This window comes from Streptomyces sp. GL_140 (assembly GCF_057834465.1).
This window is the reverse complement of record NZ_CM174404.1, coordinates 7092071-7148490: the sequence shown is the minus strand read 5'-3', so window position 1 is coordinate 7148490 and position 56420 is coordinate 7092071. Positions and strand designations below refer to the sequence as shown.

The 56420-nt window shown below is 71.3% G+C and carries 49 protein-coding genes and 1 pseudogene; 11 read left to right on the top strand and 39 right to left on the bottom strand.

The annotated features are described in order from the left end of the window. Nucleotides 1-266 precede the first annotated feature (266 nt). Nucleotides 267-1073, top strand: coding sequence for a tyrosine-protein phosphatase (locus AC3IYJ_RS33260; RefSeq protein ID WP_489398201.1), 807 nt, complete (start codon nt 267-269; stop codon nt 1071-1073). A gap of 68 nt (nt 1074-1141) precedes the next feature. On the opposite strand, the gene AC3IYJ_RS33255 is transcribed toward AC3IYJ_RS33260, so the two are convergent. The 15 genes from AC3IYJ_RS33255 to AC3IYJ_RS33185 form a co-directional block, all read right to left on the bottom strand. After that, complete coding sequence (locus tag AC3IYJ_RS33255) at nt 1142-2566, bottom strand: aspartate aminotransferase family protein (protein ID WP_489398200.1); 1425 nt, start codon at nt 2564-2566, stop codon at nt 1142-1144. Next, a complete protein-coding gene (gene hpnH, locus AC3IYJ_RS33250) occupies nt 2563-3591 on the bottom strand; it encodes an adenosyl-hopene transferase HpnH (RefSeq protein ID WP_489398199.1) in 1029 nt (342 codons plus the stop codon). The genes AC3IYJ_RS33255 and hpnH overlap by 4 nt, the downstream gene beginning before the upstream one ends. Nucleotides 3592-3596: 5 nt before the next feature. Beyond that, on the bottom strand, nt 3597-4295 hold the full coding sequence (locus tag AC3IYJ_RS33245; protein ID WP_489398198.1) for a phosphorylase family protein: 699 nt from the start codon (nt 4293-4295) through the stop codon (nt 3597-3599). After that, the gene (gene shc / locus AC3IYJ_RS33240) at nt 4295-6304 is read right to left on the bottom strand and encodes a squalene--hopene cyclase (RefSeq protein WP_489398197.1); all 2010 of its coding nucleotides are present in this window, start codon (nt 6302-6304) and stop codon (nt 4295-4297) included. Before shc ends, AC3IYJ_RS33245 begins: the two co-directional genes overlap by 1 nt. Before the next feature lie 125 nt (nt 6305-6429). After that, nucleotides 6430-7524 carry a polyprenyl synthetase family protein gene (locus AC3IYJ_RS33235; protein WP_489398196.1) on the bottom strand — a complete coding sequence of 365 codons (1095 nt, stop codon included), beginning with the start codon at nt 7522-7524 and terminating at the stop codon, nt 6430-6432. Between the two features lie 89 nt (nt 7525-7613). Further along, the gene (gene hpnE, locus AC3IYJ_RS33230) at nt 7614-8987 is read right to left on the bottom strand and encodes a hydroxysqualene dehydroxylase HpnE (RefSeq protein ID WP_489398195.1); all 1374 of its coding nucleotides are present in this window, start codon (nt 8985-8987) and stop codon (nt 7614-7616) included. A 100-nt stretch (nt 8988-9087) separates the two neighbouring features. Beyond that, nucleotides 9088-10056: a presqualene diphosphate synthase HpnD gene (gene hpnD / locus AC3IYJ_RS33225; protein ID WP_489398194.1), complete on the bottom strand. Its 969-nt coding sequence runs from the start codon at nt 10054-10056 to the stop codon at nt 9088-9090. Continuing rightward, nucleotides 10053-10931, bottom strand: a complete 879-nt coding sequence (gene hpnC / locus AC3IYJ_RS33220; protein WP_489403014.1) for a squalene synthase HpnC — start codon at nt 10929-10931, stop codon at nt 10053-10055. Before hpnC ends, hpnD begins: the two co-directional genes overlap by 4 nt. Before the next feature lie 478 nt (nt 10932-11409). Continuing rightward, entirely contained in the window at nt 11410-12189 is a 780-nt protein-coding gene (locus tag AC3IYJ_RS33215; RefSeq protein ID WP_489398193.1) for an ABC transporter ATP-binding protein, read from the bottom strand. After that, a complete protein-coding gene (locus tag AC3IYJ_RS33210; protein ID WP_489398192.1) occupies nt 12182-13111 on the bottom strand; it encodes an ABC transporter permease in 930 nt (309 codons plus the stop codon). Before AC3IYJ_RS33210 ends, AC3IYJ_RS33215 begins: the two co-directional genes overlap by 8 nt. A gap of 95 nt (nt 13112-13206) precedes the next feature. Continuing rightward, on the bottom strand, nt 13207-14079 hold the full coding sequence (locus AC3IYJ_RS33205) for a glycosyltransferase family 2 protein (protein WP_489403013.1): 873 nt from the start codon (nt 14077-14079) through the stop codon (nt 13207-13209). An 8-nt stretch (nt 14080-14087) separates the two neighbouring features. Next, nucleotides 14088-14867 carry a CDP-alcohol phosphatidyltransferase family protein gene (locus AC3IYJ_RS33200; RefSeq protein ID WP_489398191.1) on the bottom strand — a complete coding sequence of 260 codons (780 nt, stop codon included), beginning with the start codon at nt 14865-14867 and terminating at the stop codon, nt 14088-14090. After that, the gene (locus AC3IYJ_RS33195) at nt 14845-15906 is read right to left on the bottom strand and encodes an iron-containing alcohol dehydrogenase family protein (RefSeq protein ID WP_489398190.1); all 1062 of its coding nucleotides are present in this window, start codon (nt 15904-15906) and stop codon (nt 14845-14847) included. The genes AC3IYJ_RS33200 and AC3IYJ_RS33195 overlap by 23 nt, the downstream gene beginning before the upstream one ends. Beyond that, nucleotides 15894-16646: a phosphocholine cytidylyltransferase family protein gene (locus AC3IYJ_RS33190; protein WP_489398189.1), complete on the bottom strand. Its 753-nt coding sequence runs from the start codon at nt 16644-16646 to the stop codon at nt 15894-15896. The genes AC3IYJ_RS33195 and AC3IYJ_RS33190 overlap by 13 nt, the downstream gene beginning before the upstream one ends. After that, a complete protein-coding gene (locus AC3IYJ_RS33185; RefSeq protein ID WP_489403012.1) occupies nt 16643-18460 on the bottom strand; it encodes a DUF5941 domain-containing protein in 1818 nt (605 codons plus the stop codon). The genes AC3IYJ_RS33190 and AC3IYJ_RS33185 overlap by 4 nt, the downstream gene beginning before the upstream one ends. Nucleotides 18461-18979: 519 nt before the next feature. On the opposite strand from AC3IYJ_RS33185, the gene AC3IYJ_RS33180 reads away from it, so the two are divergent. After that, nucleotides 18980-20218 (top strand): bifunctional class I SAM-dependent methyltransferase/N-acetyltransferase, encoded by a 1239-nt coding sequence (locus AC3IYJ_RS33180; protein ID WP_489403011.1) that lies wholly within the window; start codon nt 18980-18982, stop codon nt 20216-20218. A gap of 164 nt (nt 20219-20382) precedes the next feature. Further along, nucleotides 20383-20982 (top strand): isopentenyl-diphosphate Delta-isomerase, encoded by a 600-nt coding sequence (gene idi / locus AC3IYJ_RS33175; protein WP_489398188.1) that lies wholly within the window; start codon nt 20383-20385, stop codon nt 20980-20982. 87 nt (nt 20983-21069) lie between these two features. Here idi and AC3IYJ_RS33170 read toward each other — a convergent pair whose 3' ends face one another. Both AC3IYJ_RS33170 and AC3IYJ_RS33165 read right to left on the bottom strand, forming a co-directional pair. Then, complete coding sequence (locus AC3IYJ_RS33170) at nt 21070-21594, bottom strand: ATP-binding protein (protein WP_489403010.1); 525 nt, start codon at nt 21592-21594, stop codon at nt 21070-21072. 130 nt (nt 21595-21724) lie between these two features. Beyond that, the gene (locus tag AC3IYJ_RS33165; protein ID WP_489403009.1) at nt 21725-22366 is read right to left on the bottom strand and encodes an HdeD family acid-resistance protein; all 642 of its coding nucleotides are present in this window, start codon (nt 22364-22366) and stop codon (nt 21725-21727) included. Nucleotides 22367-22546: 180 nt separating this feature from the next. On the opposite strand from AC3IYJ_RS33165, the gene AC3IYJ_RS33160 reads away from it, so the two are divergent. Next, nucleotides 22547-23356, top strand: a complete 810-nt coding sequence (locus AC3IYJ_RS33160; RefSeq protein ID WP_489398187.1) for an enoyl-CoA hydratase/isomerase family protein — start codon at nt 22547-22549, stop codon at nt 23354-23356. On the opposite strand, the gene AC3IYJ_RS33155 is transcribed toward AC3IYJ_RS33160, so the two are convergent. After that, nucleotides 23331-23969 (bottom strand): DJ-1/PfpI family protein, encoded by a 639-nt coding sequence (locus tag AC3IYJ_RS33155; RefSeq protein WP_489398186.1) that lies wholly within the window; start codon nt 23967-23969, stop codon nt 23331-23333. The two genes, AC3IYJ_RS33160 and AC3IYJ_RS33155, sit on opposite strands and share 26 nt — an antisense overlap. Nucleotides 23970-24093: 124 nt before the next feature. Next, on the bottom strand, nt 24094-25056 hold the full coding sequence (locus AC3IYJ_RS33150) for a GlxA family transcriptional regulator (RefSeq protein WP_489398185.1): 963 nt from the start codon (nt 25054-25056) through the stop codon (nt 24094-24096). A gap of 168 nt (nt 25057-25224) precedes the next feature. On the opposite strand from AC3IYJ_RS33150, the gene AC3IYJ_RS33145 reads away from it, so the two are divergent. Together AC3IYJ_RS33145 and AC3IYJ_RS33140 are read left to right on the top strand one after the other, a co-directional pair. Beyond that, on the top strand, nt 25225-26496 hold the full coding sequence (locus tag AC3IYJ_RS33145) for an SLC13 family permease (protein WP_489403008.1): 1272 nt from the start codon (nt 25225-25227) through the stop codon (nt 26494-26496). A gap of 59 nt (nt 26497-26555) precedes the next feature. Further along, nucleotides 26556-28193 (top strand): ABC-F family ATP-binding cassette domain-containing protein, encoded by a 1638-nt coding sequence (locus AC3IYJ_RS33140; protein ID WP_489398184.1) that lies wholly within the window; start codon nt 26556-26558, stop codon nt 28191-28193. A 16-nt stretch (nt 28194-28209) separates the two neighbouring features. Here the strand turns inward: AC3IYJ_RS33140 and AC3IYJ_RS33135 are convergent, their stop codons facing one another. From AC3IYJ_RS33135 to AC3IYJ_RS33110, 6 genes are all read right to left on the bottom strand, one after another. After that, nucleotides 28210-28797, bottom strand: coding sequence for a hypothetical protein (locus AC3IYJ_RS33135; RefSeq protein ID WP_489398183.1), 588 nt, complete (start codon nt 28795-28797; stop codon nt 28210-28212). Nucleotides 28798-28940: 143 nt separating this feature from the next. Beyond that, nucleotides 28941-29726, bottom strand: a complete 786-nt coding sequence (locus AC3IYJ_RS33130; protein WP_489398182.1) for an SDR family NAD(P)-dependent oxidoreductase — start codon at nt 29724-29726, stop codon at nt 28941-28943. Between the two features lie 81 nt (nt 29727-29807). Beyond that, nucleotides 29808-30989, bottom strand: coding sequence for an MAB_1171c family putative transporter (locus AC3IYJ_RS33125; RefSeq protein ID WP_489398181.1), 1182 nt, complete (start codon nt 30987-30989; stop codon nt 29808-29810). Then, nucleotides 30979-31527 (bottom strand): hypothetical protein, encoded by a 549-nt coding sequence (locus AC3IYJ_RS33120; protein ID WP_489398180.1) that lies wholly within the window; start codon nt 31525-31527, stop codon nt 30979-30981. Before AC3IYJ_RS33120 ends, AC3IYJ_RS33125 begins: the two co-directional genes overlap by 11 nt. 251 nt (nt 31528-31778) lie before the next feature. After that, nucleotides 31779-34268, bottom strand: a complete 2490-nt coding sequence (locus tag AC3IYJ_RS33115) for a Tex family protein (RefSeq protein ID WP_489398179.1) — start codon at nt 34266-34268, stop codon at nt 31779-31781. Between the two features lie 135 nt (nt 34269-34403). Next, on the bottom strand, nt 34404-35267 hold the full coding sequence (locus AC3IYJ_RS33110; RefSeq protein ID WP_489398178.1) for an SCO6745 family protein: 864 nt from the start codon (nt 35265-35267) through the stop codon (nt 34404-34406). 226 nt (nt 35268-35493) lie between these two features. Between AC3IYJ_RS33110 and AC3IYJ_RS33105 the strand changes: the two genes are divergently transcribed. Further along, nucleotides 35494-37044, top strand: coding sequence for a M1 family metallopeptidase (locus AC3IYJ_RS33105; RefSeq protein ID WP_489398177.1), 1551 nt, complete (start codon nt 35494-35496; stop codon nt 37042-37044). A gap of 34 nt (nt 37045-37078) precedes the next feature. On the opposite strand, the gene AC3IYJ_RS33100 is transcribed toward AC3IYJ_RS33105, so the two are convergent. Next, nucleotides 37079-37963, bottom strand: a complete 885-nt coding sequence (locus AC3IYJ_RS33100; RefSeq protein WP_489398176.1) for an oxygenase MpaB family protein — start codon at nt 37961-37963, stop codon at nt 37079-37081. Nucleotides 37964-38094: 131 nt separating this feature from the next. Here AC3IYJ_RS33100 and AC3IYJ_RS33095 point away from each other — a divergent pair, with 131 nt between their 5' ends. Together AC3IYJ_RS33095 and sph are read left to right on the top strand one after the other, a co-directional pair. After that, nucleotides 38095-38325 carry a hypothetical protein gene (locus AC3IYJ_RS33095; protein WP_489398175.1) on the top strand — a complete coding sequence of 77 codons (231 nt, stop codon included), beginning with the start codon at nt 38095-38097 and terminating at the stop codon, nt 38323-38325. Between the two features lie 145 nt (nt 38326-38470). Next, nucleotides 38471-39460, top strand: a complete 990-nt coding sequence (gene sph / locus AC3IYJ_RS33090; protein WP_489398174.1) for a sphingomyelin phosphodiesterase — start codon at nt 38471-38473, stop codon at nt 39458-39460. Nucleotides 39461-39626: 166 nt separating this feature from the next. Here the strand turns inward: sph and AC3IYJ_RS33085 are convergent, their stop codons facing one another. From AC3IYJ_RS33085 to AC3IYJ_RS33055, 7 genes and pseudogenes are all read right to left on the bottom strand, one after another. Next, a complete protein-coding gene (locus AC3IYJ_RS33085; RefSeq protein WP_489398173.1) occupies nt 39627-39752 on the bottom strand; it encodes an RICIN domain-containing protein in 126 nt (41 codons plus the stop codon). Nucleotides 39753-39761: 9 nt separating this feature from the next. After that, nucleotides 39762-39890, bottom strand: coding sequence for a hypothetical protein (locus AC3IYJ_RS33080; RefSeq protein ID WP_489398172.1), 129 nt, complete (start codon nt 39888-39890; stop codon nt 39762-39764). Nucleotides 39891-40038: 148 nt separating this feature from the next. Then, the gene (locus AC3IYJ_RS33075; protein ID WP_489398171.1) at nt 40039-40830 is read right to left on the bottom strand and encodes an alpha/beta fold hydrolase; all 792 of its coding nucleotides are present in this window, start codon (nt 40828-40830) and stop codon (nt 40039-40041) included. 218 nt (nt 40831-41048) lie between these two features. Then, complete coding sequence (locus tag AC3IYJ_RS33070; RefSeq protein WP_489398170.1) at nt 41049-42707, bottom strand: bifunctional aspartate transaminase/aspartate 4-decarboxylase; 1659 nt, start codon at nt 42705-42707, stop codon at nt 41049-41051. A 43-nt stretch (nt 42708-42750) separates the two neighbouring features. Next, nucleotides 42751-44235: pseudogene (locus tag AC3IYJ_RS33065) on the bottom strand (aspartate:alanine exchanger family transporter); the annotation flags it as partial. A gap of 216 nt (nt 44236-44451) precedes the next feature. Then, nucleotides 44452-46134: an aspartate-alanine antiporter gene (gene aspT, locus AC3IYJ_RS33060; RefSeq protein WP_489398169.1), complete on the bottom strand. Its 1683-nt coding sequence runs from the start codon at nt 46132-46134 to the stop codon at nt 44452-44454. 121 nt (nt 46135-46255) lie between these two features. Further along, a complete protein-coding gene (locus AC3IYJ_RS33055) occupies nt 46256-48094 on the bottom strand; it encodes an AMP-dependent synthetase/ligase (protein WP_489398168.1) in 1839 nt (612 codons plus the stop codon). A gap of 133 nt (nt 48095-48227) precedes the next feature. Here AC3IYJ_RS33055 and AC3IYJ_RS33050 point away from each other — a divergent pair, with 133 nt between their 5' ends. Together AC3IYJ_RS33050 and AC3IYJ_RS33045 are read left to right on the top strand one after the other, a co-directional pair. Beyond that, on the top strand, nt 48228-48956 hold the full coding sequence (locus AC3IYJ_RS33050) for a MerR family transcriptional regulator (protein WP_489398167.1): 729 nt from the start codon (nt 48228-48230) through the stop codon (nt 48954-48956). 9 nt (nt 48957-48965) lie between these two features. Further along, nucleotides 48966-49553: a maltokinase N-terminal cap-like domain-containing protein gene (locus AC3IYJ_RS33045; RefSeq protein WP_489398166.1), complete on the top strand. Its 588-nt coding sequence runs from the start codon at nt 48966-48968 to the stop codon at nt 49551-49553. A 96-nt stretch (nt 49554-49649) separates the two neighbouring features. Here AC3IYJ_RS33045 and AC3IYJ_RS33040 read toward each other — a convergent pair whose 3' ends face one another. From AC3IYJ_RS33040 to AC3IYJ_RS33015, 6 genes are all read right to left on the bottom strand, one after another. After that, a complete protein-coding gene (locus AC3IYJ_RS33040) occupies nt 49650-51821 on the bottom strand; it encodes a 3-hydroxyacyl-CoA dehydrogenase NAD-binding domain-containing protein (protein WP_489398165.1) in 2172 nt (723 codons plus the stop codon). Nucleotides 51822-51877: 56 nt separating this feature from the next. After that, complete coding sequence (locus AC3IYJ_RS33035; RefSeq protein WP_489398164.1) at nt 51878-53092, bottom strand: acetyl-CoA C-acetyltransferase; 1215 nt, start codon at nt 53090-53092, stop codon at nt 51878-51880. A gap of 82 nt (nt 53093-53174) precedes the next feature. After that, a complete protein-coding gene (locus tag AC3IYJ_RS33030) occupies nt 53175-54317 on the bottom strand; it encodes an acyl-CoA dehydrogenase family protein (protein ID WP_489398163.1) in 1143 nt (380 codons plus the stop codon). A gap of 9 nt (nt 54318-54326) precedes the next feature. Further along, entirely contained in the window at nt 54327-54452 is a 126-nt protein-coding gene (locus AC3IYJ_RS33025) for a hypothetical protein (RefSeq protein ID WP_489398162.1), read from the bottom strand. Continuing rightward, complete coding sequence (locus AC3IYJ_RS33020) at nt 54452-55636, bottom strand: CaiB/BaiF CoA transferase family protein (protein WP_489398161.1); 1185 nt, start codon at nt 55634-55636, stop codon at nt 54452-54454. The genes AC3IYJ_RS33025 and AC3IYJ_RS33020 overlap by 1 nt, the downstream gene beginning before the upstream one ends. Nucleotides 55637-55740: 104 nt before the next feature. After that, a complete protein-coding gene (locus tag AC3IYJ_RS33015) occupies nt 55741-56145 on the bottom strand; it encodes an MmcQ/YjbR family DNA-binding protein (protein ID WP_489398160.1) in 405 nt (134 codons plus the stop codon). Between the last annotated feature and the right edge of the window lie 275 nt (nt 56146-56420).

Below are 56420 nucleotides of genomic sequence, written 5' to 3'. Positions count from 1 at the left end.
AATCGAGTCCGGCCGCACAGAACAAGTCACGAATTCCCTGAATGATTCTCAGGAATGCCTGCCAGCCGGAATTCCGGTCACCCTGTGTCCATTCCCGGCCTTCAACGGCCGCCCCGACAAGGCAATTCGACATTGATGATCAGGCACTCACGGTCACCGTATGATCTGGCTCACGGGGAGGTGTCCGATCTCGCCTGTCGCTATGGCAAGTTGTTCCCAAGTAGCGTAATTCGGACACTCTCGACGACCACACAGAGGAGCCCCCTGTGACCCAGCGGATACCCCAGAGCCCGCAGACGGAGCCGGAACTGACCGGCGTGCGCAACTTCCGTGACGTGGGCGGGCTGCCGACCACCGACGGCCGGAAGGTCAAGTCGGGACGACTGTTCCGAAGCGGACATCTCGCACATGCCACTGAAACTGACGCGGAGTTCCTCGAATCGCTCGGTCTGCACACCGTCTTCGACTTCCGCAACGGCGCCGACCACGCGCTGGAGGGCGCGGACGTCGAGCTGTCCGGCGTGCGCAACGTGAACATCCCGCTGTCGGACCCGGCCGACGGGCGGGAGTTCTGGAAGATGGTGCGCGACGGGGAGGTCGGCCAGCTCCACGAGGTCCTGGGGGACGGCAGGGCCGCCGAGCGGATGACCAATTCCTACCGCGGGATCATCAGGACCCGCACCGCCGAGCACAGCCGGGTGCTGCACGCCCTCGCCGAGGACAGCGTCCCGGCCCTCATGCACTGCGCGGCCGGCAAGGACCGGGCCGGCCTGTCGATCGCCGTCACCCTGCTCGCGCTGGGCGTCGAGCGGGAGGCGATCGTCGCCGACTACCTGGAGTCGAACGCCCCGCACAACCGCTACCGGGTCCGCCGGAGCAGTGACGCGGCCCAGGCCCGCACCCCCGAGGTGATGGAGCTGCTCGCCCCGCTCTTCGACGCCCGCGCCCAGTACCTGACCGCGGCCTTCGAGACCATCGACGAGCAGTGGGGCGGGGTGGAGCGCTACCTCGCCGAGGGCCTCGGGCTCACGCCCGAGACCCTCGAACGGCTCCGCGACCGGCTGCTGGACTGACGCCCCGCGAGGCAGGCCGCCGCCCCGTCAGCCGGTTCACCAGGTCACCGGATCACCGGTAAGCCGGCTCACCGGTTCGCGACGGCCTGCTTCACCAGCGTCCGGCCGAAGTCCCACATCAGCGCGCCGCCGCCGTGCGCCTCGTCCATGACCTCCCGGAAGGCCCCGACGAACCGCTCCACGTCCGCCTCGTCCACGACCAGCGGCGGAATGAGCTTGATCACTTCCAGGTGGTCCCCGGACACCTGCGTGAGGATCCGGTGCTTCTGCAGCAGCGGCACCACGACCATCTGCGCGAACAGCCCCTTGCGGGCCGCCTGCAGCATGGTCCACCGGCTCCGCAGCCCCAGCGAGGAGGGCCGGCCGAACTCGATGCCGATCATCAGCCCGCGCCCCCGTACCTCGTGGAGCAGTTCGTACTCGTCCACGAGCGCGGCGAGGCGGCCGCGCAGCAGGTCGCCCATGGCGCGGGCGTTGGCCACCACCCCCTCGTCCTCCATGACCGAGAGCACCGCGAGCCCGGCCGCCATCGCCTGCGCGTTGGAACCGAAGCTCGCGGAGTGCACGAGCACCCGGTCCATGGAGGAGTAGACGCGCTTGAAGATCCAGTCCTTGCCCAGGGTGGCGCCGACCGGTACGTAGCCTCCGCTGAGCGCCTTGGCCACGCACACCAGGTCCGGTTCCACTCCGGCCTCGTGCTGGTAGGCGTAGAACTCCCCGGTGCGTCCGAGGCCCGTCTGGACCTCGTCCGCGATCAGCAGGGCCTTGTGCCGGCGCAGCAGCTCCTGTGCGGCGAGCAGGAACCCGGGCGGGGCGGCGAGCACCCCCTTGCCCTGGATCGGCTCGACCACGAAGGCCGCCACGTCCCCCTTGCCCAGTTCCCGCTCCAGGGCTGCCAGGTCACCGAGGGCGATCCTGGTGTCGGGCAGCAGCGGGGCGAAGCCCTCCCGGAAGCCGCCCTCGCCGTTCACCGACAGCGCGCCGGCGGTGAGCCCGTGGAAGGCGTGGTCGCAGTAGAGGATCCTGGGCCGCCCGGTGGCGTACCGGGCGAACTTCAGGGCGGTCTCCACCGCCTCGGTGCCGCTGTTGCCGAAGAACACCCGGTCCAGGTGCGGGCTGTACGAGAGCAGCTTCTCCGCCAGCAGCCCGGGGAGCGGCTGGCAGTCGAAGCGGGTGAGGTCGGCGAGCTGGGCGTCCAGGACGTCGTGCAGGGCCTGTCTGACCACCGGGTGGTGGCGGCCCAGGCCCATCACCCCGAACCCGGCGAGCATGTCGAGGTAGTCGTTGCCCTCGGCGTCCCAGAAGTGGGCTCCCTCGGCACGCTCGTAGACCTTGTCGAAGCCGATGGTGTGCAGCATCCGGGGCAGTTGGTGATTGAGGTGACGGGCGTGCAGTTCGTACCGTTCCCCGCCGCGCTCGGCCAGCAGCGCGCCGAGGTCGAAGCCCCCGGCCCGGTCCACCCGGCCGCCCTCCCCCGCCCGGTCCCCGCTCATGCCGAGGTGCCCCGGCCGCCCACCGTCTCCCGCGCCGCGCGCAGCGACTCCTTCAGAGAGCCCATGGTGGCGAGGACCGCCGTGGGCTCGTACCCGCAGTGCGCCATGCAGTTCGCGCAGCGCGGGTCCTTTCCGCGGCCGTACTTGCTCCAGTCCGTGTCCTCGATGAGTTCCCGGTACGTGGGTACGTATCCGTCGCTCATCAGATAGCAGGGGCGCTGCCAGCCGAAGAGGGAGTAATTCGGAATGGCCCATGCGGTGCAGGGGAAATCGGCCTTGCCTTCCAGGAAGTCCAGGAAGAGCGGGGAGTGGTTGAGCCGCCAGCGGCGCCGGTTTCCGCCCGCGAAGGCCTTCTTGAAGAGTTCGCGGGTCTGTTCGACGCCCAGGAAGTGCTCTTGGTCGGGGGCCTTCTCGTAGGCATAGGCGGGCGAGATCATCATTTCGTCGACCTGGAGGTCGTCATTGAGGTAGTTGAGGACCTCGATGATGGTCTGCGGGGTATCGGTGTTGAAGAAGGTGGAGTTGGTGGTCACCCGGAACCCGCGCTTCTTCGCCTCCTTGATGGCCGCGACCGCCTCGTCGAAGACGCCTTCCTTGGCCACGGACTCGTCGTGGCGCTCGCGCAGTCCGTCGATGTGCACGGCGAAGGCGAAGTAGGGGGACGGGGTGAACTTCTCGATCTTCTTGCGGAGCAGCATCGCGTTGGTGCAAAGGAAGACATACTTCCGCTTCGCCACGAGCTGGCGCACGATCTCGTCGATCTGCGGGTGCATCAACGGTTCGCCGCCGGCGATGGACACCATCGGCGCGCCGGACTCCAGCACGGCGCCGACGGCCTGGGCCACGGGCATGCGCTGCTTGAGCACCCCGGCCGGGTGCTGGATCTTTCCACATCCCTCGCAGGCCAGATTGCAGGCGTAGAGCGGTTCCAGCTCGACGATCAGCGGGAACTTCTCACGCTTGCGGAGCTTCTGTTCGAGCAGGTACGTCCCGACCCTGATGGTCTGTCGCAGTGGCATGGCCATCTGGCTCACCTCCTGGGGAGCAGCAAAGAACGGTGCCAGTCATAAAACGCAGGCAGTACGGCACGCAGTACGCGAAAGGCTGATATTCCTCCGCGAACAGTGCCAATACGGATGAGCTCATGCTCCGGAGCGTCCACGATCACCCGTACGGCCGCAACCGGACGGTCCGCGCCGGGTCCGGCGGGTCCGTCTGGGCCGTCGGGCCCGGCGGGTCCTTGCCGGGCCGCGGTCCACAGGGTGGCCGCCGATTCCATGTCGACCCCGATGGCGCCGGTGGCGCGCAGTTCCGCGCGCTCCCGGCCCCGGACGACGTGGTCGGATCCGGTCAGTGCACCGAGGTGTACGGTCCGGCCGGGTACGGCCCGGGCCAGCGCCTCGGCGAGCAGGGCGGTACCGGCGCAGGCGACCGTGCCGCGCGGGTCCCGGGTCTCCTCGGCGACGATCAGGTCGCCGGGGCTCATGCCGGGCAGCAGCCCGGCGCAGAATCCGGTGGCGAGCACCGCGGCCCCGCGCAGCGCCGGCTCGGCCAGGGCGCGGCCGACGGCGCGTTCGGCCGCGCGGGGGCCCATGCCGGTGCGCAGGACCTCGTAGAGCTCGGGCGCGCCCACCACGCTACCGCTGCGCAGGGCCGCCCGCTCGATGCGCAGCGCACAGGCGACGAGCAGCGGGGGCGGGCCGGTGGCGGCTTCGCGGTCCGGGCGCATCAGGCCCCCTCGCCGGCCGGGAACACGCCCGGGTCCGCGTACCGGCCGTCCGGGCCGAAGGGCTCCCCGTAAAGGTAGCGGCCGAGCGCCGTCAGCGGGAACACCTGGCGGTAGAGGTGGTAGTTGATGGAGAAGTCCCAGGGGAATCCGGTCCCGGTGAAGTACGGCTCGTCCCAGGTGCCGTCCGCGAGCTGGGTCCCGACCAGGTACGCGATCCCCCGCCGGACCGCGTCCCCCTCGCGCTCCCCCGCCGACAGGAGTGCCATCAGGGCCCACGCCGTCTGCGAGGCCGTCGAGGGGCCCTTCCCGGCCCAGGACGGGTCCTTGTAGGAACGCTGGTCCTCGCCCCACCCACCGTCCTCGTTCTGTACGGATTCCAGCCAGCGCACGGCCCGCCGGATCGCGGGGTGCGAGGGGGCGAACCCGGCGGCGGTCAGGGCCGGGACCACCGAGCCGGTCCCGTAGACGTAGTTGGTGCCCCAGCGGCCGAACCAGCCGCCGTCCGGCTCCTGTTCCGCGAGCAGCCAGGCGATCCCGCGCCGGGTGCGGGCATCGCCCGCCTTGCCCTCGACGGCGAGCATCTCGACGACGTGGGCGGTGACGTCCGCCGAGGGCGGGTCGATCACCTCGCCGAAGTCGCAGAAGGGCAGCTTGTTGGGCAGGGAGCTGGTGTTGTCGGCGTCGAAGGCTCCCCAGGCGCCGTTCTTCGACTGCATGCCGAGGTTCCAGGACACCCCGCGGGCGATGGCGGCTTCGAGGCGCGCCGGGTCGGGGTGTTTGACGCGGCGCAGCGCGAGGACCACCTCGGCCGTGTCGTCGATGTCGGGGTAGTTGTCGTTGTGGAACTCGAACGCCCAGCCTCCCGGGGCCAGTCCGGGGCGGCGCACGGCCCAGTCCCCGCTGCGCACGATCTCCTCGCCGAGCATCCAGTCGGCGGCCTTGACCAGCGCCGGGTGGTCGGGGCTCAGTCCGGCGTCGGCCAGCGCGATGGCGGCCAGACAGGTGTCCCACACCGGGGACTGGCAGGCCTCGATCATCCGGGCCCCGTCGGCGCGCCAGACCGCAAACCGGTCCAGGGACTCCAGCCCGGCCCGCATCACCGGATGGCGCATGTCGTAGCCGAGCAGGTGCAGGGCGATGACGGAGTACACGGCGGGCGGCTGGATCCCTCCCCAGCAGCCGTCGTTCTCCTGGCGCTCCACGATCCAGCGGCCGGCACTGACCATGGCCGCCTTGCGCAGGCGGCGCGGGGCGAACCGGCGGTAGACGTGCAGGGCCTTGTCCATCCGCTGGAATGCGCCACCCCAACTCGCCAGCGGGGCCAGCCTCTTGACCGGGTTCGGGTTCCGCGCATCGGTGTGCAGCTCGTCCAGCGCGAAGGGGGCCGGGCGGACCGGGCGCAGCGCGGAGACCACGGTGAGCGGGACGATGGTCTGCCGGGCCCAGCAGCCGAAGTCGTAGATGTTCAGCGGCACCCAGGGCGGCAGGAAGACCAGTTCGGGCGGGAGTTCGGGCAGGTGGTCCCAGTTCCACCAGCCGAACAGCGCGAGCCAGATGCGGGTGAAGACCCGGGCGCCGGCGATTCCCCCGTGGGCCCGGATCCACGCGGAGGCGCGGGCCATGTGCGGGGCGTCGGGGGCGTCCCCGGCGAGGCGCAGGGCCACGTAGGCCTCGATGGTGGCGGAGAGGTCGGCGGGGCCGCCGTGGAAGGTGGCCCAGGTTCCGTCGCTCTGCTGCTCGCCGCGGATGAACAGTCCGGCGGCGTGCGTGGTGGCCTCGTCCCGGATTCCGAGGAACTGCCGCAGCAGCAGGTCCTCCGCGTCCATGGTGACGTTGGTCTCCAGGTCGCCCTTCCACCAGCCTGCCTCGTCCTGCCGGTCGAGCAGGTTGCGCACCGCCCTCGCCGTCGCCTCGTGCGCGTCGCGCAACGGGCCCGGCGGGGCCTCCGCCTGTGTGGCACTCTGCGATGCGGCTGCGGTGGGGCCGCCGCCGTCGGTCGTCGCTGTCATGGCTTCCCCTTTGTGTGCAGTGTCCTCTGCTGTCCTCCGCTGTACTGGGGGTTGCCGTCGGCCGGTACTACGGGCAGGCAGTACCGGCCGGCGACTGGCGAGTCATATGCGCGTACGGGTGGCGATCACCTCTTGCGCACGACGACGAAGTCGGCGAGTGCGACGAGCTGGTCGCGCACCTTCTGGTCCATGTCCACGTCGTCGAGCGCCTTGATCGCGACCGCGTGCTGGCGGCGCGCCTCGTCGGCGGTCCACTGGCGGCCGCCGGCCGCCTCGATGAGCGCCGCGCGGGCGGCGAACTCCTCTTCCGAGAAGTTCTCGAAGTCGTTGCTCTTGGCGTCGGCGGCGAGCAGTTCGGCGAGCTCTTCGCAGGCCGGTCCGCCGGCCGCGAGGGCGGCGACGACGGGCAGGGACTTCTTGCGCTGGCGCAGGTCGCTCCAGGTCTGCTTGCCGGTGGACTCCGGGTCGCCCCAGATGCCGAGGAGGTCGTCGACGGCCTGGAAGGCCAGGCCGAGGTGGTAGCCGTACTCCTCCAGCTTGTCGGCCGTACGGTCGTCCGCGCCGCCGAGCACGGCGCCGATGGAGACCGCGCAGGCGAGCAGGGCGCCGGTCTTGTTGCCCTCCATCTCCAGGCATTCCTCGACGCTGACGCTCTCGCGGTGCTCGTAGGAGATGTCCTGGGCCTGGCCGTCGATGAGCTTGCGGCTGGCGGTGGTCAGGCGGCGCGCGGCGCGCCCGGCCTCGACCGTGCCGAGCTCCAGGAGCACCTCGTTGGCCAGGGCGAACAGCGCGTCGCCGACCAGGATCGCGAGGGCCGGTCCGTGGACCTTCCACACGGTGTCGCGGTGGCGGCGCTGCTCGTCGCCGTCCATCAGGTCGTCGTGGAGCAGCGAGAAGTTGTGTACGAGCTCGACCGCGACGGCTCCCGGGATGCCCACCTCGGCCGCGGCCCCCGCGGCCTCGGCGGAGAGCAGGGCGAGGGCGGGGCGGACGGCTTTGCCGCCGTCGCCGTCCGCCGGGTTTCCGTGGGCGTCGATCCAGCCGAAGTGGTAGGCGGCGACGGTGTCCATGGGCGCGGCGAGCCGGTCCACGGCGGCGCGGAGCACGGGCGTCGAGAGCGTACGGCCGCGTTCGAGGAGGGCGAGCGTGTCCGCCTTCTCCCCGCCGACCGGGCCCGCACTGGCGTCCGTGTTCTCGACGGCCGGATTCCCCGGGTTCACTGGCTCTCCTCTGGTTCCTGTACGTACTGCGGTGCTTGGTGCTGCGGTGCCGGTACCCGTGGTGCCGGTAACGGTGGTGCCGGTGGTGGTCATGCCGCCTCCTGCAGGGGGTGTTCGCGGTGGCGGCCCAGCGTGGCGAGTGCGGCCTGGGCCGCGCTCAGTCCGCTGCGGACGGCGCTCTCCATGGTCGCGGGCCAACCGGTCGCGGTCCACGCACCTGCGAGGTAGAGCCCCGGCGTGTCGGTCCGCGGGCCGGGCCGCAGCCGCCCGACGCCGGGGGTGGGGGCGAAGGTGGCGGTGCGCTCCCGGGTGACGAAGAAGTCCCGTACCTTGGCGCCGCGCGCCGCCGGCAGCAGCCGTTCCAGCTCGGGCAGGTACTTGGCGCGCAGCACGGAGACGGGCTCGTCGATGTCCTCGTGGGCCACCGACTGGGACAGGGCCAGGTACTGGCCGCCGTCGGGGAGTCCGGAGGACTCGGTGCGGTCGAAGACCCACTGGACCGGGGAGCCGAGGGCCGCGAAGAACGGCTGCTTGACCACCTTTCGGTCGTAGACGACGTGGACGTTGAGGATCGGCGCGGTGCCGATGTCGAGGAGCTTGTCGGGGTCGGCGAGCGCGCCGGCCGGGAGCAGCCCGTGCGCCTCGCGCTGCGGGACGGCGAGGACCACGGCGTCGGCGTCCAGGGACTCGCCCTCGGTGTCGACCAGCCAACCGCCGTCTTCGGTACGGGAGATGGCGGTGACCCGGGTGCGCAGCTCGGTCCGCACCCCGGCCGCGTCGAGGGCGCGGCGGGCGAGGACGTCGTGGAGGTCGCCGAGCGGTACGCGGGCCCAGCCGATGTCGGCCGCGCCGTTCTGCGAGAGCAGCCCGGTCTTGAAGACCATGGCGGCCAGGCCCAGCGAGGACTGTTCGGCGGTGGCGTTGAGGGTGGCGATGCCGACGAGGTCCCACAGGGCCTCGATGGTGCGCGGGGACTGGCCGTAGCGGCCGAGCCAGGTCGCGAAGTCCAGGCCGTCGAGCGCCGGGTCGGCGGGGTCGAGGCGGCGCAGGGCGAGGGCCGCGCGCCCGACGCTCGCCCGTTCGGCGAGCGAGAGGTGCGGGTAGCGGGCGAGGGAGCCTGCCAGGTGCAGGGGCACGGGCAGGGCGCTGCGGCGCAGCCGGCCCAGGCGGGGGCCGCCGGGGTGCGCCACGTCGAGCACGGGTACGTCGAGCCGGTCCTGGAGGGGGGCCAGGTCCGCGCCTTCGATGCGGTCGAGGAACCACCGGTAGGCGGTGCAGCAGCGCAGGTAGACGTGCTGGCCATTGTCGACGGTGAGGTCGCCGCGCTTGAAGGAGAAGGCGAGGCCGCCGAGCCGGGGCCGGCCTTCCAGCAGGGTGACGCGCAGGCCCGCGTCGGCGAGCTCCAGCGCGGCGGTGACCCCGGCGAGCCCGCCGCCGACCACGACGGCGTGGTTCGCTGTCATACGTCCTCCTCTGTCACTGCGACAGACGCGGCCGGGGCGCGGCGGGTTGCCCCGGCCCGCTCCGCGGGCGCGTCCGGCCGGACAAGCACGGAGGGCGCCATCAGAGCCGCCTCCGGTTGCTCTGGCGCGAGATGGTCCGCGCGTCGAGCCCGGAGAGCCCGCGGACGGCCACGTACGCCTTCTCGTGCGGCGGCAGCGAGACCCGGCCCCGGAGCACGGCCTCGGGCTCGCGCTCGATGCGGTCGAGCAGGCGCCGGTAGATCCCGGCCATCGCGGCGACGCAGGCGCCGCTGCGCCGGTCGAGCAGGGGGAGCAGCCGGTAGCCCTCGACGAACAGGGCTCGGGCGCGCCGGACTTCGTGGTGGACGAGCCCTACGAAGTCCGCGCCGGCGGGCATCCGCTCGCTGTGGAAGCCGTCGGAGCAGCCGAACTTGGCGAGGTCCTCGGCGGGCAGGTAGGTGCGCCCGTTGCCCGCGTCCTCGGACACGTCCCGGAGGATGTTGGTGAGTTGCAGCGCGAGGCCGAGGGTGTCGGCGTATTCGCCGGCCCGGGCCGCGTCGGGCGCGCCGGGGGTGGTGCCGAACACGCCGAGCGAGAGCCGGCCGATGGCTCCGGCCACGCAGCGGCAGTAGACCTTGAGGTCGTCCCAGGTCTCGTAGGTCTCGCCGCGCACGTCCATGAGGACGCCGTCGATGAGTTCGTCGAGCCCTTCCAGGGGGATGGGGAAGCGGCGCGAGGCGTGGGCGAGGGCGACGGCGACCGGGTCGGTGTCGTCCTCGTCGATCTTCTCTTCGCGGATCCGGCCGAGCAGGGCGCGGGTCTCCTCCAGCCGGGCCAGTTTGACCTCGGGTGCGAGCGTGCCGTCGCCGATGTCGTCGACCCGCCGGGAGAAGGCGTAGAGCGCCGACATCGCCTGCCGTTTGTCGGCGGGCAGCAGCCGGATGCCGTAGGCGAAGTTGCGCGCCTGCGAGCCGGTGACGGTCTCGCAGTAGCTGTAGGCCGCCAGCACGGGCGCGGACGGCGCGCCGGGTGCGGACGCGTGTGTGGGGCCCTCCACGGTCGGGCTCACCCCTTTCTCGGCGCTGTGCGCAGGACGGCGGCCACCTCGCGGAGCAGGCCGCTCTTGGTGGGCTTGGGCGGGCCGGGGAGTACGTCGAAGCCGGCGTCGGTGACGGCTCGCAGGGCGGCGCGCCCTCCTCCCACGAAGCCGGCGAGCAGCAGCCGGAGCCTTCCGTGGACGCTGCCCACGAGCGGTGTGCCCTCGTTCAGGAGGTCCCGCGCGCGCTCGGTTTCGAAGGCGACGAGCGCGCGTACGGATGCTCCGGCGCTGGGGGCTCCCAGGTCGGATTCGGCCACGCGGAAACGGCGCATGTCCTCACCCGGGAGGTAGATGCGGTCGCGGGCGAGGTCCTCGGCCACGTCCTGGAGGTGTTCGGCAATCTGCAGGGCGGTGCAGACGGCATCGGAGCGGCGGATCCGCTCGGGGGTGCTGGTGCCGGTGAGGCCGAGGACGAGGCGGCCGACCGGGTTGGCGGAGAGCTCGCAGTAGCGGACCAGGTCGCCGTACGTCTCGTAGCGCGCGACCCGCTGGTCCTGCCGGTTGGCTTCGATGAGCCCGAGGAACGGCTCGGGGGTGAGCCCGTGGTCCCGTACGACGGGTTGCAGGGCCAGCATCAGGGGGTGGCGCGGGGGGCCGTCGGCGGGGCCGAAGACCCGTTTCAGGTCGGCCTCGAAGGCGTCGAGCATGGCGAGCCGGTCGTCCACGGCGGCGGGATCCAGGCCGAGCAGCACGGCGTCGCGGCCGCCCGGGGCGAGGTCGCCGTCGCCGATGTCGTCGACCAGGCGGGCGTACCCGTAGACCGCCATCAGGCCCCGGCGCCAGGCGCGGGGAAGGAAGGCGGGGGCGACGGGGAAGTTCTCGGTGCGGGCCTTGTCGAGGGTCAGGCCCGTGTGGGCGTCGGGGCCGCCGGTGAGGACGGAGGTGCCCGCGGTGCCCCGGGTCGGGGCAGCGGTGACCGGGGTCCGGGTGCCGGGGACGCCGGAGGTGCCGGGGGCCGCGTGCGGCTCGGGGCTGATGCCGTGCTCCGGGATCACCGCCCGCCGCCCGTGGCGGGGACGGCCGTCGTGCCTGGGGGCCGGAGAATTCCCGTAGCCATTGCCGTCATATCTCCCGTTCTACACTGCCAACCCAATACATCCTATTTCGGACACGCCGCCGGACTTTCCCCGGAGTGCCTCAGGCTATTCACCTGTGGGGAATCGTCCCCTCTTGCCCGCGATTGAGGACTGGGCCAGCTTACGCTGTACAACGCCGCGACGGCTCGACGGGTATTCGCTCGCCACCTGATGTCGCCGGAATAAACGCCACGGCATGCCACGGCCCCCGCCGCGCGAAGCGGTGGGGGCCGGTGGCCGCGATCCGTCAGCTGGTCGCCTTCTCGTATGCCGCGACGACTTCCTCGGTGGGACCGTCCATCAGGAGTTCGCCCCGCTCCAGCCACAGCACCCGGTCACAGGTGTCGCGGATGGACTTGTTGTTGTGACTCACAAGGAAAACGGTTCCGGCGGTCTTGCGCAGTTCGCGGATGCGTTCCTCGGAACGCACCTGGAACTTCCGGTCACCGGTGGCCAGCGCCTCGTCGATCATCAGAACGTCGTGGTCCTTCGCGGCCGCGATGGAGAAACGCAGGCGCGCGGCCATACCGGAGGAGTAGGTGCGCATCGGCAGGGAAATGAAGTCCCCCTTCTCGTTGATGCCCGAGAAGTCGACGATGCTCTGGTAACGCTCCCGGATCTGCTCGCGACTCATACCCATCGCGAGACCGCCGAGGACGACGTTGCGCTCGCCGGTGAGGTCGTTCATCAGCGCGGCATTGACGCCCAGCAGCGAGGGCTGGCCGTCGGTGTAGACCTTGCCGGCCTCGCAGGGCAGCAGCCCGGCGATGGCGCGCAGCAGCGTCGACTTGCCCGAGCCGTTGGATCCGATGATCCCGATGGCCTCGCCCTGGTAGGCGGTGAAGGAGACTCCGCGCACGGCGTGGACGCGGCGGACGCCCGGCGAGTCCCCCTTGCGGCGTCGGACTATCTTGCTGAGCGCCGCCGTGGCGCTGCCCTTGCCGGAGCTGCCGGTGTTGACCCGGTAGACGATGTGCACGTCGTCGGCGATGACGGTGGGGACGTGCCCCCGGTTGCTCTCAGCCACGGCCGTAACGCTCCTCAGCCTTCCAGAAGTACACGAAGCCGCCGAAGCCGATCACGACGGCCCAGCCGACGGCGAAGGCCCAGACGTGCGGCGGCAGGTTCCCCTGGCCGTACCCGTCGATGAGCGCGAAGCGGATCAGGTCCATGTAGATCGCCGCCGGGTTCCACTGAAGGACCTCGGCGATCCATTCGGGCTTGCCCTTGAGCATCGTGCCGATCGAGAACATGACGCCGGACGCGTACATCCACGTACGCGTGACGAACGGCATGAGCTGCGCGAGGTCGGGGGTCTTGGAACCCATCCGCGCGAAGATCAGGGCGAGGCCGGTGTTGAAGCCGAACTGGAGCGCCAGCGCCGGGATCACCAGCAGCCACGACAGCTGCGGCATGTTGCCGAAGCTCATCACGACGACGAAGACGACGATCATCGAGAACAGCAGCTGCTGGAGCTGCTGGAGCGAGAAGGAGATCGGCAGGGAGGCCCGCGGGAAGTGCAGGGCGCGGACCAGGCCGATGTTCGCCGGGATGGCCCGGACCCCCGCCATGAGCGAGCTCTGGCTGAAGGTGAAGACGAAGACGCCGATCACCAGGAAGGGGATGTAGTCGTTCTTGTGGATGCCCTTGCCGGCGTTCAGGATCAGGCCGAAGATCAAGTAGTAGACCAGGGCGTTCAGCAGTGGGGTCGCCACCTGCCAGATCTGGCCGAGCTTCGCCTCGCTGTACTGGGCGACCAGCTTCGCCCTGGAGAACGCCAGGATGAAGTGGCGCCGGTCCACCAGCTCCCTGATGTACTGCGGCAGCGTGGGTCGGGCCCCGCTCACGGTCAGCCCGTACTTCCTGGCGAGCTCCGCGGGGCTCAGCCCGGCGTCTGCGGACGGCGGCTTGCTCGTGGCGAGGGCGCCATCCTGAGTTGTGTCACTCACAAGATGAAACTTTCCGTCTTCATGATGCGGCAGAAGGTGGCATCGGGCCTGAGGCGATGGGTCGCGATCGCGCCATGTTCTCAGACGCGGGGGGATCAGATGACAGGCGGTCGGCCCAGCCGGGTCAGCCGCCAGACCGTACGCCATCTCATGGGGCGCCGGGGTCCGCAGGGAGTGGTCCACCCCTCCTTGAACCCGCCGAACCAGGCCTTGAGCGCCGGCGCCGAAGGCCTGCGCAGGAGCGTCAGGAGGAGCCAGACGCCCACGTAGACCGGGACCAGCGGGGCGGGAAGGTTGCGGCGGGCGAGCCACACCCGGTTGCGGGCCACCATACGGTGGTAGACCGCGTGCCGGGAGGGGGCCGTCGTGGGGTGCAGCAGCACCATGTCCGCGCGGTAGTCGATCTGCCAGCCGGCGTCGAGCGCCCGCCAGGCCAGGTCGGTCTCCTCGTGCGCGTAGAAGAACTCTCCCGGCAGGCCCCCGACCTGCTCGAACACCTTCGTGCGGACGGCATTGGCGCCGCCCAGGAAGGTGGTCACGCGCGAGGAGCGCATCGGGTCGGCGGCACGCAGCCGGGGCACGTGCCGGCGCTGGGTCTCGCCGGTGTCCGGATCCGCGATCCGGAAGCTGACGATCCCGAGCTCCGGGTCCTCCGTGAAGGCCTGCCGGCACAGCTCGGCGGTGTCGGTGCGCTCCAGCAGCCCGTCGTCGTCGAGGAAGAGCAGGGCGTCCACCTCGCGACCGCCGGGCCCGAAGGCCTCGATGCCCACGTTGCGGCCGCCCGGGATGCCCAGGTTCTCGGGCAGCTCGACGGCGCGCACGCCCTCGGGCAGCCCGGTGAGCTTGACGCCCTGGCCCACGACGGCCACCTCGACCGGGGGCCCGTCCTGGCGGGCCACCGAGTCGAGGAGCGCCTTGAGCTCGTCGGGCCGGTTGCCCATGGTGATGATGACGGCGCCCAGCCGCATCGGCGTCGTCACTTGAGCCTGCTGGAGGCCATGATCGACACCAGGTGCAGCACGGTCTGGAGCAGCGCGATGCCCGCCAGCACGGCGACGCCCAGTCGCGAGAAGTACAGGTCGCCGCGGACCTGGTCCAGGACGGCCAGGAGCACGATGAGCATCGACGCCTCGATGCCGAGGACGAGGCGGTGGAACTTGAGCGCGGCGGCGGCCCGGCGGGCGAGCGCCATGCCGGAGGAGCGCGGCTCGGCGGCCGACTCCTGGACCGGGGGCTTGCCGGTCTGGTGGCGGGCGACGCCGACCAGGTCGGTCTCGGCCTTGATCAGGATCGCGCCGAGCGCGGCCAGGGTGCCGAGGAAGGCCCACAGCCAGTCGATCCGCCCGGTGCCCCACAGGTCGCTGGCGCGCAGGCCGAAGCCGACCAGGACCGCGGCGTCGCACAGGTAGGCGCCGACCCGGTCCATGTACACGCCGGAGAGCGAGTACTGCTTCTTCCAGCGGGCCACTTCGCCGTCGACGCAGTCGAGCAGCAGGTAGAGCTGGACCATGACCAGGCCGAGCACGGCGCCCCAGACGCCGGGCACCAGCAGGGCCGGCGCGGCGAGGACACCGGCGAGGGTCATCAGGTAGGTCAGCTGGTTGGGCGTGACCTTGGTGCCCACCATGACCCGGGTGATGCGCAGGGAGATCTCGCGCATGTAGAGGCGTCCGCCCCAGTGCTCGCCACTGCGCCGGTCCTTGACGCCCGGCGGGTGAACGACGGGCCGGAGTTCAGCTACGGATGGTCTGGGCATAGTCGGCGTATGCGTCCCTGATCTCGGCTGCGGACAGGTTGAGGTGCTCCAGGATCGTGAAGCGTCCCGGACGGGTCTGGGGTGCGTACTCCACGGCCGTGACGAACTCGTCGACGCTGAACCCGATCTCCTCGGGCCGCACGGGCAGGCCGTGGCGCCGCAGCACCTCGACGAAGAGCCCGGACTGCTGGGCGGCTCCCCGCAGGTGCATCGCGAAGGCCGCTCCGATGCCGACCTGCTCGCCGTGGAGCGCGGAGCGCCCCGGGTAGAGCAGGTCGAAGGCGTGGCTGATCTCGTGGCAGGCGCCGGACGACGGGCGGGTGTCCCCGCTGATCGCCATCGCGATGCCGGAGAGCACGAGCGCCTCGGAGAGCACGGTGAGGAACTCGTCGTCGCCGCATCCGCCGGGGTGGCGCAGTACGGACTCGCCCGCGGTACGGGCCATGGCGGCGGCCAGGCCGTCGACGGGCTCGCCGGTGACCTTGTGCGAGAGCTCCCAGTCGGCGATGGCCGAGATGTTGGAGATCGCGTCGCCGACGCCGGCGCGGATGAACCGGACCGGGGCCTCCCGGATGACGTCGAGGTCGACGACCATCGCGATCGGCATGGGGACTCCGTAGGAGCCGCGGCCGTTGTCGTTGTCCAGGATGGACACCGGGGAGCAGATGCCGTCGTGGGAGAGGTTGGTGGCGACGGCCACCATGGGCAGCCCGACCCGCGCCGCGGCGTACTTCGCCACGTCGATGATCTTGCCCCCGCCCAGGCCCACGACGGCGTCGTAGCGGCGGCCCTTTATGTCGTCGGCGAGCTTGACCGCGGAGTCGATGGTCCCGTCGACGACGGCGTACCAGTCGGCGTGCGGCAGCACGGGCTCCAGCTTGGCGCGCAGCACCGCGCCGGAGCCTCCGCTGATCGCGATGGCGAGCTTTCCGGACGCGGAGACGCGCTGGTCGGCCAGGAGGCCGGCCAGATCGTCCATCGCCCCCCGGCTGATGTCGACGACAACAGGCGAGGGGATCAGCCGCGTCAGTACAGGCATGCGATCGTCCGGCCCTTGGCGAGGTCGTCGTGGTTGTCGATCTCGACCCACTTGACGTCGCCGATGGGGGCCACGTCGATCGTGAAGCCGTCGTTGACGAGCTGCTGGTAGCCGTCCTCGTAGTAGAGGTCGGGGTCGCGCTCGAAGGTGGTCTTCAGGGCCTCGGCCAGCGCCTCGGCGGCCTCCGGCTCGATGAGGGTGACGCCGATGTACTCGCCGGTTGCGGTGGCGGGGTCCATCAGCTTGGTGATCCGCTGGACGCCCTTGCCCTCGGCGGTGATGACCTTCATCTCCTCCTCGTCGAGGTGCTTGACCGTGTCGAGGGCGAGGATGATCTTCTGGCCCTGGCCGCGGGCGGCAAGCAGGGTCTTCTCCACGGAGACCGGGTGGACGGTGTCGCCGTTGGCGAGGATCACACCCTGCTTGAGGACGTCACGCGCGCACCACAGGGAGTAGGCGTTGTTCCACTCCTCGGCCTTGTCGTTGTCGATCAGCGTGATCTTGACCCCGTACTTGGCCTCCAGGGCCTCCCGGCGCTCGTACACGGCTTCCTTGCGGTAGCCGACGACGATGGCGACCTCGGTGAGGCCCACCTCGGCGAAGTTGCCGAGGGTCAGGTCGAGGACCGTGAGGCTCTCCTCGTCGCCTTCGGGGCCGACGGGTACGAGGGCCTTGGGCAGGGTGTCGGTGTAGGGACGCAGACGGCGTCCGGCACCGGCAGCGAGGACGAGGCCGATCATGCTGGTTCTCCTTCATCATGTACGGCGGGTGCCCCGGAGGAAACCCAGAAGCGGATGCTCTCCACGAGCACCACGAGTGCCACGAACACGGCCAGGGCCGTGAGCGCGACGGGGAAGTCGGTGGCGCGCGATGCCAGGACCGAGGCCAGGACCGTGGTCAGCAGGACCCGGCCCTCGTGCCCGCCGGTCGTCCGCACCAGCCAGTGCGGGGGCGCGCCGGTGCCACCGCGGATGCGGTACACCGTGTCGTAGTGATGGTAGGCGACCGCCGCGACCAGTCCGAATGCCGCCGGAAGGGCCCCGGGTACGTCCGCCTTCGAGGCGAGGATCAGCACCGTGGTGTATTCGGCCGCCCGGAAGACGGGCGGGACGAGCCAGTCGAGGGCGCCCTTGAGGGGGCGGGCCACGGCCGCGCCGGCGAGGACGGCGTAGAAGACGGCTGCGACGACCACCTGGCGGGCGCCGAACTCGTACGCCCAGGCCGCCCACAGCAGGGCCCCCGAGCCGATCACGGCCGCGGCGATCCCGGCGCCGGGGGCCATCCGGCCCACGACGCGGCTCGCGAGCTCGGCGACGGGACCCGAGTCGGCGAGGTCGGCCAGCGCCTGGGCGGCCCGGTCGGTCCGCCGAGCCTTGCGGGTCAGCGAGCGCAGGACCCGGCCGGCGGTGGTGTAGAGCGCGCCGAAGGCACAGCCGACGAGGAGGGCGTAGAAGACGATCCGGGGGCTGGTCGCGGCGGTCAGCACGGCGATCATGGCCCAGCGCTCACCAATCGGCAGGATGATCATCCGACGGACCCAGACCGTCCAGCCGACGCTGTCGAGCCTGCCGGAGAGGGCCGCGGTGGGGCTCGTATTGGCCGTGGCGTCGTGGTTGGCCTCGTTGAAGGCGAAGTCCACGACGTGGCGGCAGGTCATGAGGATCATGGCGCCGAGGGCCAGGGCCCAGACGTCGTCGCCGTTCCTGGCCGCGCCGAGCGCGAGGCCCGCGTAGAAGGAGTACTCCTTCGCGCGGTCGAAGGTGGCGTCGAGCCAGGCGCCCATCGTCGAGTACTGGAGCGCGTAGCGGGCGACCTGCCCGTCGACGCAGTCCAGTACGAAGGAGACGAGGAGCAGCACACCGGCGGCGACGTAGCCCCCGCGCTCGCCGGTCGCGGCGCAGCCGGCCGCGATCAGGGCGGTGATCAGGGAGGCGGTGGTGATCTGGTTCGGGGTCAGCCCCCGGCGCGCGCACCAGCGGGCGATGTAGCGCGAGTACGGGCTGATGAAGAAGGTGGTGAAGAACCCGTCGCGGGACTTCACGGCGGTGCGCAGCCGGACGGCCTCGCCGTCCACGGCGGCCACTGCCGCGGTCGCCGCGTCGCGCTCGGCGGCGCTCGCGGGGACGGCTGCGACGAGGGTGCCGAGCTCGGGGCGCTGGACGGCGGTGCCGTCGGCCTCGACCTCGGCGGCGAGCCGGTCGGGGTACGGGCCGGCCGTGGGCGGGGTCGGAGTCGAGGTCGGGCTCGGGGTCGGGCTCGCGGCGAGGGCCGCCGCCCGGTCGAGCGCCGCGCGGGCACCCGGCTGGACCGCGAAGGCCCCGGTGACGGCGCAGGCGTCGAACCGCGGATCGGTCAGCGCGAGCCGCAGCGTGTGCGCGTGCCCGACGAACCCGGCGTCCACGAGGGCCACCCGCTGGTCGGCGGGTACGAGGGCCAGCGCGGCAGCGGTGTCCTGCGGGGTGGCCGCGGGCCGGACGTCGAAGCCGAGGGAGCGCAACTCGTCGGCGAGCGGCGATCCGGGGACCGGCAGGCCGGTAAGGATGACGGTCGGCAGACGAACTCACTCCTTGCGCGAACACACGAAACGGGACGTGCGCCAGGACGCACCAGGTGGGGCGGCCGCACGTCGGCAGAGGCTATCGGATGAACGGAAGCAGGGGTTCACCGCCTGTTTACGCCCCGATAAGCCGAATATCCCGGGGCCACGGGCCCCGGCCTGATCATCATTGACGAGAACTCCGGGGGACTCAAACCGTCCGGGTGTTAGCCTGATCGCAGACGTATGCGAATCCCGCAAATGCGTCCATCCGTGCAATATGCGCCCCATGTGGGACAACGAACGAGGAAGAGGTGGGTTGATGACCGTCGTAGAGGTCGCGGCCATGGGCAGCGACGAACTCCGGTGCATCCCCACTTCCTTCCGGGCATCCGGCCGGGCCTGATCACACCGATCGGCTCGTCGGCCGGGGCCCTCGTTCAAGGGTTCACGTTGACCGACAACATCAGCACCACCCCCACCAGCACCACCCACATCGACGACCTCTTCGACGACGACCTCTTCTTCGAGGCGTTCATCGAGCTGCACCGCGGACTGCCCCGGCAGTCCCCCGGCTCCGAGGCGACCACCCGCCACCTGCTGTCCCTGTGCGGACCGCTGCCCGAGCGGCCGCGCGTCCTCGATCTCGGCTGCGGTCCGGGCGCGAGCGCCCTGCTGCTCGCCGCGGAAGCGGGCGAGCGGGGGGCCGACGTCACCGCCGTCGACCTGAACGACGGATTCCTCGACGAGCTCCGCACCGCAGCCGCGGCCCGCGGGCTCGCGGAGCGCGTGCACGCCGTCAAGGCGGACATGGGCGACCTCCCCTATCCGGATGGTTCCTTCGACCTCCTCTGGGCCGAGGGCTCGGCCTACAACATCGGCTTCGCGGGCGCGCTCGCGCGCTGGAAGCGGCTCCTCGCGCCCGGCGGCACCCTCGTGCTGAGCGAATGCGAATGGACCGTCCCGGAGCCCTCCGCCGGGGCCCGCGCCTTCTGGGACCCGCACTACGCGCTGCGCTCCACGGCCCGCAACCTCGCCGCCGTCCAGGCCGCCGGGTACCAGGTGCTCGGCGTCCACCGGCAGCCCGACTCCGACTGGGCCGAGTACTACGGTCCCCTCGGCGAGCGGGTGGCCGCGGCCCCGGAGCCCTCCGGGCCGCAGGCCGCGGCCGCGCTGGCCTTCGTCCGCGGGGAGCTCGGCGTACGGGAGCGGCACGGGCACGAGTACGGGTACACGGCCTACGTCCTGCGCCCGGCCACGGCCGAGGACGACGGTTCCTGGCCCACCCGGCCGGAGACCGCGGCGGACAGGGCCGCCGTGCACGCGCTGAACTCGGCCGCCTTCGGTACCCCCGCCGAGGCGGACCTCGTGGACGCGCTGCGGGCGGACGACTCCTGGCTGCCCGGCCTCTCCTACGTGGCCGAGGGCCCCGACGGGTCGGTCGCGGCGCACGCCCTGCTGACCCGGTGCGAGGTGGACGGGGTCCCCGCGCTCGCGCTCGCTCCGGTGGCCGCCGCCCCCGCGCTCCAGCGCTCGGGCGCCGGCAGCGCGGTCGTACGGGCGCTGCTCGCGGCGGCCGGGGAGCGAGGGGAGTCGCTCGTACTGGTCCTCGGGCATCCCGCGTACTACGCGCGCTTCGGTTTCGCACCGGCTTCGCACTTCGGAATCCGGGCGCCCTTCGAGGTGCCCGACGAGGCGATGATGGCGCTGGTGCTGGACGATTCCGTGCCGGTCCCGGCGGGGACCATCGCGTACCCGGCCCCGTTCGGAATCTGACGCCCGGCCGGATCGGCGCACGGGTCCGAGCCTGATCCGCGCGAATGATCCGGCCCCCGCCGCTTATCACGCGACGGGGGGCGGACATGCGCGGATCGCCGAAGTGGGGACAAACCTCTTTTGTACGGCAGACTGAAGGTCGAAGTCCGAAGCGAAGGATGGGTATGCCGACCACACCAGCCACCGCCGCGAACAGCGCGTCCACCGGCACCGGCGCTCAAGAACCGATCATGCTCGAGCTGGTCGACGAGTCCGGCAACACCATCGGCACGGCGGAGAAGCTCTCCGCCCATCAGGCGCCCGGTCTGTTGCACCGGGCGTTCTCGGTGTTCCTCTTCGACGAGAAGGGCCGTCTGCTGCTCCAGCAGCGCGCCCTCGGGAAGTACCACTCCCCCGGAGTCTGGTCGAACACGTGTTGCGGTCACCCCTACCCCGGGGAGTCGCCGTTCGCGGCGGCGGCCCGTCGGACCCACGAGGAGCTGGGGCTGTCGCCCTCCCTGCTCGCGGAGGCGGGGACCGTGCGCTACAACCATCCGGACCCGGCGTCGGGGCTGGTCGAGCAGGAGTACAACCACCTGTTCGTGGGACTCGCGCAGTCGACCTTGCGGCCGGACCCGGACGAGATCGCGGACACCGCGTACGTGACCGCCGAGGAGCTGGTGGACCGCAACGCCGCGGAGCCGTTCTCGGCCTGGTTCATGACGGTGCTGGACGCGGCCCGGCCGGCGATCCGCGAGCTGACGGGCGACGCGGCGGGCTGGTAGCACCTGACCGACCCCTAGCCTGTGGGCCTGCGGCCTCGGGTCGGCGGCCTCGGCCCCGGGTCGGCGGCCCCGGTTCGCCGGCCCCGTTCAGCTCGCCGGGACCGGCTGTGCGGCGGGTGCCGGGACGGCGGGCCCGGTGAGCGGCAGGGCCGCCCAGATCACCTTGCCGCCCGTCGAGGTGTGCTCGACGTCGCAGACCCCGCCGGCCCCCAGGGTGATCTCCCTGACGAGCAGGAGCCCCCGGCCGCCGGTCTGGCCGAAATCCGCTGCCTCCAGCGCCTTGGGCCGGTACGGGTGGTTGTCCTCGACGGCCACTCGTACCCACTCGCGGCCGATGGCGACTTCGACCGCCACCTCCGGCGAGAGCAGGGCCGCGTGCCGGACCGAGTTCGTCACCAGCTCGGAGATGATCAGCAGCAGGGAGTAGACCAGGTCCTGATCGGCCGGCACCCCCTGACGTCCGAGCAGGTCACGGACCGCCCGGCGAGCCTGCGGAACGGATTCTTCTAGAGCGGGAGCGGTGAATCGCCACACTCCCTCGTACGCGAGGGGGGCGGCCGGAGCCTCCGGCTCACCCCCCCTGACTGGCGGGACGTTCCCGCTGACATCCATCTCCCGGCCCCCGTCTTCACGCTCGATCGTCTCCACAGGTCAAGAGTGGGGACCAGACCGGTCCGGACCGGACCGCTGACCAGAAGTCAGCGTGATTCGGACACTTTCTGACCGTTGGCGTATGACAGAGTCAGTTGTTCGACTGTTCCTGATCTTCCGAACGACGCTTCTCGGCCGCCTCGCGCACCTTGTCCGGCTCGCCTGCATTGGCGACCGCCGCGGTCGCCCCGGCCGTCGCCCCGTCCCTCGTCGCGGGCTCGTCCCCGTCCTTGACCAGACCCAGGATCCGGCGCGCCCCCATGCCCAGCGCGACCAGGCTGAGGCCGTCGAAGAGCAGCGCGAGGGAGAAGAAGGTTCCGATCACGTACAGACTGCTGCCGGGCCAGTTGGAGAGGATCAGGAGGCCCAGCAAGATCCCGAAGGCGCCCTGGACCAGGGTCAGCCCGAAGTGCGCGCCGCGCACCACGAGGGCGCCGGCCAGCCGGAAGACACCTCCGGTGAGGAACAGCAGCGCGGCGAACATCGTCAGCGCCTCGGCGCTCGCCTCCGGGCGGCGCAGGATCACGAAACCGGCCGCCATGTTGATGGCGGCAACGATGACGGCGAGCCAGAAGTAGTTGCTCTTGCGCGACTGGAAGGCCTGGAGCAGCCCCACCACTCCACCGGCGAGCAGCAGCCAGCCGAAGAGGAACATGGTGGTCAGGGTGGCGACGCCGGTGTAGACGAGGCCCACCAGCCCGGCCAGCACCAACAGCACCCCGAGCAGGGCCATCACTCCGAAGCTGCGGCTGACCTGCTTCTTGTCGGCCTTCTTGCCGGCCTGGTTCTCCCGGGGGCCACCGGTACGGTCTGCGCCCATGGACATGCCACCTCCTCGCACCCCCGAACGGACTCCCCTGCTACCCCGGACCTCTTGATCATAGGTTTGACCGTCCGGGATAGCATCCGGCGCATGGACGCAGCCCCGGGCGCAGCCCTCCTCTCCTCGGTCTCCGACGGTGTCGCCACGGTCGTGATCTCCCACCCCGCCAAGCGCAACGCCATGACGGCGGCGATGTGGAGCGGGCTGCCGGAGCTGCTGGCCGGGCTGGCGGCCGACCCGGCCGTACGGGTACTGGTCCTGACCGGAGCCGGTGAGACCTTCTGCGCGGGGGCGGACATCTCCTCGCTGACCGGGGACGACGATCCGCAGGCCCTGGCCGTCGCGGCGGAGGAGGCCCTGGCCGCCTTCCCCAAGCCCACGCTCGCCGCGATCCGCGGCTTCTGCGTGGGCGGCGGCAGCCAGCTGGCTGCCGCGTGCGATCTGCGCTTCGCGGAGGAGGGCGCCTCCTTCGGAGTGACCCCCGCGAAGCTGGGCATCGTGTACCCGGCCTCCTCGACCCGGCGGCTGGCGGCGCTGGTGGGACCGGCTGCCGCCAAGTACCTGCTCTTCTCGGCGGAGTTGATCGACGCCGACCGGGCGCTGCGCACCGGCTTCCTGGACGAGCTGCTCCCGGCCGGCGAACTGGCCAAGCGGGTGGCGGAGTTCGCCCGGATCCTGACCACCCGCTCGCAGCTCACCCAGGCTGCGGCGAAGGAGTTCGCGGACGGTCGCACGGACCGGGACGCGCACTGGGCGGAGCAGGCCGCGCGGAGCGGCGAGATGGCGGAGGGCGTCGCCGCCTTCCTCGGGCGGCGCGCGCCCTCCTTCACCTGGAGCGCGGAGCCGACGTCGGCTCCTGCTACGGCTCCGACCTCTACCGGGACCCCGTCGGCGGAGTGAACGCGCGGAGCCTCGCGACGAGTTCGGCCGGAGCCTTGTCCGGGGAACCGGCGTCGTAGGGCGGCTGCGGGTCGTACTCGGTCATCAGCTGCACGGTCTGCGCCACCTCGTCCCCGGCGATGCGGCCGAGGAGCGTGAGCCCCATGTCGATCCCGGACGAGACCCCCGCGGCCGTCACGTACTTCCCGTCGAAGACCACCCGTTCGCCGGTGGACTCCACGCCGAAGGGCGCCAGCTTGTCCAGGTACAGCCAGTGGCTGGTCGCCCGCCGCCCGTCGAGCAGGCCCGCGGCGGCGAGCAGCAGCGAGCCGGTGCACACGGACGTGGTCCAGGTGGTGGTGGCGTCGACGGCCCGCAGCCAGTCGAGGACGGCGGGGTTCTTCATCTCCAGCTCGGGGTGCGGACCGCCGGGCACGACGACGATGTCCGGCCGCGTCACCTCTCCCAGCCCCTTGTCGGCGACGAGGGCGAGGCTCCCGTTGTCGGTGCGGACGGGACCGGGCCGCTCGGAGACGAAGACGGTCTCGGCGCCCGGCAGGCGGCCGAGGGTGTCGAAGGGGCCGATGGCGTCCAGGGCGGTGAAGCGGTCGTAGAGCAGTACGGCGATCTGCATGGCTCCTCCGGAGCGGTGGTCGGGTGTCGGTGGTCGGGTGTCGGTGGTCGGTTGCCATCCGTCGGTCGCCGGCGCATCGGTCGTCGGGGCGCCGGCCGTCGGGGCGTCGGTCGTCGGGTCCGCCTCAGCGCGGGGCGCCGAACCGTCTGCGGTACTCGGCCGGGGACTGGCCCAGGGTTTTGACGAAGGCCCGCCGGAGGGCCTCCGGGGTGCCGTAGCCGCAGGCCCGGGAGATCTGCGCCACCCCCGCCGCCCCCTCCTCCAGCAAGCGCCGCGCGTGCTCGACCCGCACCCGCTCCACGTACCGCCCCGGCGTGACCCCCGTCTCCGCCTGGAAGGCCCGCGCGAAGTGCCGGGGCGACAGCGCGGCCCGTTCCGCCAGCGCCTCCACGGTCAGGTCCTCCCCCGGGTGCTCCGTGATCCAGTGCTGCACGTCCCGCAGCGGCTCCCGCCGAGCCGTCTGGGCGGCCAGCTGCGCGCTGAACTGCGCCTGGTTGCCCGGCCTTCGCAGGAAGACCACCAGGTGCCGGGCGACCGACAGCGCCAGTTCCCGCCCGTGGTCCTCCTCCACCAGAGCGAGCGCGAGGTCTATCCCCGCGGTGACCCCGGCCGAGGTGGCCACCGGCCCGTCGCGGACGTAGATCGGGTCCGGTTCGACGGTGACGGCCGGGTAGTCCCGGGCCATCCGCTCGCACACGTACCAGTGCGTCGTCGCGCGCCGCCCGTCCAGCAGGCCGGCCTCGGCCAGCAGCAGCCCGCCCGTGCACACCGACACCAGGCGCTCCGCGTGCCCCCCGTACGCGCGCAGCCAATCGGTGAGCCTCGGCTCGAAGTCCCCCCGGTCCTGTCCGCCCGGCACCAGCGGCGTCATCCCGGCGCCCGGCCGCTCGCGTTCCAGGTCCCCGTCGGGTGCCAGCGTCAGCCCGCTGTTCGTGCGGACCGGCGCGCCGTCCAGGGAGACCGTCCGGATCGCGTACCGCGCCGGTCCCGGGTGGCGCTCGGCGCCGGAGAACACCTCCACCGGCCCCGTGACGTCCAGGCTCTGCACCCCGTCGTAGAGCAGGACGAGCACATTTCGCAACGACATGACCTCATCGTGTGACACCGCACCCGATGGCCGCAATGACGCGCATCCCACCTATCCGGCCATGGTGCGATCCTGTCCTGGTCCCGCCGACGCGCCGCCCCGGTCACCCGAGCCCGAGCCGTGCCGCCGTCCACCGCCCTCCCCGCCCTCCCCGCTCCGGAGCCCCTCCTGAACGCCGTCGCCGCCACCTGCCTGTCCGTCGCCCTGCTCTTCGGCGTACTGGCCTTCGCCGTCGTGCGCCCGCGCGGCCTGCCGGAGGCCGCCGCCGCCGTGCCCGCGGCCGCGCTGCTCGTCGTACTCGGTGTCGTGCCGCCCGCCGATGCCTGGGCGCAGCTGCGCGATCTGCTGCCGGTGGTCGGTTTCCTCGCGGTGATCCTGGCGCTGGCCCAGCTCTGCGCCGACGAGGGGCTGTTCCGGGCCGCGGGCGCCGCCGTGGCCCGGCACGCGGCGGGGCGCGGACCGGTGGCGCTGCTCGGCGGGGTGTTCGGCGTGGCTTCGGTCGTCACGGCCACGCTCAGCCTGGACGCGACGGTGGTGCTGCTGACCCCGGTGGTGCTGGCGACGGCCGCCCGGCTGGGGGCCCGGCCGCGGCCGCACGTCTACGCCACCGCGCACCTCGCGAACTCGGCTTCGCTGCTCCTGCCGGTCTCCAACCTCACCAATCTGCTCGCCTTCGCCGCGAGCGGGCTGTCCTTCACCCGGTTCGCGGCGCTGATGGCCCTGCCGTGGCTGGCGGCGATCGGGGTGGAGTACGCGGTCTTCCGCCGTTATTTCCGGGCCGATCTGGCCGCAGCCCCGGAGCACGTGCCCGAGGCCGGGGAACCCGCGCCGCTGCCCCGGTTCGCGGCGGGCGTGCTCGCGCTGACCCTGGCCGGCTTCGCCCTCGCCTCCTTCGCCGGGGCGAGCCCCGCCTGGGCGGCCCTCGCGGGCGCGCTCGTCCTGGCCGTACGGGCACTGCGGCGCCGGGAGACCACACCGGTGCGGATCCTGGCGTCGGCGGCCCCGGCCTTCTGCCTGTTCGTGCTGGCGCTGGGGGTGGTGGTGCGGGCGGTGGTGGACCACGGGCTCGGGGACGCCCTGGACCGGGTGGTGCCGACGGGGGATTCGCTGCCGGCGCTGCTCGCGGTGGCGGCCGTGGCCGCCGTACTGGCCAACCTGATCAACAACCTGCCCGCGGTGCTGGCGCTCCTGCCGGTGGCGGCGGTGGGTGGTGCGGGGCCGGTGCTGGCGGTGCTGATCGGGGTGAACATCGGGCCGAACCTGACCTATGCCGGATCGCTGGCGACGCTGCTGTGGCGGCGGATCCTGCAGGCGGACTCCGGCGGCGCGGACTCGGTCACGCTCCGGGACTTCACCCGGCTCGGGCTGCTGACCACCGTCCCGGCGCTCGCGGCGGCGGTGGCGGCGCTGTGGGCGGCCCTGCGGCTCCTCGGCACCTGACCGCCTCCGGCCCGGGGCCGGGACCGCTGGGGCGGAGCCGCGGATAGAATCGGCAGATCATGACTGCAACCCTCGTCGCCAAGAAGCTCACCGCCGCGCACGGTGAGCGCACGCTCTTCGCCGATCTCGACCTCGTCGTCGCCCCCGGCGACGTCATCGGCCTCGTCGGCGTCAACGGCGCCGGGAAGTCGACCCTGCTGCGGATGCTGGCGGGTCTGGACGCTCCCGAGACCGGTGAGCTGCGGCTCTCCCCGCCGGGCGCCGCCGTGGGGCACCTGCCCCAGGAGCCCGAGCGGCGCTCCGGCGAGTCGGTGCGCGAGTTCCTGGCCCGGCGGACCGGCGTGGCCTCCGCCCAGGCCGAGCTCGACGCGGCGACGCAGGGCCTCGTGGACGGGACGCCGGGCTCGGACGACGCGTACGCGGACGCCCTCGACCGGTGGCTGAACCTCGGCGGCGCCGACCTCGACGAGCGGGCCCTGCAGGTGGCCGACGAGCTCGGGCTGTCCGTCGGCCTCGACCTGCCGATGGCCGCGCTGTCCGGCGGCCAGGCCGCCCGCGCCGGGCTCGCCTCGCTCCTGCTGTCCCGCTACGACGTCTTCCTGCTCGACGAGCCCACCAACGACCTCGACCTCGACGGCCTGGAGCGCCTCGAGCAGTTCGTGAAGGGGCTGCGCGCCGGCACCGTCGTCATCAGCCACGACCGCGAGTTCCTCACGCGCACCGTCACCAAGGTCCTCGAACTGGACCTGGCGCAGCAGCAGATCAACCTCTACGGCGGCGGCTACGACGCCTACCTGGAGGAGCGCGAGCGGGCCCGCAACCACGCCCGCGAGGAGTACGACGAGTACTCCGACAAGCGCTCCGCCCTGGAGGACCGGGCCACGATGCAGCGCGGCTGGATGGACAAGGGCGTCAAGAACGCCAAGCGCAAGTCCACCGACAACGACAAGTCCGCCAGGAAGTTCAGCGCCGACGCGAGCGAGAAGCAGGCCTCCAAGGCCCGCCAGACGCAGCGCGCGATCGAGCGCCTCGAGGTGGTCGACGAGCCGCGCAAGGAGTGGGAGCTGCGCATGGAGATCGCGGCGGCGCCGCGCTCCGGCTCGGTGGTGGCCACCCTGCGCGAAGCGGCCGTCCAGCGCGGGGACTTCACGTTCGGACCGGCAAGCCTCCAGATCGACTGGGCGGACCGGGTCGCGATCACGGGCGCCAACGGGGCCGGGAAGTCGACGCTGCTGGCCGTGCTCCTCGGGCGCCTGGCCCCGGACTCCGGCTCCGCCACGCTCGGCTCGGGCGTACTGGTCGGCGAAGTCGACCAGGCCCGCGGCCTGTTCCTCGGCGAGGAATCGCTGCTGGACGCCTTCTGCGCGGCCGTGCCCGACACCGAACCGGCCGAAGTGCGCACCCTGCTGGCCAAGTTCGGCCTGAAGGCCGCGCACGTGACCCGTCCGGCGGCCACCCTCTCCCCCGGCGAGCGCACCCGCGCCGCCCTGGCCCTGCTGCAGGGCCGCGGGGTGAACCTGCTGGTGCTGGACGAGCCCACGAACCACCTCGACCTTCCGGCGATCGAGCAGCTTGAGTCCGCTCTGGAGGCCTACGAGGGCACCCTGCTGCTGGTCACCCACGACCGCCGGATGCTCGACGCGGTCCACGTGACCCGGCGCCTCGAAGTCGTGGGCGGCAAGGTCACCGAGCTCTGACAGCGGCCGGGGCCCGCTACTTGATGTCGATGTGCATGTTGAAGCGCACTCCGTCGATCCGCACCAGCAGGTTGCCCTGCACCTTGCGCTTGGCGAGGGTCCCGCCCACCGACCCCTTGCCCAGCGCGGCCTTGTCCTCGGGGTCGTGGCTCACGAAGTCCGTGAAGATCCCCCCGACCGCGAGGGCCGCGGCCTCGTCCCACTCGCCCCGCAGTTCCCCGAACACGTCCTCGTCCATGGGACTGCCGCCCAGCCCGAGGTTCACGCGCTCGCCGCCCTCGTACGCCTTGGCGCACTGCACCAGGATGTTCACGACGAGGCTGTCCTTGAGGCTGCCGTCGTACTTCACGGCCGTGAGCAGATTGCTCGCGTCCCCCGCGAGCGTGGCCTTGCGCCGCGCCAGCGCCACCGCCTTGCGCATGTCGTCGAGGTCGGTGTCGATCGTCTTGAAGGCCTCCTTGTAGCCCAGCTTCTTGTCCTGGGCGATCCGGATCGTGGCCGCCCACTGGGACGGGCTGATCCACTCGTGATCGAAGTTGATCGTCTTGCAGTACGCCTTCAGTTCGGTCTTGGCGTCCTCGGCGTTCTCCGCGTACCCGGGCATACGTCCCCCTCGGTCGTTTTTCCGGCGGGGTCCAACCTCCCACGCGACATGCCCGCCGTCACCCGGTTCGACCCATTCCGTTCTCCCGGGACGCCCGGGGCCCGAGTGACGCGCCCCGCACCGCGGCCGGTGCCCCCTCGGGACTAGGACGTCTCCGTCGCGTCCGCCGGCGGGCGGCGCTTGCGGGCCATTTTGCGGGCCACGAAGGTGCGCGGGAGGTGACGCACGGCCAGGGCGTAGGCCTGGTAGCGCAGGCCGGTGATGCTCACCGGGCGGCGCAGGGCCAGGTCCTTCAGGGCGCGGGCCACCACGTCGCCCGGCTCCAGCCAGACCGCGTCGCGCAGGGCGCTGACGTCGGCCCCGGCGCGCTGCTGGAACTCGGTCCGGGTGAAGCCGGGGACCACCGCGAGCACGCGCACCCCGTAGGGCTCCATGTCCACGCGCAGCGACTCGCTGAAGGCGGTGACCCAGGCCTTCGCGGCTCCGTAGGTCCCGGTCGGCAGGAGTCCGGCGACCGAGGAGACGTTGAGGACCGCGCCGCGGCGGCGTTCGCGCAGGCCCGGGAGGAGGGCGTGGGTGAGCCGGAGCGGGACCTTGACCAGCAGGTCGAGCATCCGCTCCTCGTCCTCGACCGGGTTGTACGGGAAGGGCGCGGGGAGGCCGAAGCCCGCGTTGTTGACCAGGATGTCGACGGGCCGGGCCCGGTCGGCGAGCCGGTCGGCCACGGCGGCCAGCTCCTCGGGGTCGAGCAGGTCTGCGGGCAACACCTGGCATACGACGCCGAATTCGCGGCCCAGCTCGGCGGCGACGACTTCGAGACGGACCTTGTCACGGGCCACGAGGACGAGGTCGCAGCCCTTGGCGGCGAAGCCGCGGGCGAAGGCCGCGCCGAGTCCGGCGCTGGCCCCTGTGATCAGTACGGTGCTCAAGAGACTTTCACTTCCTGGCGGTTGTGCTTGCGGGGCGGGTGCGGTGTTCCGTTGAGAGGCCGTTGGCCGTCCTGCGGCGCCTCAGGGGGCGAAGGAGGCCGTGGCGGGTGAGGCGTAGGCCCGCGCGACGTCCACGAGGAAGCGGGCCTCGTCGTCCAGGCGGTCCCCGTCCTCGGAGGTCTGGAGGGCCTCGGGGAGTTCCAGCAGGTCGGCCTCGCCGCGCTGTTGCGGGATCCCGGCCAGCTTCGCCTGCCGCGCCTCCTTGAGTACGCAGGCCAGCGCGGCCGCGGGGCGACCCGGTTCGGGGACACCGTTCCCGGCCACGTGGCCGCGGGCGAGCTCCGGCACGCCCGGAGCCACGTACTCCCCCAGGATCAGGATGGCGTCGCGGGTCTCGATGACCTTGCGGTAGACGAGCAGGTTGCGCGGGACCGGGGGCCACAGCAGTTCCAGTACCCGCCCGGCACGCGGCTTGTTCAGGGCGACGTGCGGGACGGCGTGGACCAGGTCGCGCCAGAGCGGCCAGAGCCGCCAGGCGGTGGCGATGTCGGCGGCGGTGCCGCGGAGGGTGAACAGCGTGGGCACCAGGATCGCGGCGGCGCGCAGCAGGCCGTGCACGTTCATCAGCAGCGGGTTGGCGGGCATCGCCCAGGTGGCGCCGAACAGTGCCTTGAGGAGGTACACGAACCAGAACACCCCGGCGAGCGCGGTGCCCAGACCGAAAAGCCGCAGCCCGACGGCCAGTCCGCGGCTCTCGGCGCGGCGGCTGTAGCGCAAGCAGACCGATACGCAGACGGTGTTGGCGAGCAGGTGCGCGGACATCAGCACCAGCCAGTAGGCGAGGGAGGGCACCGGGGCGCCGACCGGAGGGATGGTGTGGGTGCCGTGCGGCGGTGCGGCCCCGTCGAGGACGACGAGTGCGGCCAGCCAGACCACGGTGCCGACGCCGGAGGCGATCTGGAGCCGGCGGCCCCGGGTCGCGGCGGCCACGAAGTAGAGCACGGCGCCCGCCGACAGAACGCCGATGAGGTTGCGGACCAGCCCGATGGTGTGGGCGTAGCCCGGGTCGCGGCTCATGGCGTAGGCCACTACGTCGGGGAGGTTCAGTGTCATCGCCGCGGCGGCGGTGGCGACGGCGAGCCACAGGCCGCGCTGGTGCGGTGCGCGCAACGCTCCGGGGGCGCGCAGCAGGACCGCCGCCCAGAGGCAGACGACGCTGGGGACGGCGAGCGCGTCGCCGAAGGCGGTGAGATCAGATGCCATGGCGGCCGCGCCCCCGCCTCTGGCGCTCGTAACCCATCGCGGACTCCAGCCTGGCCAGGGTGGACCGGGCCTCGTCGGCGTGGCCGTGGTGCGGTCCGGGGTTCGCCGTGCGGATGCGGATCATGCTGGCGAGCATCTCCGCCTCCCGCTCCTGGCGGGTGGTGTAGTTGGTGCGCCCGAGCAGGACGGGGCCGCGCACTTCTTCCTCGTCGGCCCCGGCGGTCCCTCCGCTCTCCCCCGCGTCCAGCGAGTTGTGCCCGAAGAGGATGTGGCCGATCTCGTGGAGCACGATGTGCTCCTGGTGCAGCGGGGTGGTCTGGGCCTCGTAGAAGACGTAGTCGACGCTGGCGGTGCCGACCCACAGTCCGCACACCCCCGACTCGGCCGCTTCCCTGGGCAGCGGGTGGAGCCGGATGGGCCGGCCCCGCTGCTCTGCTATCCGGTCGCACAACGCGTCGAGGGAGAAGGGGTGCGTCAGCTCAAGACGGCCGAGAATCGCCTCGCACCGTTTACGCAGACTCGGTTGCGGGTGGCGCATGTGTTCCCTCTTCGGACCCTTTCTCGGGCAGCGTCGGTAGGCGTGCGTGGGCAGGGGCATGACGTCCTTTGCCTTCAATCGCCCTCGGGAGTGCGGCCCTGAGGGGAAACACGGTAGCCCGTCCGCCAAAAGACGAACGGGCGTTCCGTCATGCCTACAGATCTTGCAAGGAAGTTGGCAAGGTATGTCCGTATGTGACGCGCCTATTCGGCCAGTACGTCACCCACTGCCACGAACACACCTGACGCCTCCTAGCGCTTGCGGCCGCCGCCCTTGCCGTCGGGGCCGGTGAGACCGGCGCGGCGCAGCGCGTCGGCCATGGCGCTGTTGGAGGGGGCCGGGGCGCCGCCGCCCTGGCCTGCCTGACGCTGACCGCCGCCCTGGCGCTGGCCCCGGCCGCCGTCGCGGGAGCCGCCCTGGCCACCGCCCTGGCCGCCCTGACCGCTCTGGCCGCCGCCCTGGCCGCCCGCCGCGCCGCGCTGCTGCGGCGGTCGGCCGCCGCCGCGCCGTTCGCCGCGTTCGCCGCGCTCCTCGCGCTGCTTCGGCGCCCCGGGGGCGCCGCGCTCGGACTCGTCCTCCAGCCTCAGCGTCAGCGAGATCCGCTTGCGCGGGATGTCCACGTCCATGACTTTCACGCGGACGATGTCGCCCGGCTTGACCACGTCCCGCGGGTCCTTGACGAAGTTCTTCGACAGCGCCGAGACGTGCGCCAGGCCGTCCTGGTGGACGCCGATGTCGATGAAGGCCCCGAAGGCGGCCACGTTGGTGACGACGCCCTCCAGGATCATCCCGGGGGCCAGGTCGCCGATCTTCTCGACGCCGTCCTTGAAGGTGGCCGTCTTGAACGCGGGTCGCGGGTCCCGGCCCGGCTTCTCCAGCTCGCGCAGGATGTCGTTGACCGTCGGCAGGCCGAAGGCCTCGGTGACGAACTGCTCCGGCCGCAGCGAGCGCAGCACCCCGCTGTTGCCGATCAGGGCCGCCACCTCGCTGCCCGCCGTCTTGCCCATGGAGCGGACCACCGGGTACGCCTCCGGGTGCACGCTGGAGGCGTCCAGCGGGTCGTCCCCGTCGCGGATCCGCAGGAAGCCCGCGCACTGCTCGTACGCCTTGGGGCCGAGCCGGGCCACGCCCTTGAGCCCCTTGCGGTTGCGGAAGGGGCCGTTGGCGTCGCGGTGCGCCACGATGTTCTCGGCGAGTCCGCCGCTGATCCCCGACACCCGCGAAAGCAGCGGTGCGGAGGCGGTGTTGACGTCCACGCCGACGCCGTTCACACAGTCTTCGACGACCGCGTCGAGCGAGCGCGAGAGCTTCACCTCGGACAGGTCGTGCTGGTACTGGCCGACGCCGATCGACTTCGGGTCGATCTTGACCAGTTCGGCGAGCGGGTCCTGGAGGCGTCGGGCGATGGAGACCGCGCCGCGCAAGGACACGTCCATGCCGGGGAGTTCCTGCGAGGCGAAGGCGGAAGCCGAGTACACGGAGGCGCCGGCCTCCGAGACCATCACCTTGGTGAGCTTCAACTCGGGGTGAAGGGTGATCAGTTCACCGGCGAGCTTGTCGGTCTCGCGGGAGGCCGTGCCGTTGCCGATGGCGATCAGCTCGACCGCGTGCGCCTTGGCGAGACGGGCCAGTTTGGCGAGCGCGTCGTCCCACTTGTTGGCCGGTACGTGCGGGTAGATCACCTCCGTGGCGACGACCTTGCCGGTGGCGTCCACCACGGCGACCTTCACGCCGGTCCTGAAGCCCGGGTCGAGGCCGAGCGTGGCACGGGTGCCGGCGGGGGCGGCGAGCAGCAGGTCGCGCAGGTTGGACGCGAAGACCCGTACGGCCTCGTCCTCGGCGGCGGCGCGCAGCCGCGTCCGCAGGTCGATGCCGAGGTGCACCTGGATCTTCGTGCGCCAGGCCCAGCGGACGGTGTCGGCGAGCCACTTGTCGCCGGGCCGGCCGCGGTCGTTGATCCCGAAGCGGCGCGCGACCATCCCCTCGTAGGTGGACGGGCCGGGGACCTCGCTCGGCTCCTCCGGCTCCAGCGTGAGGTCGAGGACGTCCTCCTTCTCGCCGCGCAGCATGGCCAGCACGCGGTGTGAGGGCAGCGCCGTGAAGGGCTCGGTGAAGTCGAAGTAGTCGGCGAACTTGGCGCCGGCCTCCTCCTTGCCCTCGCGGACCTTCGCGGCGAGCCGGCCGCGGCCCCACATGCGCTCGCGCAGTTCGCCGATGAGGTCGGCGTCCTCGCCGAACTTCTCGGTGAGCAGGGAGCGGGCGCCTTCCAGGGCGGCCGCCGGGTCGGCGACGCCCTTGTCCGCGTCCACGAACGCGGCCGCCGCGGCGAGCGGATCCACCGAGGGGTCCGCGAGCAGGCCCTCGGCGAGCGGCTCCAGGCCGGCCTCGCGGGCGATCTGCGCCTTGGTGCGCCGCTTGGGCTTGAAGGGGAGGTAGATGTCCTCCAGCCGGGCCTTGGTGTCGGCCGCGTTGATCCGGGCCTCCAGATCGGCGTCGAGCTTACCCTGCTCCCGTACGGAGTCGAGGATCGCGGCGCGCCGGTCCTCCAGGTCGCGCAGGTAGCGCAGCCGCTCCTCGAGGGTGCGCAGCTGGGCGTCGTCGAGCATCTCGGTCGCTTCCTTGCGGTAGCGCGCGATGAACGGCACGGTGGAGCCGCCGTCGAGCAGCTCGACGGCGGACTTGACCTGCCGCTCCCGTACGCCGAGCTCCTCGGCGATCCTGCCTTCGATGGACATGGTCACTGTGCGGTCCCGCCTGCCTTCGTACGTGTGCGTGGTGCGCGCTGTCTGTTGCGTGCTGCGTCGGAAGGCTGCCAATTGTGGCAGGTGGCGGGGGCGGACGCCGGGATCCGGGTCCGTCCCGGGCGCTGCGCTGTCTCAGGCCTTGCCGAAGAGGTCCCCGGGGAAGGCTCCGGCGGCTACGGCCTTCTTGGTGAAGCCGCCGCCGATCTCGGCGAGCCGGGCGAGTCCGGCCGCGCCGAGGTGCTCGTACGGGGCCGCGTCGAGGCGGTCGGTCTCCAGCTCCAGCGCTTCGCGCACCTCCTGGCCCCGGGCGGTGAGCTCCCCGCCCGCGTCGAGGATGCCGCGCTCGCGCAGCCGGTCGGTGGCGGCGTCCAGGTCGGACTGGTCCCAGCCTCGGATGGACTTGAGGTACTTGGGGGTCATGCCGCGGCCGGTGGCGGTGTGGCTGATCAGGGCCTCGACCGGGTCCAGGTCCGCGACGAGCAGGGCGACGAGGTGGCCGTCGCCGCGGTGCTCGCGCAGGAGGGTGGTGGCGTGCCACAGCTTGAGGTGCGGCTCTTCCGGTACGGGGAGGTCTGCGTGGGCGGAGTAGAGGGTGCGTGCGTGCCTCGTACAGCCCTCGGTCGCGCGCATCGCCAGCTCGGCGGCCTCGGCGAGCTCGGCGGAGCCCACGGCCTCGTCGCCGAGGAGCCGGCGCAGCGTGGCGTCGACGGCCCGCAGCCGGGCGGCCAGGACCTCCTCGGGGGTGGCGGTGTCCCAGACGGCGGGCAGGTGCCGGGCGATCAGGTCGTGGCGGTAGTTGTAGAAGGTGGAGGTCACCGTCCCGGCGGCCACGGCGCCCATCGCGGCGGAGCGGGAGGCGAGGTTGACGGCGACGCGGTCGGTGATTCCGAGGGCCTCGAACTCCTTGCCGAGGTCCGGCGAGAAGTAGACGGTGGCGTGCAGCGGGTTGATAGCTCCGTGCCAGGCGTGACGGGCGGCGCGCGGGGGAAGAGTCATGCTCCGCAGGTTACCGACTGCTTAGTACGCCGGAAAAGAGCGGCGCCCGGCCAAACCGCCCGCCTGACGTAGAACCGGGCCCACGCCCGGAACGGGTACGGTCCGCCGCACGCGCTGTGACGGCCGAATGGCGATCGTGTGACAGCAGGGGCCATGGACATGACGCAGGGCCGCGGGCGTGAATACGGTCGAACGGAAGCCACTCCCCTACCCATTGGAGTCCCAGGTGCACCGCAAAGTCATCGCTCCGAGCGTGCTCGCCGCTTCCCTTCTGCTGGTGATCCCGGCGTCGGCTGCGAGTTCCGGTCCGGGCGCCCCGGGTATCGGTGATCCCTACTACCCGGCCAGCGGCAACGGCGGTTACGACGTCTCCCACTACGACCTGCGCCTGCAGTACCAGCCCAAGACCGACCTGCTGGAGGGCACCGCGACCCTCCTGACCACCGCCAAGCAGGACCTGTCCCGCTTCAACCTCGACTTCGGCCTCGACGTCAGCGAGATCCGGGTCAACGGGGTCAAGGCGAAGTTCACCAAGTCCGGTACCCAGGAGCTGGAAGTCACCCCGGCCGTCGCGCTCCAGCAGGGCCGCCAGGCGACCGTGGTCGTCAAGTACGCGGGCAAGCCCTCGGAGTTCAAGGTCGACGGCTGGTCGGCCTGGCAGCGCACCCCCGACGGCGGCATCGCCGCGCAGGAGCCCGACTCGGCGATCTGGTGGTTCCCGAGCAACGACCACCCGCTCGACAAGGCCACCTTCGACATCTCGGTCAACGTGCCCGACGGCACCCAGGCCATCAGCAACGGCGTGCTGCAGTCGCAGAGTTCGAAGCTCGGCTGGACCCGGTACAACTGGCGCTCGAACAAGCCGCAGGCCACGTACCTCGCGACCCTGGCCATCGGCAAGTTCGACATCACCACCGACAAGACGGCGAGCGGCCTGCCGATCCTCAACGCGTACAGCAAGGACCTCGGCGACAACGCGGGCGCGGCGCGCGCGAGCGTGGAGCGGACCGGCGAGGTCGCGGAGTGGCTGGAGGGGATCTTCGGCCCGTACCCCTTCAACGCCCTCGGCGGCTACGTCCCGAACGTGCCCTCCGGCTTCGCGCTGGAGACGCAGACCCGGCCGTTCTACAGCCCCCGGCAGTTCGCGAACGGCGCGAACGTCTCGGTGGTCGTCCACGAGCTCGCCCACCAGTGGTACGGCGACAGCGTGTCCGTCGACAACTGGAAGGACATCTGGATCAACGAGGGCTTCGCCCGCTACAGCCAGTGGCTGTGGTCGGAGAAGGAGGGTGAGGGCACGGCCCAGGAGCTCGCCGACTGGGCGTACCAACTGCGCCCGGCGGAGGACCCGTTCTGGCAGGTGAAGCCGGGCGACCCGGGTGCGGAGAACCAGTTCCACGGGGCGGTGTACGACCGCGGGGCGATCGCCATCCAGGCGCTGCGCAACCAGATCGGCGACGAGAAGTTCTTCCAGATCCTCAAGGGCTGGCCGACCGAGCACGCCTACGGGAACGCCAAGGTCGGCGACTTCGTCCGCTACGCCGAGAAGATCTCGGGCAAGCCGCTGGCCCAGCTCTTCGAGACCTGGCTCTACACCCCGGGCAAGCCGGCCTTCGCCCCGCCGACGGCCCCTGCGGCCAAGTCCTCCGAGGCCAAGTCCCCCGGCGCCCGGTCCTTCCGGTCCCCGGCCAAGCCGGCCGCCGAGCCGAAGTCCTGGAAGAAGATCGAGGCGACGAACTCCGTCCACGACACGAACGACGCCCACGACGCCCACTGACGACGGGCCCTACGGGGCTGCGCGCCGGCGCCCCTCAGCGGGCGTCGGCGCGCCGGTGCGCGGCGCGGGCCGCGCGGGCTATCGGCAGGTACCGCAGCCGCTCCGGCAGCAGGGGTACGAGGGTGCGCGCGGCCAGGCTGAACAGGCGCAGCCGGCGCTCCTGCGACGGGGTCCATTTCAGGCCGATGGCGGCGCGGGCCTCGGGCGGCATGTAGCCGACGGTGACGAAGGCCCGGAAGTGCAGGAACGCGGGCCGGAGCACCGGCCAGGCGAGGCGCAGCAGGAGCCGGACCGGCAGCGTGCCGCCCTCGGGGCGGGGCAGCGGGGTGTCGGTGGCGACGAGTTCGAGGGCGACCTTGGTGGGCTCGATCTCCTCGGCCAGCATCCGGCGGTAGTAGGGCCAGTACTCCTCGATGGTCTGCGGCATGTCCCGGTCGTGGAGGCCGAGGATGCGGCCGACCTGGAGCCATTCGCGGTAGAGGAGGCGCTCCTGCGCGGGGGTGAAGCGGCGCAGCAGGTAGCGCCCGGCGTAGAGGTAGATCGGGAAGCCGGTGGCGTGCACCCAGGCGTAGCAGGCGGGGTCCAGTGAGTGGTAGCGCCGCCCCCGGGTGTCGGTGCCCTGGATCTCCTTGTGCAGCCGGCGGACCCGGCGCCCTTCGGCGACGGCGTCCGCTCCACCGTAAACCCACAGCTGGACGGAGCGCAGGGAACGCTCGCCGCGGCCCCAGGGGTCGGTGCGGAAGACGGAGTACTGGTCGACTCCGGCCCCGATCGCGGGGTGCGCGACCTGCATGGTGAAGGCGGCGGGGAGCATGAGCAGCGCCCGGACGTCACCGGCGATGGTCCAGAGCACTCCTCCGGGCGGCGGGGGCTCAGGGTCGCTGCGGCTCACGTCCGCCGGACGCCTGGTCGTGGTCATGGGCATGCCCCCAGATATCGGTCTCCGTGCGTCCAGTATCCCGCGAGCCGGCACCTTCTCCCGGTCAGGTGATCGAATCACCCGCTCTCCGGGACTTCCCGCGCGGGGAGGTGGCACTGCATCCTTCGGCCATGAATCTCGACCCGTTCATCCTGGTGGACCTCTTCGCGCGGAGCCTGCTGTGGGCGATGGGCATCACGCTGGCGGTGTTCGCGTTCCTGGCCGCGCTGGCGTACCTGCTCGCGTACGCCCCGCTGCGCCGCCGCCGTCACCTCGAGGCGGCCACCCGCACCCGGCTCGCGGCCTTCAGTTGGGCGGACCCGGAGGACGAGGACCACGGCGGTGAATCCGAGGGGTACTGAGCCGGTACGGGAGGGGTCCGCGGCCCCGCGCCCCCGCGATGTTCCTGGCCCGACAGAAAGTCGTGTCACGGGTGTTACCCAGAGGTAACCGCGGCTGCTTGGATGGCGGAGCCGATCTTCCCCCACAGGAACGAGGGAAACTTCCATGCCGTACAGACACCCCCGCAAGGTCCGCGCCGCCGCCGCGGTCGTCGCCGCGATCGCCGCGGGAGCGCTCGCCGTGACCACGGCTCCGGCAGCCACCGCCGCGGAGAGCTCCGCCGCGCCGCGGCTCAGTGTTCTGACGTACAACACGTTCCTGATGAGCACGAACTTGTACCCGAACTGGGGCCAGGGCATCCGTGCCAAGGAGATCCCCAGGGCCTCGTTCTTCCAGGGCCACGACGTGGTCGTGCTCCAGGAGGCCTTCGACAACGGCGCCTCCGACGCGCTGAAGTCCAACGCCTCCCCGCAGTACCCGTACCAGACCCCCGTGGTGGGCCGCAGCAAGAGCGGCTGGGACGCTACGGGCGGCGCGTACTCCTCCACCACCCCGGAGGACGGCGGGGTCACGATCCTCAGCAAGTGGCCGATCCTGCGCAAGGAGCAGGTCGTCTACAAGGACGCCTGCGGCTCCGACTGGTACTCCAACAAGGGCTTCGCCTACGTGGTGCTGAACGTGAACGGCACCAAGGTCCACGTGGTCGGCACGCACGCCCAGTCCACCGACACGGGCTGCAAGGCGGGAGAGGCGGCGGACGACCGCGCCCGCCAGTTCCGCAACATCGACGCGTTCCTCGACGCCAAGAACATCCCGGCGGACGAACAGGTCATCGTGGCGGGCGACATGAACGTCGACTCGCGAAGCCCGGAGTACGCCTCCATGCTGGCCAATGCCGACCTGGCGCCCTCCGACACCCGCACGGGGCACCCGTACTCCTTCGACACCGCGCTGAACTCGATAGCGAACTACCGCTACCCGACCGACCCGCGCGAGGACCTGGACTACGTCCTCTACCGCAAGGGCAACGCCCGCCCGGCGAACTGGGACAACAACGTGGTCAAGGAGCAGTCGGCGCCCTGGACGGTCTCCAGCTGGGGCACCTCCTACACCTACACCAACCTCTCCGACCACTACCCGCTGATCGGTCACTGAGCCCCGTAACCAGGCTCCCTGGCCGCCCGGTTGCGGACGGCCACCCATCGCCTGACGGCAGGACGCCTCCTTCCGGCCCCACGGGGTCGGAAGGAGGCGTTTTCGTGCGTCGGGCCCGCGGTCAGGCCGCGGGGGCTTCGCCCCCGCTTCCCCCCTGCGCGGTCAGCTAGGACACCCGCTGCTGGTTGGCGCCACTGTGGCAGTCCCACTGCCGCACCGGTGCACCCGCGTCGGTGCGGCAGTCCGCGACCTCCATGCACTTCTTGCTGGCCTGGTTGTGGTCCAGGCACATGCCGCTGCCCTAGTTCGTCATGACGAAGGTGGCGGATTCCAAGGCCGACGCCGAGGCGAGCGGGGTCAGGACGGTGATCCCGACGGCGGTGAGCAGTGCCAGGAGGATTCGGTAGGGGGACGTTCCGGCTATGCGCATGTCTGCCTTCCTGCGATACGGCAGCCGGTCGGGATGATGCGATCTCGCGTGGTCCGCCGCAGGCTAGTGGCGATGATCATCTTGCCATGCACCATTCAAACCCCGGACGTGTCGCACGGACGCCGGGGAACGCGTCCACGGGCCGGGTTCAGATGCCGGCGAGGAATTCCCGAATGGCGCTCGCACTGCCGGCCGGGTCGCCCTGGAGGACGAAGTGGTCGGCGTCCAGGGCGCGGTAGGTCGTTCCGGGGCGGCGGTCGGCCATGTCGAGGGCCTGCCGGGTGGGCAGTGCCTGGCTGCGGAGGCCGTGGATCAGGAGTGCGGGGCAGTCGGTGGCCAGCCAGTGCTTCCAGTGGTCACCGTGGACGAGGTTCTCGGAGTCGACGGTGTCCCGCGGGTGGAACGGCAGCCGCCAGCCGGACCCGTCGGGCAGCCGACGCAGCGCCGGGGCGATGACAGGGGCCAGGGGGCCGCAGGCGGCGAGGAGGTCCTCACGGGTAGCGGCGGTGTAGGGGAAGTTGAGCACGAAGGCGAGCGGGCTGGCGCCGTGGTCGGGGAGATCCACGGGACCGTCGACGTTGATGAACGCCTCGACCAGCGCGGGGTGTTCGGCAGCCAGGTGGTAGCCATTGATCCCGCCGAGGGAGTGGCCCAGGACAACGGTCCTGTCGATGCCGAGGTGGCTCAGGAGGGCTACGAGGTCGGCGAGGTAGCCGGCGCGGGTGTAGTCCGCGGCGCGGTCGGAGTCGCCGTGGCCGCGCTGGTCGGGAGCGATCACCCGCCAGTCGGGGCCGAGGGCCGCGGCAAGCTCCGTGAAGGACGAGCCCTCGGACAGGTGGCCGTGCAGAGCGAGGAGCGGGCGGCCGGTTCCACCGAAGTCCAGGTAGGACAGGACGCGGCCGTCGATGGTCAGGGCGGCGCGGGCGGGCTGGATGGGCATCGGATGTTCCCCTCGATCGGTCCGGTTGACGTGATCGCAACTATACAAACGTATATGACGATTGTTCAAGACGGTTGTATGAATCGAATGTCCGTCAACGCCGATGAGGCTTCCCCGTCCCGTTCGGCTGCCATCCAGCCCGCCCCGGAACACCTTCTGAAACACCAGAGAGTGCCCGCCGCGGTCCGGCGGGCACCCTCGGTACGGGGCGGGGCCCCTCAGCCTGAGGCCCTGGAGCGCTGCCACTCGCTCGCGTAGTCCTGGAAGATCTCCCGCAGGTGGTGGCCGATCTTCAGGTAGTCCAGGTCGTCGAGGTTGGCCAGTGAGACGCGGACGGACCACTGGGGGCCGTCGAAGCCGCCGCCGTTGAGGAGGACCACCGAGGTCTGCTCCGCCAGGCGGAACAGCGGGTCGACCGGCTCGTAGTTCTTCTCCAGGAAGTCGGCGAAGTCCTTGCCGTGGACCCGCTCGGCCTCGGCCAGCAGGTCGAGTTCGATGTAGTACCCGGCCCGCTTGTCGTCCTCGGAGATCTTCATTTGGGCGCCTTCGAGGAGGAGGTCGAGGCGCCGGTGGACGATCTGGCGGATGTGCTCCTTGTAGGCCTGGCCCTCGTCCAGCATGTCGAAGAGCGAGAAGAGCGTCATCATCGTCTGCTGCGGCAGCGAGAGGCCGGCCGTGTGGTTGAGGGCCACCGAGCGGGAGTCCGCGACGAGCCGGTCGATGAAGCGGATCTTCTCCGGCTCCAGGGTGAGGGTGCCGTAGCGCTTGGCGAGTCGGTCCTTCTGCTCCCGGGGGAGGGCGGCGATCATCTCGTCGATGACGTTGTCGTCGTGCAGGCCGATGACGCCGAGGCGCCACCCGGTGCAGCCGTAGTGCTTGGAGTACGAGTACACCAGGAGGGTGTTGCGGGGGAGGTCGGCGGCGATGGAGCGGAAGCCCGGTACGAAGGTGCCGTAGACGTCGTCCGTGACGATGAGGAGGTTGGGGTTGCTGGTGGCGACGATGTCCTTGATCTGGTTCGCCACCCGGTCGCTCAGGGCGAGCGAGGGCGGGTTGCTCGGGTTGACCAGGCAGACGAGCTTCACCGAGGGGTCGGCGAGCTTGGCGACCTCCTCCTCGGGGTAGCGCCACTGCCGTACCCCGGTCTCGGCAAAGAGGCTCGCGGAGACGTTGACCACCTCGAACTCGAAGGTGTCCAGTTCGGGGATCTCGATGTACGGGGTGAACACCGGGGTCATCAGGGCGATCTTGTCGCCCTTCTTCAGGACCCCGTTCTTCATCAGGGAGTCGAAGATGTAGCACATGGCGGCGGTGCCGCCCTCGGTCGCGAACAGCGACAGGTTGTTGCCCTCGGGCGGCCGCTTGTCGAACATCTCGTCGGCCACGTAGCCGCGTACGATCTGCTCCGCGTGCTTCAGCATCCGGTCCGGGACCGGGTAGTTGTCGCCGGTGATGGAGTCGGTCAGCTCGTGCACGAAGGCGTCCTTGTCGAACGGCCAGCGCGCCAGGGCGTACTGGACGCACGCGGAGAGCATCTCCACGCCCGGCAGGTCCGGGTGACGGCGGGCCCAGGAGTCGAACCGCTCCCCGATGCCCTGCTTCTCCGGCATCCCGCCCAGGTTGTCGGCGGTCCAGACGCGCCGGGACTCCTCCAGCGCGAAGTAGCCGAGCGCGTAAAAGGCCTCGCGCGGCCCGGTGGCGATCCAGTTCGGGTTGCCGCGGCCCGCGTTGAGCATGGCGCGCGCGGTGGTGTCCTTCTGGCCGGGCTTGTCGGCCTGGGCGGCGGTGGCGAGCTGGATGAACTTGTCCTTCAGCTCGAACGGGCTGAGCTGCGCGAAGGACTGGATCTCCTCGCGGCTGAAGCTGGTCTCCGGCACGGTGGTTCGTTCCTTTCGGTGAAGGCGTTTCAGTGGGGGCGCTTCAGTGGTTGAGGAGGACGATGACGGCGCCCCAGATGGTCAGCAGTACGTTGCTGATCGCGTACGGGATGGTGTAACCGAGCGTCGGCACCTGCGATTTGGACTCTTCGTTCACGGCGCCGATCGCGGCCGTGGTGGTCTGACCGCCGGCCAGTACGCCCATCAGGATCGGGAAGCGGATCTTCTGGATGTGGTGGCCGACGAGGAAGCCGACCAGCAGCGGGATCAGCGTGATGACCGCGCCCCAGAGCAGCAGCCCCCAGCCGGCGGTCGCCAGCCCGCTGGTGAAGCTCGGTCCGGCGTTCAGGCCGACGACCGCGATGAAGAGGCAGAGCCCGAGGGTGTCCATGAACCACTGGGCTCCGGGCGGGACGTTGCCGTACGTCGGGTACCTGCCCCGGATCCAGCCGAAGACCAGGCCCATGATGAGCGCGCCGCCCGAGGTGGACAGCGAGATCGGGACCCCGCCCGCGGTGAGCGCCGGGATGCCGAGGCAGCCGCCGAGGAAGATGCCGAGGCCCACCCAGATCATGTCGGTGGCGAAGCTGGTGGGCACGGGCTTGCCGATGGCCCTGCCCGCGGGGTCCACCAGCCGCTTGGGCCCGGAGAGGATCAGGGTGTCGCCGCGCTCCAGCGGGGTGGAGAGCCGGTAGGGGAACTCCGCGCCGGAGCGGAAGAGTTTGTCGATGTAGACCCCGACCATGAAGGGCTCGGCCCTCAGCTCCGCGATGGTCTTGCCGAGCTGCGCCTTCTCCGAGGCGACCACGTGCAGGTTCTCGGTCTGGTAGCCGAGCAGCTCCACGTCGTCGGCCTCAGCTCCGATGTGCGTCCGGGCGTCGAAGTCCACGAGCGATCCGCGCAGGGCGCTGACGGCGACGTCGTCGCCCTCGCGCAGCACGGTCTGCTGGTCGTGGTCGAGGATCGCTCCGTCCCGGCGGATCCGGGTGAGGTAGATCCGGTGACCCAGCGCCTTCTGCTGGTTCTCGAAGTCGTCGATGGTCCGCCCGACGAGGTCGGGCCGCTGGATGGTGTAGGCCCGCAGGACGATCTCGTAGTAGCCCTCGTGCAGGTCGGGGTCGTCGCTGGGCGCGTCGAGCTCCTCCGCGAGTCTGGCGCTCTCGGCGGCCAGGTTGCGGCGGTAGAGCCGGGGCAGCACGTTGGCGAGGAGCATCGCGCAGAGGATGGTGCCGAGCGGGTAGGTGACGGCGTACCCGACCGCGACCAGGTTCTGCTGTTCCGTGATCTGGTCGGGGCTGAGCCCGGGAAGGTTGGCGATCGCGTCCTGCGCCACGCCGATGACGGCGGACTGGGTGAGCGCGCCGCCGAGCAGGCCGTAGCCGGACAGGGCGGCAAAGCCCCAGGAGACCAGCAGACCGGCACCGCACGCGCGGCTGGTGCTGCGGACCTGGGGCAGGCCGTCTTCATTCGGGCCCCGCAAGAACTGCGAGCCGACATTGCAGTCGGTGGCGAAGAGGAACATCTTGAATCCTCCCCCGCCTAATGGAAGGGGATTCCTGGCTCACGCTGCCTGGCGGACCAGCGGCCCGCAAGGACTTCCACGATCAGCGCCAGCCGGGTTGAAACCAGCCCGGAAATCAGCAACGCCAAAGCGGATGTGCGCACTTGGTTCTTGTAACGCACTGCTCGCAATGCACGATACCCGAAATCGAGGTTCATAAAGGGCCATCCGGGTCAGAGGAGGTCAAGCACCGAGGACCCCGACGAGGATCGGCCCGGTCAGTGGGAGCAGGAAGTTGGACAGGGCGTAGGTGATCGTGTAGCCGAGCATCGGCACCGAGCTCTGGGCGACCTGGGTCACCGAGGTGATGGCCGGCGTGGAGCACTGCTGTCCGGCGATGGCACCGATCAGCAGCGGCTTTTCGATCTTCAGCAGCTTGCGTCCGACGACCAGCGAGAGCGTGGCCGGTACGAGGACCATGGCGATCCCGGCGAACGGCAGCAGGGCCCCGTACTCCTTGAGCAGCGGCCAGGCCTGCGGGCCGGAGGTCAGACCGGTGCAGGCGATGAAGACGGCGAGCCCCATGTCCTTGATCGTGGTGGCGGCCTGCGGCGGGAAGGCGCCGAAGGTCTGCCGGCGGGAGCGGAACCAGCCGAAGACCAGACCGGAGATCAGGCAGCCGCCGCCGGTGCCGAGCGAGAGCGGGGCCCCGCCGGCCCGGACCACGATCTGGCCGATGAGCGAGCCGAGCGCGATGCCCAGACCGAGGTAGATGAAGTCGGTGGCGTCGTTCTTGGCCACCGTGCCGATCTTCGCGACGATCCGGTCGAGGCCCGAGCGGGCGCCGACGAGGGTGACGACGTCACCGCGTTCGACGACGGTCTCCCCGTTGGCCGGCAGGTGCTGTTCGCCGCGGAGCACGTCGGTCACGTACACGCCGCTGCTGGCGAACTCCGGGTGGCTGGAGCGGATCGAGTCCAGCGTCCGGCCCGCGACCGAGGGGTCCGTCATCGCGACCTGGCTGGTGGCGAGCGGGGTGTCCACTCCCGGGATGCCGGGGGTCTCGGGTCCGATCATGCGGCCCACCGCGATCGCGTCGGCCCGGCGGCCGACGACGAGGACCAGGTCGGAGAGGGTCAGTTCGAGGTCCGGGGCGGGGGTCAGGCTCTTGGAGCCGCGCTTGACCGCCTCCACGGTGACCCGGCCGCCGGCGGCCGACACCAGGTCGGCCACGGTGCGGCCGTCGGCGAGCGTGACCAGGTGGGTCCGCCCGACCAGGCCGGGCAGCGCCTCGCGCTCGTCGCTCTCCAGACCGCCGCCACCGATCCCGCGCATCTTCTCCCACAGGGCGCGCGAGGCGTCCCGCAGGTTGATGCGGAGCAGCATCGGCATGATCTGGCTGGTGTAGATGACGATGGTGACCAGGCCGAAGAGGTAGCAGACGGTGTACGCGGTGGCCACGTGGCCCTGGTACGAGGAGATCTGGTCCGCGGTCAGGTCGGGGAGCTTGCCGATGGCCTCGGTGGCGGTGCCGACGACGGCGGATTCGGTGGCCGCGCCGGCGAGGATGCCGGAGGCGGTGCCAACGTCGAGGTCGAAGACCTTGGCGAGCAGGTAGGCGAGGCCGAGCACGCTCACGAGTTCGATGAGGCAGAGCGCGAAGAAGCGCAGGCTCTTGCGGTTGAGGTGGGCGAAGAACTGCGGTCCGGCCATGTAGCCGAGGGCGAAGATGAAGAGCGCGAAGAAGATCGTCTTCACGTCGGCGTCGATCTCGATCTTGGCCCAGGCGCCGAGCAGCAGCGAGACGATCAGCGTGCCGCAGATCCCGCCGAGGGTGATCGGGCCGACGCGGAGCTTGCCGAGGAGGTAGCCGAGGGCCAGGCAGAGGAAGAGTGCGAGTTCGGGGTGGTCACGCAGCACACCCATGGGCGGTCAGCCTGCCTTGCAGGATGAGGGGGCGAATGCGAGAGATGTCCACATCCCCCCACCCTTGTCCGGTGGGCAACCCACTGCCCACCGGACAGGGCCATCCGGGGTACGGATTTCCCTACGTGTCCGAGCCCTCGCGCGGCTCCGCGTACAGCCCCTCGATCAGGGCCCCGTACTTCTCCCGGATCACGCGTCGGCGCAGTTTCAGCGAGGGGGTCAGCTCCCCCGACTCCGGGCCCCACTCCTCGGTGAGCAGCCGGTAGCGCTTGATCTGTTCGGTGCGGTTGAGCCGGGAGTTGGCGCTCTCGACGGCGCGGGCGATCTCCTGGCGCACGGCCGGGTGCGCGGCCAGCTCGCCCGGCGTGGCGGCTTCGATCCCGTGGGCGGCGGCCCACGCGGGGGCCAGTTCCGGATCCAGGACGAGCAGGGCCACCAGGTAGGAGCGGCCGTCGCCGTGCGCCAGCGCCTGGCCGATCAGCGGGTGCTCCTTGAGGGTGTTCTCCACCAGGGCGGGCGAGACGTTCTTGCCGTTCGAGGTGATGATCAGTTCCTTCTTGCGGTCGGTCAGCCAGAGGAACCCGTCCTCGTCCAGTCGGCCGATGTCCCCCGTCGGGAACCAGCCCTCCCCGTCCGAGGCGCTCTCCACCGACCCGTCCGGCCGCAGGTAGCCGCCGAAGACCGTGGCCCCGCGCGTGAAGATCTCCCCGTCCTCGGCGATCCGCAGCTCCAGCCCTTCGAGCGGCCGGCCCACCGAGCCCAGCCTGAAGCCGTCCGGGCGGTTGACCGTGCACACCCCCGAGGTCTCGGTGAGCCCCCACGCGTCCATGATCGTGATCCCCCAGCCCGCCCAGAAGCGGACCACGTCGATCGGCATCGGCGCGGTGGCGCTCGCCGTCCACACCAGCCGGTCCAGGCCGGCCATCGTCAGCAGCGGATCCAGCACCCGCTCCTTCGCCGCGGCGTACGAGGCTTCGAGCCCCGCCGGGATCTCCTCGCCGCGCTCCCGGTGGCCCGCGCGGGCGCGCGCCAGGTCGTTCGCGGCTTCGATGGCGCCGCGCTGTTCCTCGGGGAGCCGCCCGAGCACCGCCCGTACGGAGGCGGCCAGCTTCTCCCACACCCGGGGCACGCCGAAGAACTGCACCGGGTGCAGCTCGCGCACCGCGACCGACACGGCGGCCGGGTCGGAGCACAGCCGGACGTGGGCGGCCCGCAGCAGCGGCAGGTAGATCCCCAGGATCCGTTCGGCGATGTGCGCGAAGGGGAGGTAGCAGATGTGCTCGGCGTGCTCGGGGAGTTCCACGTTCCGGTCCAGCCGGACCGCCTGCAGCATGATGTTGCGGTGGGTCAGGCGGACGCCCTTGGGGTCCCCGGTGGTGCCCGAGGTGTAGACGACGGTCAGCGGGTCCTCGGGACGGGCCTCCTGCCAGGCCTTCTCGAAGGCCTCGGGGCGGTGCGCGCCGGCGCCGCCCGCCAGCAGGGAGCCGTAGGTGCGGTGTGCTCCGGCCTCCGCGCCCTCGGCCACGACGAGCCGCTCCAGCGGGACCGCGGGGTCGGCGAGCAGCGGTTCCCACCGGGCCAGCTCGCGGGCCCCCTCGACCACGGCGAGGCGGGCCCGGCTGTGGCGTGCGATGTGGGCTATCTGCTCGGGCGCGGAGGTCCCGTAGACGGTGACGGGCACGGCTCCGAGGTGCACGAGGGCGAGGTCGCTCAGCCAGTGCTCGGGGCGGTTGCCCATCATGAGCAGCACGTGCTCGCCGCGCTCGACTCCGAGGGCGGCGTAGCCGGAGGCGAGGACGGCGACCTCGCGGCGGACGTCCGACCAGCTGAGGGTGGACCAGTCGGCGCCGTCCCGCCAGGAGAGGGCGGGGAGGTCTCCGTGCTCGGCGGCGTTGCGCGCCAGCAGGACGGGGAGGGTCAGCTCTTCGGGAGGTGCGGGCAGTCGCAGTTCTGTGGTCATGGGCAGCTCCTGGCCGTTTCACATCGTTGGTGCGACAGCAATACTGTTGAACACGAACCGTTGTGCTGATCAGAGACGCCGATCAGAGACGTGCCGATCAGAGATGTCCTGATCAGAGAGCGAGGCGGAGAGCATGACCACCCAGGCGCCCGAGCCGACTTCGCTCACCGTCGACGAACTCGCGGCCAGGGCGGGCGTGACCGTCCGCACCGTACGTTTCTACAGCACCCGCGGCCTTTTGCCCCCTCCCGTGATCGGACCTCGTCGGGTGGGCCGGTACGGCCCGGAGCACCTCTCCCGACTGGCCCTGATCGAGGAGTTGCAGCACCAGGGAATGACCCTGTCGGCCTGTCAGCGCTACCTCGACGCCCTGCCCGACGACCTGAGCGCGCACGATCTGGCGATCCACCGGGCGATGGTGGCCACCTGGGCTCCCGACGCGGCCCTGGAGTCCTCCCTCGCGGACCTGGAGAAGCGGGCCGGACGGACCCTGACGGAGACGGACATCCGGCGGCTGACGGCCATGAACGTGCTGACTCCGGCCCCGGAGGGGTTCCGGGTGGACGTGGGGCTGCTGCGGCTCGGGGTCGCGCTGCTCGACGTACCGATCTCGCACGAGACGATCCTGGTCGCGCGCGACCTGCTGCTGGGGCACGCGCGGACGGCGGCGCACCAGCTGACCACGCTGTTCCGGGACGAGGTGTGGGGGCCGTTCACGGAGGGCGAGAGCGATCCGGAGCGGGTGGAGGCGATGAAGGCGCTGTCCGCGCACATGCAGCCGATGGTGGTGCAGGCCCTGGTGACCGCCTTCCAGCGTTCACTGAAGGAGGAGTTGAAGGCCGCGTTCGCCCCGGAGGAGTAGGTTTCGGCCATGGCGATGATCTACAAGACCACGATGAAGCCCGGCAAGTTGGAGCTCCTTGCCGCCTGGCTGCCGGCCCAGTCCTGGTACCTCCCCACGGGGAGCGCACCGGATCTGGCCCGCGCGGGCGGCTTCCGGCTCGACGATCCGCAGGGCGAGGTGGGCATCGAATTCATGGTGGTCACCGATTCCTCGGGCGGGCTGCCGACCGCGTACCACGTCCCCGTCACCTACCGCGGAGCGCCGCTGGAGGGGGCGGAGGCCGGCCTGATCGGCACGTCCGAGCACGGGGAGCTCGGGCTCCGCTGGGTGTACGACGGCCCGCACGACCCGGTGTGGGTGGAGCAACTGCACGCGCTGTTCCAGGGCCTGGCCGAGCCGCAGGCGCAGAGCCTGAGCGACACCCCGGACCGCGATGTCACCGCGCGGTACGAAGGGTCCGGCGTCCCGGGCGCCGCGGACGGGCCCGCGCTCACGGTGGTCCGCGTGCTGCGGGACGCCGCCGCGGCCGGACACCTCGGCGAGGTCACCGCGGGCTGGACCACCCCCGACGGGGCCGCCCACCGCGGCGTGTTCGCCTCACTCGACGCGCGCTGACCGGCGGCGCCGACCGGAGCTGACCGGAGCTGACCCGGGCTGTCGCCCGGCCCCGGGGTCCGGGGCCGGGCGACAGGCCGTACGGGCTTCGCCCGCTCAGTCGGCGTAGGTCTCGCCGCGCCCGGCCTTCTCGACCAGCGAGGCGGGCGGGGTGAACCGCTCCCCGTACTGCGCGGCCAGCTCCTGCGCACGGGCCACGAAACCGGCGAGGCCGCCCTCGTAGCCGTTGATGTACTGGATCACGCCGCCGGTCCACGCCGGGAAGCCGATGCCCATGATGGAGCCGATGTTGGCGTCGGCGTACGAGGTCAGGACGCCCTCGTCGAAGCAGCGGACGGTGTCCAGTGCCTCGGAGAAGAGCATCCGCTCCTTCATGTCGACGAAGGGGATCTCGTACCCGGGCTTGGTGAAGTGCTCGCGCAGGCCCGGCCAGATCCCGGCGCGCTTGCCGCTCTCGTCGTACGCGTAGAAACCGCCCCCGCCGCTGCGCCCGGGGCGCCCGAATTCGTCGACCATCCGGTCGATGACGGTGTCGGCGGGGTGCTCGGCCCAGGACCGGCCCTCGGCCTCGAAGGCCTTGCGGGTCTCGTTGCGGATCTTGCGCGGCAGGGTGAGCGTCAGCTCGTCCATCAGGGAGAGCACCTTGGCCGGGTATCCGGCCTGCGCCGCCGCCTGCTCGATCGAGGCGGGCTCGATGCCCTCGCCGACCATCGCGACGCCCTCGTTGATGAACTGGCCGATGACGCGCGAGGTGAAGAAGCCCCGCGAGTCGTTGACCACGATCGGGGTCTTGTTGATCTGCCGTACGAGGTCGAAGGCGCGGGCGATGGCCTCGTCGCCGGTCCGCTCCCCCTTGATGATCTCGACCAGCGGCATCTTGTCCACGGGCGAGAAGAAGTGCAGCCCGATGAAGTCGGCCGGGCGCGAAACCCCTTCCGCGAGGCCCGTGATGGGCAGCGTGGAGGTGTTCGAGCAGAGCAGCGCGTCGGGGGTGAGGAACTCCTGGATCTCCTGGAACACCTTGTGCTTGAGGGCGGTGTCCTCGAAGACGGCCTCGATGACGGCGTCGCAGCCCGCCAGGTCGGCGGGCTCCGCGGTCGGGGTGATCCGGGCCAGCAGCTCGGCGCGCTTGGCCTCGGTCGTACGGCCCCGGGAGAGCGCCTTGTCGAGCAGCTTCTCCGAGTAGGCCTTGCCCTTCGCGGCGGCCTCGGGGGTGACGTCCTTGAGGACCACCTCGATGCCCGCGCGGGCGCAGGAGTAGGCGATGCCGGCGCCCATCATCCCGGCGCCGAGGACGGCGACCTTGGTGACCTTGCGCGGGGCGACGACCTGCGGGCGGCTGCGGCCGGCGTTGACGGCCTGGAGGTCGAAGAAGAACGCCTGGATCATGTTCTTGGCGGTCTGTCCGGTGACCAGCTCGGTGAAGTAGCGGGCCTCGATGGTCAGCGCGGTCTCGAAGTCCACCTGGGCGCCCTCGACGGCGCAGGCCAGGATGTTGCGCGGCGCCGGGTACGGGGCCCCGTTCAGCTGCTTCTTCAAGTTGGCCGGGAAGGCAGGGAGGTTGGCGGCGAACCGCGGGTTGGACGGGGTGCCGCCCGGGATGCGGTGGCCGGGGACGTCCCAGGGCTGCTTCGACTCCGGATTCGCGTCGATGAAGGCGTGCGCCTTGGCGAGCATCTCCTCGGGCGTAGCGGCCAGTTCGTGGACCAGGCCGTTGTCCAGTGCGCGCTGGGGGCTGTACTGGGTCCCCTGGAGCAGCACCTTGAGCAGGGCGTCGGCGATGCCCATCAGGCGGACGGTGCGGGTGACGCCGCCGCCGGCCGGGAGCAGGCCGAGGGTGACCTCGGGCAGGCCGATCTTGGAGCCGGGGGCGTCGAGGGCCACGCGGTGGTGCGAGGCCAGGCAGATCTCGTAACCGCCGCCCAGGGCAGCGCCGTTGATGGCGGCGACCACGGGCTTGCCGAGGGTCTCGATGCGGCGCAGCGAGCTCTTGATCTGGGTGCCGGTGTCGAAGGCGAGCTGCGCGTGCTCGGGGCGCAGCCGGATCATGTCCTTGAGGTCCCCGCCCGCGAAGAAGGTCTTCTTGGCGGAGGTGAAGATGATGCCTCGGATGGAGTCCTTCTCGGCCTCGGCGCGCTCCGCGATGGCCGCGATGGAGTCCTTGAAGGCCTGGTTCATGGTGTTGGCGGACTGGTTGGGGTCGTCGAGGACGAGGGTGACGACGCCGGTCTCGTCCTGTTCCCAGCGGATCGTGGTGGACTCGCTCATTTTCGCTACTTCCGTGTCGGCCGTGTCAGGGAGGTGTTCTGGGATACCGGGACGATTCAGAGGCGTTCGACGATGGTCGCGACGCCCATGCCGCCGCCGACGCAGAGGGTGACGAGCCCGTAGCGCTTGTCCTGGCGTTCCAGCTCGTCGACGATCGTGCCGAGGATCATCGCGCCGGTGGCGCCGAGCGGGTGGCCGAGCGCGATGGCGCCGCCGTTGACGTTGACCTTGTCGAGGGAGACGCCCATGTCCTTGACGAAGCGGAGCACGACGCCCGCGAAGGCCTCGTTGATCTCGATCAGGTCGATGTCGTCGATGCTCAGCCCGGCCTTGGCCAGCGCCTTGCGGGTGGCCGGGGCGGGGCCGGTGAGCATGATGGTGGGCTCGGAGCCGGAGACGGCGGCCGAGACGATCCGGGCGCGCGGGGTCAGCCCGTTCCGTTCCCCCGCCTCCCGGGAGCCGATGGCGACGAGCGAGGCGCCGTCGACGATGCCGGAGGAGTTGCCCGCGTGGTGGACGTGGTCGATCTTCTCGACCCAGTGGTACTTCTGCAGGGCCACGGCGTCGAAGCCGCCGAGGTCGCCGATGTCCGCGAAGGAGGGCTTGAGCCTGGCGAGGGTGTCGGCGGTGGTGCCGGGGCGGACGAACTCGTCGTGGTCCAGGACGACCAGGCCGTTGCGGTCGGTGACCGGGACCACGGACTTGGCGAAGCGGCCGTCCTTGATGGCGGCGGCGGCCCGCTCCTGCGACAGGGCCGCGTACTCGTCCACGTCCCGGCGGGAGAATCCCTCGATCGTGGCGATCAGGTCGGCGCCGATGCCCTGGGGGACGAAGTTGACGTCCCAGTTCGTCATCGGGTCGTTGAACCAGGCTCCGCCGTCCGAGGCCATCGGGACGCGGGACATGGACTCCACGCCGCCCGCGAGGACCAGGTCCTCCCAGCCGGAGCGGACCTTGGCGGCGGCCATGTTGACGGCCTCCAGCCCGGAGGCGCAGAAGCGGTTCTCCTGCACACCGGCCACGGTGTCCGGCAGCCCGGCCGCGATGGCCGCGATCCTGGCGATGTCGGAGCCCTGGTCGCCGACCGGGCCGACGACGCCGAGGACGATGTCGTCGATGGTGGCGGGGTCCAGTCCGGGGTTGCGCTCGCGCAGGGCGTGGATGAGGCCGACGACCAGGTCGATCGGCTTGGTGCCGTGCAGGGAGCCATTGGCCTTGCCGCGGCCGCGCGGAGTGCGGATCGCGTCGTATACGTAAGCTTCGGTGCTCACTGGTCAAGCCTTTCGGGGGTGCGGAGGCGAGGTCGGGGAGGGGCGGGGTGGTGCGCGGCGGCCGGCCCGGCGGTGCCGGCGGTCAGCCCAGCAGGGAACGGCCGATGATCTCCTTCATGATCTCGGTCGTGCCGCCGTAGATGGTCTGGATGCGGCCGTCGGTGAAGGCCCGTGCGACCCGGTATTCGGTCATGTATCCGTATCCGCCGTGCAGTTGCAGGCAGCGGTCGGCGACCCGCTTCTGGAGCTCGGTGGCCCACCACTTGGCCATCGAGGCGTGGACGTGGTCCAGCTCCCCGTTGGAGTGGTCGGTGATGCACCGGTCGAGGAAGGTACGGGTGACCGCGCACTCGGTGGCCATCTCCGCGATCTCGAACCGGATGTGCTGGAGCTTGGAGAGCGGGCGCCCGAAGGCCTCGCGCTCCTTCACGTACTGCGTGGTGATCTCCAGCAGGTACTCGGCGGCGGCGATGCCCGCCATCGCGATGCCCATCCGCTCCTGCGCGAGGTTGGTCATCAGGTGGACGAAGGCCCCGTTGAGTTCCCCGAGCAGGTTCTCCTTCGGGACGCGCACGTCGTTGAAGAACAGCTCGGCGGTGTCCTGGGCCTTCTGGCCGATCTTGTCGAGGTTGCGGCCGCGCTCGAAGCCCTCGGTGCCGCGCTCGACGACCAGCAGCGACATGCCGTGCGCCCCGCCCTCGGGGGTGGTCTTGGCGACCACGATCACCAGGTCGGCCAGGATCCCGTTGGAGATGAAGGTCTTGGAGCCGTTGAGCACCCAATGGTCGCCCGCGTCCTCGGCGGTGGTCCGGATGCCCTGGAGGTCGGAACCGGCGCCCGGTTCGGTCATCGCGATCGCGGTGATGATCTCGCCCGAGCAGAAGCCGGGCAGCCAGCGGCGCTTCTGCTCCTCCGTGGACAGCGAGGTCAGGTACGGCCCGATGATGTCGTTGTGCAGGCCGATCGCCAGTCCGGCGGCGCCCGCCCGGGTGAACTCCTCCGCGATCACCGCCGCGTACCGGAAGTCGGTGTTCCCACCGCCCCCGTACTCCTCGGGGACGGCCAGGCCGAGCAGCCCCTGCCGGCCGGCGGCCCGCCAGGCCTCGCGGCTGACGATCCCGTCCTTCTCCCACTGCTCGTAGTGCGGCAGCACCTCCTTGGTGAGGAAGGTGCGGACGGTCTCGCGGAACGCCTCGTGGTCGGCGTCGAAGATGCGGCGTTGCATCGGGGCCCCCTAAAGCCGGCTCTGGACGGATTCGATCGACTTGGCCGGCTCGGGGCCGACGGGCGTGACGTCGAGGATGGTCACTGCGGTGGCCCGGAAGGCGGGTCCCCGGTCGAGCATCATCGAGAGTTCCATCAGCCCTCCTTCCCCAGCAGCGCCGGTACGTCCCAGTCCGCCGCCACGGACTCCGTGTGCGCGCCCGGCTGCGCGGGACCGCCCACGACGGCGGCCGGGGTCGCGGAGAAGCGCGGCGCGGGCGCGGGCTGGACGATCCCGGCGGCCTCGACGAAGGTGGCCCGGGCGGCCAGGTGCGGGTGGTGCGGGGCCTCGCGCAGCGAGAGCACGGGGGCCACACAGGCGTCGGTGCCCTCGAAGACCGCCGTCCACTCCTCGCGGGTACGGGTCCTGAAGCGCGCGGCCACGGCCTCGCGGAGCTCGCCCCAGCGGGCCAGGTCCTTGCGGGCGGGGGCCTGGTCGGCGATGCCGAGCAGGTCCACGAAGGTGTCGTAGAACTGCTGCTCCAGCGCGCCGACCGCCATGTGGAGGCCGTCGGAGGTCTCGTAGGTGCCGTAGAAGGGGCAGCCGCCGTCGAGGAGGTTGGCCCCGCGCCGGTCCTGCCAGCCTCCGGCCGCCAGCATGCCGTGGATCATGGCGGTGAGGTGCGCGGTCCCGTCCACGATGGCCGCATCCACGACCTGGCCCGCGCCGCCCGGGGTGCGGGCGTGCTGGAGGGCCGCGAGGACACCGATGACGAGGTAGAGCGAGCCGCCCGCGTAGTCCCCGACCAGGTTGGCGGGGACGACCGGGGGCTCGTCCGGGCTGCCGATCATCCCGAGGGCGCCGGTGACCGCGATGTACGCGATGTCGTGCCCGGCGGTGTGGGCGAGCGGGCCGTCCTGACCCCAGCCGGTCATCCGGCCGTAGACCAGTTTCGGGTTGCGGGCGTGGCAGTCGGCCGGCCCGACACCGAGCCGCTCGGCGACCCCGGGGCGGAAGCCCTCGATGAGCACGTCGGCACGCTCGACCAGGTCGAGGACGCGGGCGGGGCCGTCGGCGGACTTCAGGTCGACGAGGACGGAGCGCTTGTTGCGGTTGGTGATGTCGTAGGCGGGATTGACGGCGAGTCCGCCGCCGCCGGGGCGGTCGACCCGTACGACGTCCGCCCCCAGGTCGGCGAGGAGCATGGCGGCGAACGGGCCCGGCCCGATGCCCGCCAGCTCGACGACGCGCACGCCCGCGAGCGGGCCGTTGCCGCTCCCCGGCACGCCCGCCGACTCGCCCCCCGGCACGTTCTCCGGCGCGGTCCCTGTCACTGCCATCGAGCCCCCAGCATCCGGTGGCACCACTGCGGCCACTGTGTGACACAACTGATGTAACACCAGCGATGCTAGGAACCTGTTCCACTCAGCACAAGAGCAAGCGCTTAGTCGGTTGGCTCGTTTCGGGCGTCGAGTTCCTTCAGGTGCCGCTTGAGGGCGACCGTCCGGTAGCTCTCCTCCACCCACTCGCACAGCACCTCTACGGAGGGCGACGCCCTGTCCCCCAGCGGCACGCTGACCCAGCCCGCCCTCCCCAGCCCGTACCCGGTCGGCTCCGCTCCGGGCGCGGTCATGGCGTGACCGTGCAGCGCCTCGTCCTTGAGCTTCACGGAGATTCCGGGCGGCTGCGGGCCGTCCGCGTTCCCGAGGAAGACGAAGATCTTCTTGTTGACCTTCACGACGCAGTCCTCGGGGCCCCAGGGAAACTCCTCCCCGGCCTCCGGCAGTCCCCGGGCGAACTCCCGGACCGCCTCCCACTTGCGCACCGCTGCCTTCACCGACGCCTCCATCCACCACTGACACCGACAGCCGGCCTTCACGCTAACGCCGACGCGCCGGCCCCGGCCGGACAGCCGCGCCGCAGCCGGCCCCGCGTCCCGGGGCCTGCTCCAAGCCGCCCCGCACCGCCGTCCGTTCACCGCGGCCCGCACCACCCGCCCGGCCACTGACCCGCCCACTCGCCCGCCCACCCATCCGGCCGCCGACCCGCCCACCCGCCCGCACGGGCAGCGGTCGCGGGCGCTAGCCTCAGCCACCACCGACACCGACACCGCCCGGGAGACGC

Bases quoted from the DNA above. Each gene is read 5' to 3' on its own strand.
- AC3IYJ_RS33255 (WP_489398200.1), bottom strand. From the start codon at position 2,566: ATGAGCGGGGACCGGGCGGGGGAGGGCGGCCGGGTGGACCGGGCCGGG.
- hpnH (WP_489398199.1), bottom strand. From the start codon at position 3,591: ATGGCCATGCCACTGCGACAGACCATCAGGGTCGGGACGTACCTGCTC.
- AC3IYJ_RS33245 (WP_489398198.1), bottom strand. From the start codon at position 4,295: ATGCGCCCGGACCGCGAAGCCGCCACCGGCCCGCCCCCGCTGCTCGTC.
- shc (WP_489398197.1), bottom strand. From the start codon at position 6,304: ATGACAGCGACGACCGACGGCGGCGGCCCCACCGCAGCCGCATCGCAG.
- hpnE (WP_489398195.1), bottom strand. From the start codon at position 8,987: ATGACAGCGAACCACGCCGTCGTGGTCGGCGGCGGGCTCGCCGGGGTC.
- AC3IYJ_RS33205 (WP_489403013.1), bottom strand. From the start codon at position 14,079: ATGCGGCTGGGCGCCGTCATCATCACCATGGGCAACCGGCCCGACGAG.
- AC3IYJ_RS33200 (WP_489398191.1), bottom strand. From the start codon at position 14,867: ATGCCCAGACCATCCGTAGCTGAACTCCGGCCCGTCGTTCACCCGCCG.
- AC3IYJ_RS33195 (WP_489398190.1), bottom strand. From the start codon at position 15,906: ATGCCTGTACTGACGCGGCTGATCCCCTCGCCTGTTGTCGTCGACATC.
- AC3IYJ_RS33190 (WP_489398189.1), bottom strand. From the start codon at position 16,646: ATGATCGGCCTCGTCCTCGCTGCCGGTGCCGGACGCCGTCTGCGTCCC.
- idi (WP_489398188.1), top strand. From the start codon at position 20,383: ATGCCGACCACACCAGCCACCGCCGCGAACAGCGCGTCCACCGGCACC.
- AC3IYJ_RS33170 (WP_489403010.1), bottom strand. From the start codon at position 21,594: ATGGATGTCAGCGGGAACGTCCCGCCAGTCAGGGGGGGTGAGCCGGAG.
- AC3IYJ_RS33165 (WP_489403009.1), bottom strand. From the start codon at position 22,366: ATGGCCCTGCTCGGGGTGCTGTTGGTGCTGGCCGGGCTGGTGGGCCTC.
- AC3IYJ_RS33160 (WP_489398187.1), top strand. From the start codon at position 22,547: ATGGACGCAGCCCCGGGCGCAGCCCTCCTCTCCTCGGTCTCCGACGGT.
- AC3IYJ_RS33155 (WP_489398186.1), bottom strand. From the start codon at position 23,969: ATGCAGATCGCCGTACTGCTCTACGACCGCTTCACCGCCCTGGACGCC.
- AC3IYJ_RS33150 (WP_489398185.1), bottom strand. From the start codon at position 25,056: ATGTCGTTGCGAAATGTGCTCGTCCTGCTCTACGACGGGGTGCAGAGC.
- AC3IYJ_RS33140 (WP_489398184.1), top strand. From the start codon at position 26,556: ATGACTGCAACCCTCGTCGCCAAGAAGCTCACCGCCGCGCACGGTGAG.
- AC3IYJ_RS33135 (WP_489398183.1), bottom strand. From the start codon at position 28,797: ATGCCCGGGTACGCGGAGAACGCCGAGGACGCCAAGACCGAACTGAAG.
- AC3IYJ_RS33125 (WP_489398181.1), bottom strand. From the start codon at position 30,989: ATGGCATCTGATCTCACCGCCTTCGGCGACGCGCTCGCCGTCCCCAGC.
- AC3IYJ_RS33120 (WP_489398180.1), bottom strand. From the start codon at position 31,527: ATGCGCCACCCGCAACCGAGTCTGCGTAAACGGTGCGAGGCGATTCTC.
- AC3IYJ_RS33110 (WP_489398178.1), bottom strand. From the start codon at position 35,267: ATGACTCTTCCCCCGCGCGCCGCCCGTCACGCCTGGCACGGAGCTATC.
- AC3IYJ_RS33100 (WP_489398176.1), bottom strand. From the start codon at position 37,963: ATGACCACGACCAGGCGTCCGGCGGACGTGAGCCGCAGCGACCCTGAG.
- AC3IYJ_RS33095 (WP_489398175.1), top strand. From the start codon at position 38,095: ATGAATCTCGACCCGTTCATCCTGGTGGACCTCTTCGCGCGGAGCCTG.
- sph (WP_489398174.1), top strand. From the start codon at position 38,471: ATGCCGTACAGACACCCCCGCAAGGTCCGCGCCGCCGCCGCGGTCGTC.
- AC3IYJ_RS33085 (WP_489398173.1), bottom strand. From the start codon at position 39,752: ATGTGCCTGGACCACAACCAGGCCAGCAAGAAGTGCATGGAGGTCGCG.
- AC3IYJ_RS33080 (WP_489398172.1), bottom strand. From the start codon at position 39,890: ATGCGCATAGCCGGAACGTCCCCCTACCGAATCCTCCTGGCACTGCTC.
- AC3IYJ_RS33075 (WP_489398171.1), bottom strand. From the start codon at position 40,830: ATGCCCATCCAGCCCGCCCGCGCCGCCCTGACCATCGACGGCCGCGTC.
- aspT (WP_489398169.1), bottom strand. From the start codon at position 46,134: ATGGGTGTGCTGCGTGACCACCCCGAACTCGCACTCTTCCTCTGCCTG.
- AC3IYJ_RS33055 (WP_489398168.1), bottom strand. From the start codon at position 48,094: ATGACCACAGAACTGCGACTGCCCGCACCTCCCGAAGAGCTGACCCTC.
- AC3IYJ_RS33050 (WP_489398167.1), top strand. From the start codon at position 48,228: ATGACCACCCAGGCGCCCGAGCCGACTTCGCTCACCGTCGACGAACTC.
- AC3IYJ_RS33045 (WP_489398166.1), top strand. From the start codon at position 48,966: ATGGCGATGATCTACAAGACCACGATGAAGCCCGGCAAGTTGGAGCTC.
- AC3IYJ_RS33040 (WP_489398165.1), bottom strand. From the start codon at position 51,821: ATGAGCGAGTCCACCACGATCCGCTGGGAACAGGACGAGACCGGCGTC.
- AC3IYJ_RS33030 (WP_489398163.1), bottom strand. From the start codon at position 54,317: ATGCAACGCCGCATCTTCGACGCCGACCACGAGGCGTTCCGCGAGACC.
- AC3IYJ_RS33025 (WP_489398162.1), bottom strand. From the start codon at position 54,452: ATGGAACTCTCGATGATGCTCGACCGGGGACCCGCCTTCCGGGCCACC.
- AC3IYJ_RS33020 (WP_489398161.1), bottom strand. From the start codon at position 55,636: ATGGCAGTGACAGGGACCGCGCCGGAGAACGTGCCGGGGGGCGAGTCG.
- AC3IYJ_RS33015 (WP_489398160.1), bottom strand. From the start codon at position 56,145: ATGGAGGCGTCGGTGAAGGCAGCGGTGCGCAAGTGGGAGGCGGTCCGG.